40 protein-coding genes and 2 tRNA genes are annotated in these 53,404 nt (G+C 60.2%); 26 read left to right on the top strand and 16 right to left on the bottom strand.

Annotated features, from left to right (window positions below; genetic code table 11):
* Positions 1-228: 228 nt before the first annotated feature.
* The 5 genes from B5D32_RS11065 to B5D32_RS11085 all read right to left on the bottom strand — a co-directional run bounded on the left by B5D32_RS11065 (position 229) and on the right by B5D32_RS11085 (position 4,849).
* On the bottom strand, positions 229-1,125 hold the full coding sequence (locus B5D32_RS11065) for a GNAT family N-acetyltransferase (RefSeq protein WP_159447031.1): 897 nt from the start codon (positions 1,123-1,125) through the stop codon (positions 229-231).
* Complete coding sequence (locus B5D32_RS11070; RefSeq protein ID WP_078785089.1) at positions 1,122-1,958, bottom strand: MYG1 family protein; 837 nt, start codon at positions 1,956-1,958, stop codon at positions 1,122-1,124. Before B5D32_RS11070 ends, B5D32_RS11065 begins: the two co-directional genes overlap by 4 nt.
* A gap of 212 nt (positions 1,959-2,170) precedes the next feature.
* Complete coding sequence (gene yfcE / locus B5D32_RS11075; protein ID WP_078785090.1) at positions 2,171-2,716, bottom strand: phosphodiesterase; 546 nt, start codon at positions 2,714-2,716, stop codon at positions 2,171-2,173.
* Between the two features lie 12 nt (positions 2,717-2,728).
* Positions 2,729-4,045 carry a ubiquitin family protein gene (locus B5D32_RS11080; RefSeq protein WP_078785091.1) on the bottom strand — a complete coding sequence of 439 codons (1,317 nt, stop codon included), beginning with the start codon at positions 4,043-4,045 and terminating at the stop codon, positions 2,729-2,731.
* Positions 4,046-4,057: 12 nt separating this feature from the next.
* A complete protein-coding gene (locus B5D32_RS11085; RefSeq protein WP_078785092.1) occupies positions 4,058-4,849 on the bottom strand; it encodes a DUF624 domain-containing protein in 792 nt (263 codons plus the stop codon).
* A gap of 535 nt (positions 4,850-5,384) precedes the next feature.
* Here B5D32_RS11085 and B5D32_RS11090 point away from each other — a divergent pair.
* Both B5D32_RS11090 and B5D32_RS11095 read left to right on the top strand, forming a co-directional pair.
* Positions 5,385-6,143: a hypothetical protein gene (locus tag B5D32_RS11090; protein WP_078785093.1), complete on the top strand. Its 759-nt coding sequence runs from the start codon at positions 5,385-5,387 to the stop codon at positions 6,141-6,143.
* Positions 6,144-6,595: 452 nt separating this feature from the next.
* Positions 6,596-7,243, top strand: a complete 648-nt coding sequence (locus B5D32_RS11095) for a hypothetical protein (protein ID WP_078785094.1) — start codon at positions 6,596-6,598, stop codon at positions 7,241-7,243.
* A gap of 364 nt (positions 7,244-7,607) precedes the next feature.
* On the opposite strand, the gene nifJ is transcribed toward B5D32_RS11095, so the two are convergent.
* Positions 7,608-11,147: a pyruvate:ferredoxin (flavodoxin) oxidoreductase gene (gene nifJ / locus B5D32_RS11100; RefSeq protein ID WP_078785095.1), complete on the bottom strand. Its 3,540-nt coding sequence runs from the start codon at positions 11,145-11,147 to the stop codon at positions 7,608-7,610.
* Positions 11,148-11,881: 734 nt separating this feature from the next.
* Entirely contained in the window at positions 11,882-12,559 is a 678-nt protein-coding gene (tsaA, locus tag B5D32_RS11105) for a tRNA (N6-threonylcarbamoyladenosine(37)-N6)-methyltransferase TrmO (protein ID WP_078785096.1), read from the bottom strand.
* A 122-nt stretch (positions 12,560-12,681) separates the two neighbouring features.
* Between tsaA and B5D32_RS11110 the strand changes: the two genes are divergently transcribed.
* The 3 genes from B5D32_RS11110 to B5D32_RS11120 all read left to right on the top strand — a co-directional run bounded on the left by B5D32_RS11110 (position 12,682) and on the right by B5D32_RS11120 (position 16,526).
* Positions 12,682-13,470: an ABC transporter ATP-binding protein gene (locus tag B5D32_RS11110; RefSeq protein ID WP_333520006.1), complete on the top strand. Its 789-nt coding sequence runs from the start codon at positions 12,682-12,684 to the stop codon at positions 13,468-13,470.
* A gap of 184 nt (positions 13,471-13,654) precedes the next feature.
* Positions 13,655-15,115, top strand: coding sequence for a COG1361 S-layer family protein (locus B5D32_RS11115; protein WP_078785098.1), 1,461 nt, complete (start codon positions 13,655-13,657; stop codon positions 15,113-15,115).
* On the top strand, positions 15,102-16,526 hold the full coding sequence (locus B5D32_RS11120) for an ABC transporter permease (RefSeq protein ID WP_078785099.1): 1,425 nt from the start codon (positions 15,102-15,104) through the stop codon (positions 16,524-16,526). Before B5D32_RS11115 ends, B5D32_RS11120 begins: the two co-directional genes overlap by 14 nt.
* Before the next feature lie 1,731 nt (positions 16,527-18,257).
* On the opposite strand, the gene jag is transcribed toward B5D32_RS11120, so the two are convergent.
* From jag to rpmH, 5 genes are all read right to left on the bottom strand, one after another.
* On the bottom strand, positions 18,258-19,373 hold the full coding sequence (jag, locus tag B5D32_RS11125) for an RNA-binding cell elongation regulator Jag/EloR (RefSeq protein ID WP_078785100.1): 1,116 nt from the start codon (positions 19,371-19,373) through the stop codon (positions 18,258-18,260).
* Between the two features lie 183 nt (positions 19,374-19,556).
* A complete protein-coding gene (locus B5D32_RS11130; protein WP_159447032.1) occupies positions 19,557-20,579 on the bottom strand; it encodes a YidC/Oxa1 family membrane protein insertase in 1,023 nt (340 codons plus the stop codon).
* A 249-nt stretch (positions 20,580-20,828) separates the two neighbouring features.
* A complete protein-coding gene (gene yidD, locus B5D32_RS11135) occupies positions 20,829-21,092 on the bottom strand; it encodes a membrane protein insertion efficiency factor YidD (protein WP_078785102.1) in 264 nt (87 codons plus the stop codon).
* Positions 21,089-21,460 carry a ribonuclease P protein component gene (gene rnpA / locus B5D32_RS11140; protein WP_078785103.1) on the bottom strand — a complete coding sequence of 124 codons (372 nt, stop codon included), beginning with the start codon at positions 21,458-21,460 and terminating at the stop codon, positions 21,089-21,091. Before rnpA ends, yidD begins: the two co-directional genes overlap by 4 nt.
* Before the next feature lie 274 nt (positions 21,461-21,734).
* The gene (gene rpmH, locus B5D32_RS11145) at positions 21,735-21,869 is read right to left on the bottom strand and encodes a 50S ribosomal protein L34 (RefSeq protein WP_078785104.1); all 135 of its coding nucleotides are present in this window, start codon (positions 21,867-21,869) and stop codon (positions 21,735-21,737) included.
* Positions 21,870-22,276: 407 nt separating this feature from the next.
* Between rpmH and dnaA the strand changes: the two genes are divergently transcribed.
* From dnaA to B5D32_RS11235, 18 genes are all read left to right on the top strand, one after another.
* The gene (gene dnaA, locus B5D32_RS11150) at positions 22,277-23,599 is read left to right on the top strand and encodes a chromosomal replication initiator protein DnaA (protein ID WP_078785105.1); all 1,323 of its coding nucleotides are present in this window, start codon (positions 22,277-22,279) and stop codon (positions 23,597-23,599) included.
* Positions 23,600-24,114: 515 nt separating this feature from the next.
* Positions 24,115-25,224, top strand: a complete 1,110-nt coding sequence (gene dnaN, locus B5D32_RS11155) for a DNA polymerase III subunit beta (protein ID WP_078785106.1) — start codon at positions 24,115-24,117, stop codon at positions 25,222-25,224.
* Between the two features lie 132 nt (positions 25,225-25,356).
* The gene (locus B5D32_RS11160) at positions 25,357-25,572 is read left to right on the top strand and encodes an RNA-binding S4 domain-containing protein (protein ID WP_078785107.1); all 216 of its coding nucleotides are present in this window, start codon (positions 25,357-25,359) and stop codon (positions 25,570-25,572) included.
* Positions 25,572-26,666 (top strand): DNA replication/repair protein RecF, encoded by a 1,095-nt coding sequence (gene recF / locus B5D32_RS11165; protein WP_078785108.1) that lies wholly within the window; start codon positions 25,572-25,574, stop codon positions 26,664-26,666. Before B5D32_RS11160 ends, recF begins: the two co-directional genes overlap by 1 nt.
* A gap of 30 nt (positions 26,667-26,696) precedes the next feature.
* Complete coding sequence (remB, locus tag B5D32_RS11170) at positions 26,697-26,966, top strand: extracellular matrix regulator RemB (RefSeq protein ID WP_242943449.1); 270 nt, start codon at positions 26,697-26,699, stop codon at positions 26,964-26,966.
* Between the two features lie 159 nt (positions 26,967-27,125).
* Positions 27,126-29,108: a DNA topoisomerase (ATP-hydrolyzing) subunit B gene (gene gyrB / locus B5D32_RS11175; protein WP_078785109.1), complete on the top strand. Its 1,983-nt coding sequence runs from the start codon at positions 27,126-27,128 to the stop codon at positions 29,106-29,108.
* A 26-nt stretch (positions 29,109-29,134) separates the two neighbouring features.
* Positions 29,135-29,632: a transposase gene (locus tag B5D32_RS11180; RefSeq protein ID WP_078785110.1), complete on the top strand. Its 498-nt coding sequence runs from the start codon at positions 29,135-29,137 to the stop codon at positions 29,630-29,632.
* Positions 29,633-29,668: 36 nt separating this feature from the next.
* A complete protein-coding gene (gene gyrA, locus B5D32_RS11185) occupies positions 29,669-32,248 on the top strand; it encodes a DNA gyrase subunit A (RefSeq protein WP_078785111.1) in 2,580 nt (859 codons plus the stop codon).
* A gap of 381 nt (positions 32,249-32,629) precedes the next feature.
* Positions 32,630-34,021, top strand: coding sequence for a tRNA uridine-5-carboxymethylaminomethyl(34) synthesis GTPase MnmE (gene mnmE, locus B5D32_RS11190; protein ID WP_078785112.1), 1,392 nt, complete (start codon positions 32,630-32,632; stop codon positions 34,019-34,021).
* 104 nt (positions 34,022-34,125) lie between these two features.
* Positions 34,126-34,485, top strand: a complete 360-nt coding sequence (locus tag B5D32_RS11195; protein WP_338108543.1) for a four helix bundle protein — start codon at positions 34,126-34,128, stop codon at positions 34,483-34,485.
* A 133-nt stretch (positions 34,486-34,618) separates the two neighbouring features.
* Entirely contained in the window at positions 34,619-36,484 is a 1,866-nt protein-coding gene (mnmG, locus tag B5D32_RS11200) for a tRNA uridine-5-carboxymethylaminomethyl(34) synthesis enzyme MnmG (protein ID WP_078785113.1), read from the top strand.
* A gap of 167 nt (positions 36,485-36,651) precedes the next feature.
* Entirely contained in the window at positions 36,652-37,356 is a 705-nt protein-coding gene (gene rsmG, locus B5D32_RS11205; protein WP_078785114.1) for a 16S rRNA (guanine(527)-N(7))-methyltransferase RsmG, read from the top strand.
* Between the two features lie 175 nt (positions 37,357-37,531).
* Positions 37,532-38,398: a ParB/RepB/Spo0J family partition protein gene (locus B5D32_RS11210; protein WP_227594663.1), complete on the top strand. Its 867-nt coding sequence runs from the start codon at positions 37,532-37,534 to the stop codon at positions 38,396-38,398.
* 578 nt (positions 38,399-38,976) lie between these two features.
* On the top strand, positions 38,977-39,741 hold the full coding sequence (locus B5D32_RS11215; RefSeq protein ID WP_078785116.1) for a ParA family protein: 765 nt from the start codon (positions 38,977-38,979) through the stop codon (positions 39,739-39,741).
* Between the two features lie 12 nt (positions 39,742-39,753).
* Positions 39,754-40,638 carry a ParB/RepB/Spo0J family partition protein gene (locus B5D32_RS11220; RefSeq protein ID WP_078785117.1) on the top strand — a complete coding sequence of 295 codons (885 nt, stop codon included), beginning with the start codon at positions 39,754-39,756 and terminating at the stop codon, positions 40,636-40,638.
* 133 nt (positions 40,639-40,771) lie between these two features.
* Entirely contained in the window at positions 40,772-42,079 is a 1,308-nt protein-coding gene (gene serS, locus B5D32_RS11225) for a serine--tRNA ligase (protein WP_078785118.1), read from the top strand.
* 531 nt (positions 42,080-42,610) lie between these two features.
* Positions 42,611-42,687 (top strand) — tRNA-Met (locus B5D32_RS11230).
* Positions 42,688-42,778: 91 nt separating this feature from the next.
* Positions 42,779-42,853, top strand: a tRNA-Glu gene (locus tag B5D32_RS11235).
* Positions 42,854-43,056: 203 nt separating this feature from the next.
* On the opposite strand, the gene B5D32_RS11240 is transcribed toward B5D32_RS11235, so the two are convergent.
* Entirely contained in the window at positions 43,057-43,695 is a 639-nt protein-coding gene (locus B5D32_RS11240; protein WP_078785119.1) for an Ig-like domain-containing protein, read from the bottom strand.
* A gap of 116 nt (positions 43,696-43,811) precedes the next feature.
* On the opposite strand from B5D32_RS11240, the gene B5D32_RS11245 reads away from it, so the two are divergent.
* From B5D32_RS11245 to B5D32_RS11255, 3 genes are all read left to right on the top strand, one after another.
* The gene (locus B5D32_RS11245) at positions 43,812-44,360 is read left to right on the top strand and encodes a M48 family metallopeptidase (protein WP_078785120.1); all 549 of its coding nucleotides are present in this window, start codon (positions 43,812-43,814) and stop codon (positions 44,358-44,360) included.
* 136 nt (positions 44,361-44,496) lie between these two features.
* Complete coding sequence (locus tag B5D32_RS11250; RefSeq protein ID WP_078785121.1) at positions 44,497-45,930, top strand: lipopolysaccharide biosynthesis protein; 1,434 nt, start codon at positions 44,497-44,499, stop codon at positions 45,928-45,930.
* 46 nt (positions 45,931-45,976) lie between these two features.
* The gene (locus B5D32_RS11255) at positions 45,977-46,726 is read left to right on the top strand and encodes a nitroreductase family protein (protein ID WP_078785122.1); all 750 of its coding nucleotides are present in this window, start codon (positions 45,977-45,979) and stop codon (positions 46,724-46,726) included.
* A 131-nt stretch (positions 46,727-46,857) separates the two neighbouring features.
* On the opposite strand, the gene B5D32_RS11260 is transcribed toward B5D32_RS11255, so the two are convergent.
* From B5D32_RS11260 to B5D32_RS11270, 3 genes are all read right to left on the bottom strand, one after another.
* Positions 46,858-49,503: a prepilin-type N-terminal cleavage/methylation domain-containing protein gene (locus tag B5D32_RS11260; protein ID WP_078785123.1), complete on the bottom strand. Its 2,646-nt coding sequence runs from the start codon at positions 49,501-49,503 to the stop codon at positions 46,858-46,860.
* Positions 49,504-49,518: 15 nt separating this feature from the next.
* Positions 49,519-51,405, bottom strand: coding sequence for an LTA synthase family protein (locus tag B5D32_RS11265; protein WP_078785124.1), 1,887 nt, complete (start codon positions 51,403-51,405; stop codon positions 49,519-49,521).
* 622 nt (positions 51,406-52,027) lie between these two features.
* The gene (locus B5D32_RS11270) at positions 52,028-52,807 is read right to left on the bottom strand and encodes a type III pantothenate kinase (protein ID WP_078785125.1); all 780 of its coding nucleotides are present in this window, start codon (positions 52,805-52,807) and stop codon (positions 52,028-52,030) included.
* Positions 52,808-53,404 lie beyond the last annotated feature (597 nt).

The following is a 53,404-nucleotide window of genomic DNA, read 5'->3' on the forward strand; positions in this document are numbered from 1 at the left end:
GCGGCTTTGGGGCAGATGTTACCTGTATTACAGCCGTAGGGCGGCATGCCCCCATGCCGCCGAAGGTCCGCGTGGCCGCCCGTTTAACGGGTTGCTGCGCAAGGTCGCAGCGGAGGGGTCAAGACCCCTCCCTACGGACTAACGTTCACGGGTGCTTTGTAGGGAGCGGTCTTGACCGCTCCGTGCCCGTGTGCGGCAGCGGAAGTGTCCACGGGAAAGACACCGTCCTTACCCCATCGCCTCCGCAATTTCCGCGTCCGTCAGGGTCTTGCGGACCGGCTGCGGCTCCCCGTCACCTTCGTGCAGAACCATCACCCAGTAATCCAGGTCCAGCCATTGGCCGAACTTGTACCCGGTGCGCTTCTCCGTCGCCATCTTTTTGAAGCCCATCGCGCGGTGGAAATCGTTGCTCTGGCGGTTATTCCCGGCCACAAGGGCAAAGGCGTTGTAATAGCCCTGCGCCTTCAAAAGCGCCAGCAGTGCGCGGTACAGCCGCCCGCCGACGCCCTGACCGACGCAGTCGGGCGCACAGTAGACCGTCGTCTCGACATCCCACGAGTACGCCTCGCGCTCATGCCACAGGTGCGCACAGGCAAAGCCCTGCAGCCGCCCGTCGGCGCTCTCGGCCAGGATAAACGGCGCGTTCTCCCGCACATGGGCAATGTTCGCGCGGTATTCCTCCACGGTGGACGGCGCGTACTGGAAGGTCTGCGTGCCGTGGCGCACGTACCAGTTGTACAGCGCACAGACCGCGGCGGCATCGTCCGGCGTGGCCATCCGCAGGGTAATTTTGTTGTCGGCGGCCCACCGGGCGGCCAGGGCCTCTTTGTCGGCCTTCAGCAGCTTTTTCAGCGCTGCTTCGCGTTTTAATGCCGCACTTTTATCGGCGCATTTCTCTGCGTAGGCCAGGCGCACGGCATCCCTGCCATGGCTTTTTGTGTACCTGGCCCCGCCCTTGCCGCTGCGGTGGGCTTTTAAGCGGCGGGCCAGATCTTTCGTCCAGCCGCCGTACAGGCTGCCGTCCGGGCAGCGCAGCAGGTAGGCCCAGGCGGGCGCGGGGGTCGGCTCCTGCGCCTCGGCGGGGCTGGGGGACGGGCCAAAGCGAATCGGTTCGGCTTCGCTCATTCCTCGCTGACCTTCTTCCCCGCGGCGCGCAGCGTGCGGCGGCATGCCTCGATGGCCGTCGCCTTGTCATCGGCGGTGATCAGGAACCGGCTGGGGTGGCAGAACCGCAGGCCCAGGCCGCTGACCTCGCGCAGCTTGTCCTCGGGCTTGCCGGCCCAGGCCACCGGGAACGGCTGCTTGCTGCGCTTGGTGCGGTGGTCGTTGACACACTGCGCACTGTAGCCGCCGCGCTGGCTGGGGTAGACGACAAAGATTGCGTCGGTCTTGTACAGGCCGTTTTTCCACGGCATGTAGGCGGGCAGCACGACGATGCCGTCCTTCATGCTGGCGTAAGCGCGGCGGACCGTATCGTCGGCGCGGTTCACGGCGTTGGCGGCGGCGATCTCGTTCTCAAGGATCTGCTTTGCCACGGGCACGGCGCGCCAGAAGCACACGTCGGGGTCATCCTTCGAGTCCCACAGCGGGTTGAAACTGCCGATGGCGTCGGCCAGCGAGTTCTGCTCGCCGGTGTTGTCGTTCAGATCCAACGGCTGGATGAAGTTCTCGTCCAGCAGGCGGGCCTGATGCTCACCCACGAGCTGTGCGCCGAGCAGCCGCCACAGCAGACCGAACGCGGCGTAGGGCACGCCGTTGGGGCGGCACTCCCGCGGCTCGGAGTGGTGGTCGAACATGCCGCCGCCGACGTCGTAGACGATGCCGTCGAAGTCATCCGGCACAACGAAGCCCCGCGTCACCTGAATGTCAGGGCGCAGGATTTGTAAAAGGGCGGTGGAAAAAACATCGTCCGCATGGAATTTTCCGCCGTGGGTAAAGCCTTTTGCAGGGATTTTCATAGTATACTCCTCGCGTAAATCTATGGTGTGCCGCGGTGGCCGGGGACCGGCCGCCCTACGGGGTGTCGTGTTATGCTTGCATCGGGGGCATGCCCGGCCCCTACCGCGCTATCATGTTTGCATCGTAGGGAGGGGTCTTGACCCCTCCGTGCGCCTTGCGGCAGCCGCACGGTTCCGCGGAGCGGTCAAGACCGCTCCCTACAAGCTATGTTTTAAAGGGATTCCGTGTGGTACGCCTCCCCGCCCAGCTCCTTCCAGGTAAACACGCCGTTTTCCAGCGTCATATAGCTGTGGGGGGTGCCTGCCTTGGGGATGGAGACCGAGCCGGGGTTGAGATACAGATTATCCGTCCCGAACACCTCCCAGGCGGGGATGTGCGTGTGGCCGTGCAGCAGGATGTCCCCGGGCTGCAGCGGCGGCAGGTGGGCCGTGTTGTACACATGGCCGTGGGTCGCGTAGAGCAGGCGGCTGCCCGCCGTGAGGACCGCGTAGTCGGCCAGCACCGGAAATTCCAGCACCATCTGGTCCACCTCGGTGTCGCAGTTGCCGCGCACGCAGAAAATCTGATTTTTCCGCGCGTTCAGCAGGGCGATGACCTCCTTGGGCGCATAGTCGGGCGGCAGGTCGTTGCGCGGCCCGTGGTAGAGCAGGTCGCCCAACAGCAGCAGGCGGTCTGCGCCCTCACGGTCCCAGGCGGCCAGCAGGTCCCGGCAATAGCCCGCCGCGCCGTGAATATCCGATGCGATCAGCAGCTTCATAGCGTTCTCCTTTTATACCGTCACATCGCCGACGATCATCCGTCCGTCGGTGCCGATGGCGTAGACTGTGTACTTGCGCGGGGTGTCGCCGTGCTCAAGCAGGATACCGCCCTGCGTCGGCTCCACATAGCTGAACTGCCGGTGGGCCGTGGTGGCGTGGGGGTGCTCATCGGGCAGGCTGTAGGCCAGAACGCCGCCCTGCGCACAGAAGTCGTCGGGCAGGGGGTGCTCCTCGCCGTTCAGGTAGAGGCGGTAGATGCCGGGCGCGTCGGTGCCCACGGGGCGTATCCACGCGCTGCACCGGGTACGGCCCTGCGGCGGCGTGCTGGACTTGCGCTGGCGCATCAGCAGGGCCACATTGTCCCACGCGACCATAAAGTCGTCCAGCGGTATCTCGATCTCGCAGCCGAAATCCTCTGCCGCGGCATACGGGTCACAGAGCAGCACCTTGGGTTCGCCGTCCAGCGACGAGGCAAACCCGCGCAGCGCTGCGCAGTGCCGCTCCGGCGCACCGGCGGCGATCTGTGCCGGGGTCGATTGCAATGTAACGACAGCGCCGCACCCGGCGCGGGCCTCGGCGCGCAGCAGCGCCAGGTCCGCGTAGGCCACCCACGCGGGGAAGCCCCACTGCGCCGCCGCGGCGGCGGCAAAGCTCAGGTTTCGGGGGCCGCAGTCATCGGGTGCGCGCCAGTCGCGCAGCACCTGGGCGAACTCCTCAGGCAGCAGATCGGCGCCCCAGCGGTTCGTCAGGCTGGCCAGCGAGATCGCCGCGTCCATCCAGGGCTGCAGCGCCGGGGCGCGGCGGGCCGCCGTGTAGGGCATCAGGTGCAGCCGTGCGTTGACGAGCCGCCCGCGCGCGGGGATGACGTCCACCATCCGCACGCTGGCCCCCAGCAGCATAACAGCAGGGCTCACCTTCTCATTTTTGGAGTAAAGGTAGATGCGCAGCTGCACCGCCGTAGCGTATTTGCTGTCAAGCTGCAAACGGTCAGGCCAGCGCTGCACGGGGCCGCGCGCCTGGTAGGGCGGGCCTTCCCGGTGCAGACTGGGGCTCCACTTGCCAAAGCTGTTCCACGTCGTCCAGTTGCCGTCCACCATGACGCGGACCTGGGCCTCCACCGCCGTGTCCTCGGGCGAGGCCGCGTTCCAGCTGACCCGCAGCGCATCAAACAGCGGCATCGGGATCGGTGCGCTGGTGTAGCAGCCGTAGGGCACATAGCCGCCCTGCACCAGATCCAGCACGATGCAGTTCTGCTGGACGGTCACGTTGTCCAGCTCACCGTGCATGAAGGCTTCGGTGTCCTGCAAAAGGACGGTATTTTTTTCCATACCGGGTCCCCCTTACTGGTCGAATTTGGGCTGGTTCTGCGCCATGCGCTCCTCGATCTCGGCGGCGCGGCGGGCGTTGATCGTTTCCTCGAGCTTAAAGACCTTTTCGAGACCCGGGTAGACGATCATCAGGGCAATCGTGACGGGCAGCCAGAAGCCGAACGCCAAAATCGTCAGGATCGTGGCTGGCAGGTAGAGCAGCGTTGCGCCCCAGTACAGGGCCAGCACCAGCGCCGCCGCCGCGGTGCGCGGGAAGAAGCCGAAGAACATCAGCCCGGCGTTTTTGGCGATTTGGGCAAGCGGCAGATCCACGAGCGGCACCTGCGCCAGCAGCCAGGTGAAGAAGCCCGTGCAGACGAAAATGCCCGCGAAGGAGGCGACCCACAGGGCGGTGCTGGTGTTGCCGCTCTCGGCCTGGGCGCGGAGCATCCAGGCCCAGCTGCCCACAAACAGGCCCAGCAGTGCGCCGGGCACAAGGCTCTGCCGCCAGTTCTGCTTCCAGGCGCGTTTATAGGTGTTCCACCAGTAGCCGGGCTCATCGCGCAGGGCGCGCAGCACGGTATCGATCATACCGGACAGGAACGGCCCGCCGACCAGGCCGCCGACCACACCGCCGACGACAGTCAGCAGCGCGGACCCGGCCATCATGCCAAAGACGGCCAGCGCCGTGCCGGGCAGAAAGCCCAGCACGCAGAGGATGCCGGATTTATACAGCGGCCACAGGTCGCGGCCCAGCAGTTCAAAAAAGCGCGCAATGCCGACCTTACGGCCCTGGACGGGAGTTTCGTTTGTTTCGTTTGACATGACGAGGTTTCCTTTCTCGGCTAAAGTTTTAACGGCAGTCTCCCGGGAGGTTGTTCTTTCTTTTGGCAGCAAAAGAAAGAACCAAAGAAAACTGCCGCTGTTTCGACGCAGCGGACCCGCGACTTGGGGGCTGCACGCCCCCAAGACCCCCAAAGAGGAAGTCGGAAGTCTCGGCGGCTAAACGGACGCAGTATTACTGTCCGTTCTTAACGCCGCCGAGCCTTCCTCCACTTTTGAGTCGGGAGTTCCCCCGAACCCCCGCTGCCGGAAACAGCAGTCCGTAGGGAGGGGTCTTGACCCCTCCGCTGCTTTCCGACCAACTACCGTGACCGGGTCATCCGTAGGGGAGGGATTCATCCCTCCCGGGGCGTTTGCGTTTCCACTCGCTTCCGGCCCGCCCCCGCCTACACTATCACAACTATATCATACCCTCTTTCCCCCGCCGTTGCAAGGCGTGGTCAAAATAAGTTTACAAATTTTCCTGTCGATTTGTGTTATAATAGAAAAAGTATGATAAAAGGAGCGTACCCGCACTATGGCTTGGGTCACAAAGGACAGTACCGAAACTTACAATCAGACGCCGGAACCCCCGCGCGAATATACAAAAAAAGAAAAAGCCGCCAACTGGTGGCACTATCACTGGATGGCCGTGGTCGTGGCCGTGCTGGTCGTCGTGTTCGGCGTGTGGATCATCAAGGACACCGTTTTTCAGACGCGCCCCGACGTGCAGGTCGCTTATGTCGGCACCAGCGACCTGCCCACCGACACCGTCACCGCGCTGCAGGACGCGCTGACGCCGTTCTGCTCCGACCTGAACGGCGACGGCAAGGTCGTTGTGCAGGTGGACAGCTACACCGTTGACTTTGACGCCGCGAATGAGAGCACCGACGCCTACTACCAGATGGCCGGCGTCACCCGGCTGAGCGCCGAGCTGTCGTCCGGCGGCAAGACCTACATTTTCCTGCTGGAGGACCCCGAAGGCTTTGAGGCCCAGACCGGCGCATTGCAATATCTGGACGGCACGGTCCCCGACGACCCCGAGACCACCGACGCCGACTGGCGCGAGATGGTCTACCGCTGGACCGACTGCCCCGTGCTGACCGGGCTGGATCTGGGCGGCTATGAGGGTCTCACCCTGATGGACGACGTCACCGGCACGAACCAGAGCGTGCTGGCGCACCTCTACGTGGGACGCCGCGGCGTCTGGGACGAACAGCAGGTCCCGACTTACGAGGGCTGCGCCGAGCTGTGGGACACCCTGACCGCAGGGGCTGTCTCCACCGCCGCCGAATGAGCCGGGCGCTGCCGCCCCTGAAGGGGCATCTGCGCAAAAAGATGCAGCCCCGGCCCAAAACGCCGCCCCTGCCGGACAACCCCTACAAGCGCTTTTTCACGGAAAATCGCAGTTTTGAGGAGCTGGCGAGGAAGCGAAAGCTGTAACTTCCAAGCCTTCCCCCAAGGGACTGCGCCCGCAGGCGCGTGTCGGAGCGCAACCGCCGTAGGCGGCTCTTAGCGCGGAGACTGAAGGTGGCGCCGCAGCGCCGGATGAGGGGGAAGTTTGCCTTATTGCCCGTTTTTATAGCAGCCACGTAAGCTTTGCCCTCATCAGTCCGCTTCGCGGACAGCTTCCCCCAGATGGGGAAGCCTTTTTTCTGTCGCATCCCACCCGGGATGCGACATTTTTTATATTTCCCATTCGCTACAATAAACTATGCAACAATTTTTGTAACGGAGGGATTCCCAACTATGCTGCAAACTCTCGAACGTACCAACATCTTTGACGCCCGTGTACTTACCGCCGCCCATGCCGATGCCCTGCGCGCGTTGGCCGGGCCGGGCGGGCTGCCGCTGCTGCCCTGCCTGCACCCGGCCTTGGAGGAAGGCCAGATCGTCGGCGACTACGCCGGGCAGGACGAATTGCAGGCCGCCGCCGCGCTGCTGCCGCTCTACGCCGAGGACCCGCTGCCCACAAGTCTGCGTGCCGCAGGCTACGGGGCCGACGGACAGGGTGCGGTGCTGACGCCGCCCATACTGCGCGAGGATTACACGCAGCTGCGGCATTTTCTGCGGTTGGCGCTGCGCTGGGCCACCGAGCGGTACGCCAGCTACCATGTCTGGGCCGTGCTGCCGCTGGACTTGGAACACCCAGAGGCGTGTGATGATCTGTGTGCGCAGTATCTCTCGGCAGGGCTGACGCTGCGCGGGATGCGGCCCATGGTCGGGGCCGACCAGATGCTGATTTTTTCAGCGCACGGTCTTGTGCAATGGCGCGACCCGCTGCGCCGGTGCCATCTGGCTGACCCGGCCCTGCCGCGGGTGCTCGAGCGCGGGTACGCCGCCGCGGATTTCGGCTGGGGGAAGAACGGGCTGGAGCTGGTGTTGAGGCCGGTGTGAAAAAGGAAAACGAACGGCCACATGAACCTGCGGCGGGGTGAGGGCACCCCGCCCTACGCACAACCGGGAAAGGGGATTGTAGGGCGGCCTGCCCACAGGCCGCCGCGGAGGTTTTCGTCGGCGGAAAGCTGCCGGGTCGTCGAGGACGCCGACCCCTACAGAATAAACCATGTAAGAGGCTGCACCAGCAGGTGCACGGGAGGGGTGAATTCCTCCCCTACAAATTGAAGATTAAAGCGATACAGCGGCGAAGTTGCGGGCCGGGCATGCCCGGCCCCTACAGCTCTACAAAAAAAGTGCCCCACGCATTTCTGCGTGGGGCACTTTTTATGTAGCTTTAGCCGTTAAGCAGCCCTTGCACAAATTACTTGTACAGGTCGACCAGCTTGGTCAGGTGCTCGTAACGGGCATCGGCGGCAGCCTGGTTCTTCTCGAACAGAGCCTTGGCGCGATCCGGGAAGGCGCGAGCCAGACGGCTGTAACGAGTCTCGTTGGCCAGGAAGTCCTGATACTTGCTCATGTCGCCGGCCTTGGAGGTCAGGGTGAACGGGTTCTTGCCCTCGGCCTTGGCAGCGGGGTTGAAGCTGAACAGGTTCCAGTAACCGGCAGCAACAGCCTTCTTCATCTCGTTCTGGCAGTTGGTCATGCCGCCCTTGACACCGTGCAGCTCGCAGGGAGCGTAGCCGATGATCAGAGACGGGCCGGGATAAGCCTCAGCCTCGGCGATGACCTTGACAGCCTGAGCCATGTTGGCGCCCAGAGCGATCTGAGCAACATAGATGTAGCCGTAGGTCATGCAGATCTCAGCCAGAGACTTCTTGCTGATCTCCTTACCGGCAGCAGCGAACTGGCAGACCTCACCGATGTTGGAGGCCTTGGAAGCCTGTCCGCCGGTGTTGGAGTACATCTCGGTGTCGAAGACCATAACATTGACGTCGTGGCCGGAAGCCAGGACGTGATCCAGGCCGCCGTAACCGATGTCATAAGCCCAGCCGTCGCCGCCGAAGATCCAGAAGCTCTTCTTGGCCAGGTACTGCTTGTCCTTCAGGATCTCCTTGGACTCGTCGCAGCCACAGGCCTCCAGGGCAGCGATCAGGGCCTTTGCGGGCTCGTCGTTAGCCTTGGTGTTGTTCTTGGTCTCCAGGAACTTGTCGATGACAGCATCCAGCTCAGCATTCTTGCCCTTCAGGGCCTCAACCTTGGTGATCAGGTTCGCGCGGACGGTCTCATAACCGATCTGCATGCCCAGGCCGTGCTCAGCGTTGTCCTCGAACAGGGAGTTGATCCAGGCGGGGCCGTGACCGGACTCTTTGTTGGTGGTGTACGGGCTGATAGAAGCGGTACCACCCCAGATAGAGGAGCAGCCGGTGGCGTTGGAGATGAACATCTTCTCGCCGAACAGCTGGGTGATCAGGCGGGCGTAAGAGGTCTCGGCGCAGCCAGCGCAGGAGCCGGAGAACTCAAGCAGCGGCTGGTTGAACTGGGAACCCTTGACGGAAACCTCGGAAACAACACCGGGGACGTTGTCCTTCTTGCGGATGTTCTCGACGCAGTAGTCGAAAGCAGCCTGCTGCTCGGACTGGCTCTCCTGCGGCTTCATCTCGATAGCGGCAGTCGGGCAGACGGTGACGCACTCGCCGCAGCCCATGCAGTCCAGAGGAGACACGGCCATGGTGAACTTGTACTCGCTTGCCTTGGGCTTGGTGTCGGCCAGCTTGGTGGAAGCGGGCGCAGCCTCAGCCTCGGCAGCAGTCAGGCAGAACGGACGGATGGTGGCGTGAGAGCAGACGAAGGCACACTGGTTGCACTGGATGCACTTCTCGGCGTTCCACTCGGGAACCATAACAGCCGTGCCGCGCTTCTCGTAAGCGGAAGCACCCTGCTCCCACTCGCCGTTGACGTTGCCCTCGAAGGCGGAGACAGGCAGGCTGTCGCCGTCCATACGGGAGATGGGCTCCATAACGTCGCGGATCTGCTTGACCAGAGCCTCGGGTCCCTTCAGGGCCTTCGGAGCCGGATCAGCAGCGGGGTTGGACCAGGAGGCGGGGACCTCGACCTTATGGACAGCGTCCAGGCCGGCGTCGATAGCCTTCCAGTTCATCTGGACAACAGCGTCGCCCTTCTTGCCGTAGCTCTTCTTGGCAGCGGCCTTCATGTACTCGACGGCATCGTCGATGGGCATGACGTCGGCCAGCTTGAAGAAGGCAGACTGCAGGATGGTGTTGGTGCGCTTGCCCATGCCGATCTCGATAGCCTTGTCGATAGCGTTGATGGTGTACAGCTGAATGTTGTTGTCGGCAATGTACTTCTTGTCGGCAGCATTCAGGTGCTCATCCAGCTCGGCATCGGTCCACTGGCAGTTGATCATAAAGACGCCGCCCGGCTTGACATCCTGGACCATCTTCATGCCCATGTGGATGTAAGCGGGGTTGTGGCAGGCCACGAAGTCAGCCTGGTTGATGTAGTAGGGGCTGCGGATGGGCTTGTCGCCGAAACGCAGGTGGCTGATGGTGACACCGCCGGTCTTCTTGGAGTCATACTGGAAGTAAGCCTGAATGTACTTGTCAGTATGGTCGCCGATGATCTTGGTGGAGTTCTTGTTGGCACCGACAGTACCGTCGCCGCCGAGACCCCAGAACTTGCACTCCTTGGTGCCGGGGGCGGAGGTGATGGGAGCGGGCTTGACCTCAGGCAGGCTGAGGTTGGTCACGTCGTCGGTGATGCCGATGGTGAAGCGGGACTTCGGAGCGTCCTTCTCCAGCTCGGTGTAGATAGCAAAGACGCTGGACGGCGGGGTGTCCTTGGAGCCCAGGCCGTAGCGGCCGCCGGTCAGGACGACGTCGTTCATGCCGGCCTCACGCAGGGTGGTGGCGACATCCAGGTACAGGGGCTCGCCCAGGGAGCCGGGCTCCTTGGTGCGGTCCAGAACGGCGATCTTCTTGACGGTCTTGGGCAGGACCTTCAGCAGGGCGCTGGAGACCCAGGGACGGTACAGGCGGACCAGAACCAGGCCGACCTTCTCGCCCTTGGCGGTCAGGTAGTCAACGACCTCCTCTGCGACGTCGCAGATGGAGCCCATGGCGATGATGACGCGGTCAGCATCCTCGGCGCCGTAGTAGTTGAACAGGTCGTAGTTGGTGCCCAGCTTCTCGTTGATCTTGGCCATGTACTTCTCAACAACGGCAGGCAGAGCCTCGTAAGCGGGGTTGCAGGCCTCACGATGCTGGAAGAAGACGTCGCCGTTCTCGTGGGAACCGCGCATCTTGGGGTGCTCGGGGTTCAGGGCCTTGGCACGGAACTCCTCGACAGCCTCCATGTTGCACATTTCCTTCAGATCCTCGTAGTCCCACTTCTCGATCTTCTGGATCTCGTGGGAGGTACGGAAGCCGTCGAAGAAGTTCACGAACGGAACGTGGCCCTCGATAGCGGACAGGTGGGCAACGGGAGACAGGTCCATGACCTCCTGCGGGTTGCTCTCGGCCAGCATGGCAAAGCCGGTCTGACGAACGGCCATAACGTCGCTGTGGTCACCGAAGATGTTCAGGGACTGGGTAGCAACGGTACGGGCAGAAACGTCAAAGACGCAGGGCAGCTGCTCAGCGGCGATCTTGTACATGTTGGGGATCATCAGCAGAAGACCCTGGGAAGCGGTAAAGGTGGTGGTGATGGCACCGGTACCGAGAGAACCGTGGACAGCGCCTGCGGCGCCGGCCTCGGACTCCATCTCAACAACCTTGACCTGGTTGCCGAAGATGTTCTTCAGGCCTGCAGCGCTCCACTGGTCAACGGTGTCGGCCATGGGGCTGGAGGGGGTGATGGGGTAGATGGCAGCCACATCGGTGAATGCATAAGCTACATGCGCCGCAGCGGTATTGCCGTCCATAGACTGTTTAGCTCTGGGCATTTTCTTTCCTCCGTTTTTATTAGAGTTTTGCATTATAGAGCTGTGCGGTTGTCAGGGCCGCACAAATCCTGCGTCATTTGGCACATGCCCCATTCTTGCTCCGGGCATAGTTCCAGACAAACGCTTTTGCATAGCTTTATTGTACCAAAAAACCCCCCTTTTCGTAAAGGGGTTTTGTTCAGAAAGTTGCACATATTTTTAGAGTTGTTGTGTGCATTTTGACCACAATGACGAATAAGGCGGTTTTTAGGGCGTTTTGGGGTACGGTTTATGGGACAGTGTTCCGGATGGTGGAATCTTTGCCCGGGAACGGCAGCCTCCCGGGAACCCGCTTTCTTTTGACAGCAAAAGAAAGCTCGCAAAGAAAACTGCCGCTGTTTCGACGCAGCGGACCCGCGACCAAGGGGCTGCACGCCCCTTGGATTCCCAAAGAGGAGGTCGCAGAGGGCGCGGGCTAAACGAAAGCAGTATTACTTTTCGTTCTTAACGCCCGCGCCCCCTGCTCCGTTTTAAAACTCGGGTGTTCCCCCGAACCCCCGCAGGGGAAAAGGCCCCCTTGTCAAAGGGGGCTGTCACCGTTAGGTGACTGGGGGATTCCGACGGGCCTTGTGTCGCCGCTCGTCAACGGTCACCTGCCGTCAACCCCCTGAACCCCCCCGGCCTGCTTCGCGGCCACCTCCCCTGTGAGGGGAGGCTTTTCTCGCGTCCTTCGCCCACGCAAAAAACATCCTTTTTTACAAAATCTCCCGCACCGTCAGCACATCCCCGTCCACGCTGAACTTTACCTTATTCTCCCCGAAATCCAGCGTGTACACCCGCTCCGGGTCGTGCTGGTAAGCGGGGCGGGGGTCGTTTTTCAGCACACCGGACAAAGCGGCGCGCTTGTTTTCCGGCACTTTGCACAAAAGCGCGTCGGGACAAACCACCTGCAAAGCGTATTCCTTTGTCGTATCAGTGAACCCGCCCCGGGCGTCGGGGTAGGCGTCCACATAGGGCAGATACGGCTTGATGTCGAAGATCGGCGTGCCGTCCAAAAGGTCCGCGCCGCGGACGATCAGCTCGCCGTTTTCGACGCCCGCCAGCTCCACGCAGGAAAGCCCCAGCGCGTTCGGGCGGTAGGGGCTGCGGGTTGCAAAGACGCCGCGGCGCTCGTTGCCGCCCAGGCGCGGCGGGCGCACGGTGGGCCTCCAGCTTTTGCCCGCGGCATACTCCGCCGCCACGGTGGAAAACTGCCAGATCAGCCACAGCCGGTCATACCCCTCGATGCCGACCAGCGCGTTCGGGTCGCGGTATTCCGGCTCAAACACGATGCGCGCCGTCAGCTCCGGCACCAGCCCGCTCTGCCGCGGGATGCCGAATTTATCCGTAAAATCCGTGCGGATATGCGCAATCGGATGAATTGTGTACTCCATGGTAACGTCTGCCCCCTTTTTGTCGTCTATTATATAGGAAAGGAACAGATTTTACAACTTCCCCATCTTCCCACCATCGTCGAAATATGGTACAATATGTGGTATATTGCACGTAAGGAGGTGTGCGTTTGGCACCAATCATCCGTACAGAGAAGCTGCGCAAGGTCTATGCCGTCGGCAAGGAGCGCGTCGTTGCGCTGAATAATGTCGATCTGTCGATAGAAAAGGGCGAGTTCTGCTGTATCGTCGGCCAGTCGGGCAGCGGCAAGTCCACGCTGCTGAACCAGCTGGCCGGGCTGGAAAAGCCGACGTCCGGCAAGGTATACATAGGAAAGCACGAGATCAGCAAAATGACCGAGAACGAGTTGGCCGAGTTCCGCCAGCAGCACCTGGGGTTCATTTTTCAGAGCTACAACCTGCTGCCCACCATGACGGCGGCGGAGAATGTCGCCCTGCCGCTGATGTTCAAGGGTGTGGACAAAAAGACCCGTCTGGCCCGCGCCCGCAAAGAGCTGAAATCCATGGGTCTGCTGGGCCGCGCCAACCACCTGCCCACCGAGATGAGCGGCGGCCAGCAGCAGCGCGTCGGCATTGCCCGCGCGTTCGTCAGCAGTCCCAAGGTCATTTTTGCCGATGAGCCGACAGGAAACCTCGACTCCCGCACAAGCAAGCAGGTACTGTACCGTATGCTGGAAATGTCCAAAAACAGCGGTGTCACGTTCGTTATGGTCACTCACGAGCCGGAGCTGGCCGAGTGCGCGGACCGCATTGTGACGATCCTGGACGGCAAGGTCTGCTCCAACGTCGTGCAGGACGAGGAGACGAAGAAGAAAAACCGCGACGCCCTTTTTGCCGATCTGGAAGGGAATCTGGATATTGGCGGGGAGGCAGCGAAGGAACAGAAAAAGTAATAAGCCTTCCCCCTTGGGGGAAGGTGCCCGAGGCCCCGACCGAGGGCGGTTGAGGGGCGTGTTTCCGCCGCGGCCCGCTCACGGAGCCGCCACACAAGCTCTCCCCTCATCAGCCGCCTGCGGGCGGCAGCTTCCCCCCAGGGGGAAGCCTTGGGGTTATAAAATTTGGAGGTACAAACCAACCATGAAACGCCTATTTTCCCTGCTGACCGCCTTTGCTCTGGCGGCGGCGCTGTGTGCGCCGGTTATGGCAGACGACGTCATCACACCGGATGTCACCGACCCCACCCCCACGCCGACGGCGGCCATTGACACGACCAGCTCCGACGGCGTCTACGTCTCCGCCTACTCCGTCACCGACACTGCGGGCGGCGAGGTCACCACCGTGCAGGTCGGTGACAAGATCAACATCGTGCTCAAGGTCGTGGACCACGCCTCGGCGCGGTACTGCGTCAAGCCGGAGGAGATCTCCGCGCGCATCAACTCCGCCGTGTTCACCTACACCGGCACCGGCGAGATCGGTCAGCTGTTCGACAGCAACGACGACCCCAACGCCACCCGCCTGCAGAACGTCCGCAACGGCTCGGCCTCGCCGGAGGAGGTTGCGGCGAACGCGCAGTACAATTATTACAGCTACGTCATTTTGTTCCGCGACGTCATCTACAACGGCGGCGGCAACACGCTGCCCATCAACCTGTCCTATCTGGACACCGCCAAGCCGCTGCAGCAGTTCAGCGTCACGCTGGGCCAGTGCGTGGACAAGGACCAGACGACCTCGCCCAACCTGCTCGTGCGCACCTCCAGCTACGGCGACAGCGTCACCGCAGGGCAGGCGTTCGACCTCTCCCTCGGCCTCTACGCCACCGACGGCAATGAGAACCTCGACGACGTCATCGTCTCGCTGACGCTGCCCGAGAACATCTCCCTGAACGGCGGCAGCCTGTCCAGCTACCTCGGCACCATCTGCCCCAAGCAGACCCGGGACGTCACGTTCCAGGTCATGCCCGCCTCCGGCTTTACCGGCACGGTGGCCAGCATCACCGTCAACATGACCGGCACCGGCTCTGTCACCGGCAAGGAGGTCAGCGGCACCACGACGATTTCCGTGCCCGTCAGCCAGCCCGACCGCTTTGAGGTCGGCCAGCTTGAGCTGTCCGGCGACACGATCTATGTCGGCGACACCGGCAGCGTCTCCCTCTCCTACGTCAACAAGGGCAAGAACCCCGTCAGCAATCTGGAAGCCCGTCTGACCGGCACGAATCTAGGTGCGGGCGGCTACCAGTACCTCGGCAACCTGGCCGCCGGCACCGAGGGCAGCGTGGACTTCGACATCGTCCCCGATGCCGCGGGCACGGTCAGCGGCATCATCACGCTGAACTACGAGGATGCCTCCGGCAACCCGCAGACCATCTCGAAGGACTTCTCTGTCAGTGCCGAGGAGATGAACATGGACGACTTCAACTATGACCCGTCGATGGACGACGTCGAGCCCGAGCAGACCGGTATGCCGGTCTGGGCGTGGGTGCTCATCGGTGTCTGCGGCGCAGTGGTCGTGATCGTGGTCATCGTGGTCGTGGTACGCAAGCGCAAAAAGGCCAAGGCACTGGCCGCGCTGGAAGCAGAGGACAGCGATGAAGATCTCTGATGAAATCAGCCTGTCGGCGCGCAACCTGCTGCGCCGCAAGGGCCGCACGGCGCTGACGCTCGTCGGCGTCGTCATCGGCACCTGCATGGTCGTGCTGATGATCTCGCTGGGCATTGCCCAGACCAAAACCAACGAGGAGATGCTGCAAAGCTGGGGCGACCTGACCCAGGTGCAGATCTACGGCTACGGCACGATGGTCGGCAGCGACGGCAAGCCGCTGTATCTGGACGACGCGGCCATCGCCAACATCAAGCAGATCCCCCACGTGGCGGCGGCCACGCCCTACGCGCAGGCGTATAATCTGGAGGGCACCATCACGGCGGGCCGCAATGACCGCTACACGATGGAAATTTACAATTTGATCGGCATCGACCCCACCGCACTGGAGCCGATGGGCTTCGCCCTGCAGAGCGGCAGCTGGCTCACGAACACCCCCGCCAGCGAGAAGGCGGCGAAATTGCAGATTTTGGTCGGCGGGTCCACCGGGTATGAGTTTCAGGACTCGCGCAAGAGCCCCAACAGCCCCAAGCGCTACCGCTGGCAGGGCCAGACCGATGCCAACGGCAAGGAGCTGCCGCCCTTTGTGGACATCGACAAGGATAAGATGACCCTGACCATCCGGACCGGCGAGGGCTCCACCGAAAAGACCCGCAGCTGGGAGCTGGAGGTCGTGGGCGTGCTGGAGCCGGACGGTGCCAAGGGCTACTGGACTCAGAGCGGCATTGTGCTGCGCATTCAGGACATGAAGATGCTGCAAAAGGTCTACAACGACATGACCAAAACCAAGACCGAGGAAAAGAGCTACGAGCAGGTCTACGTCAAGGTCGATGACCTGAAGAACGTCACCGACGTTGAGACGGCCATCCACGAGCTGGGCTTCACCAACACCTACTCGATGAACCAGCAGCGCGAGGAGATGCAGCAGCAGGTCATAAAAAGCCAGATGATCTTCGGCGGCATCGCGGCGGTCTCACTGTTTGTGGCGGCCATCAACATCATCAACACCATGACGATGGCCATCTATGAGCGCACCCGGGAGATTGGCGTCATGAAGGTGCTGGGCTGTGAGCTGGGCAGCATCCGCACGATGTTCCTGCTGGAAAGCTCGACCATCGGGTTTATCGGCGGGCTGATCGGCGTAGCGTTCAGCCTGCTGGCCAGCTTTGTGCTGAACAACCTTTCCACAATTTTAGCGGCGTTCGGTCAGGGCGGCGGGTTGGACCTGTCCGGCATGATGGGCGGCGGGTACTACTACATGGACGGGGGCGGCAGCGCAGCCATTTCGATCATCCCGCCCTGGCTCATGCTGGCGGCGCTGGTATTCGCCACGCTGGTGGGGCTGGTAGCCGGTATCCTGCCCGCAAACAAGGCGGTCAGGATCAGTGCACTGGAAGCCATCCGGCACGATTAAGCGCTTATATGCTTATATAAAGAACCGAGGCAGTCCCGGGAAAAGGGATCGCCTCGGTTTTTTTGTCGCCGTTCCCGCACCGCCGCGCGGCGGGGGCGGGCACTCGTTGATGGGTCGGTTCGTAGGGAGGGGTCTTGACCCCTCCGTGGGCGTTTATGGACGGCATGGGGCTTGCCCACCGCCGCGCGGTAGGGGCCGGGCATGCCCGGCCCGGGGGGTGTCCCGGGGATGGGCGGCGGCAGAAGGTTTCCGGGGCGTCGAGGACGCCGCCCCCTACGTGGGTGGCTGCCCGTTGACGGGCGGCTGCGCAAACTTGCGGCGGGGTGCGGGCACCCCGCCCTACGGATGTAATTCACGTAATCGCTGATGGGTCAGTCCGTAGGGAGGGGTCTTGACCCCTCCGCGGGCGTTTATGGACGGCATGGGGCTTGCCCACCGCCGCGCGGTAGGGGCCGGGCATGCCCGGCCCGGAGGTTTTCCCGGGGATGGGCGGTGACGGGAGGTTTCCGGGGCGTCGGGGACGCCGCCCCCTACGTGGGTGGCTGCCCGTTGACGTGTGGCCGCGCGAACTTGCGGCGGGGTGTGGGCACCCCGCCCTACGGATGTAATTCACGTAAGCGCTGATGGGTCGGTCCGTAGGGAGGGGTCTTGACCCCTCCGTGGGCGTTTATGGACGGCATGGGGTTTGCCCGCCGCCGCGCGGTAGGGGCCGGGCATGCCCGGCCCGGGGGTTTTCCCGGGGATGGGCGGCGGCAGAAGGTTTCCGGGCGTCGGGGACGCCGCCCCCTACGTGGGTGGCTGCCCGTTGACGTGTGGCCGCGCGAACTTGCGGCGGGGTGCGGGCACTCGTTGATGGGGCGGTCCGTAGGGAGGGGTCTTGACCCCTCCGTGGGCGTTTACGGACGGCATGGGGCTTGCCCACCGCCGCGCGGTAGGGGCCGGGCATGCCCGGCCCGGGGGTTTTCCCGGGGATGGGCGGCGATAGGAGGTTTCCGGGGCGTCGGGGACGCCGCCCCCTACGTGGGTGGCTGCCCGTTGACGGGTACCCGCGCGAACTTGCGGCGGGGTGTGGGCACCCCGCCCTACTGATGTAATTCACGTAAGCGCTGTAGGGGCGGCATATATGCCGCCCGCGAGTTTATGCGGGATGCCGTTCTCCGGTTGTTGTTTTTCTTTCAACATTGGGCTGGCCATACGGTTGAAAATGTATCCTCGTTGCCGGGCATGGACGTTTGATAACCGACTGCATCCCACTTTGTTTTCGGTACGGCTACATCTGTGTTTTTAACAACATTTCGGACTTTTCCACCGCGGGGTTCTACAACTATAGGCAGTTTTCAACATTTTCAACAGGAAAATAAGGTCTGCAGAGAGCCTTTCGCAAAAAGTTCCGCTCGTTTTCTGCGAAACACCGTTATTTTATAGTTTTCCACAGTTTTCACGAGTTTTCCACAGGGAAAACCCCGGGAAACGGTGGAAAACCGGTTTTCCTGTGGAAAAGGGGTACCTGTAGGGGTGCCGGGCCGTGGTTACGCCTATATCTTGTTTACAAACGGTTCATTTTTGCCCCATGTATAGCCGGTTGTGAACGGTGGAAAAATAAGAGTTTTCAACATCACTGTGGAAAACGATGTGGAAAGAGTTTAGCGGGGGAACAAGAGACTGCTCGCTCGCATAAAAACCAAAAAGCAGCTGCCCGCACAGGAGCAGCTGCTTTTTCAACACTGTTGTTTAAAACTCGATCTTACCGAAGGCGAAATCGTCACCGTCGTGGATGCGCTCGGTGGTCTTGGGTGCCATCGGCTTGGCTGCGGGGTCGCGCGGGGCATCCGCAAACTCGCGGGCGGGCACGCTGGAGCGCGGGCCGCCGTAGCGGGGGCCACCACGGTTGTCGCGGCGGGGACCACCACCGTAGCGGGGGCCTCTGCCGCCCTCACGCGGGCCGCGGGGGCCGCGTCCGCCGCGGTTGTCACGGCGGGGACCGCGGCCACCGTCACGGCGTCCGCCGCGCTGGTTGCGGGCGTTGTCGCGGTCAGGCAGGTTGCAGGCATCGGGGTCGGTGGAGTACAGCACCACATGGCGGGCCGGGCCGTCGCCCTTGCTCTCGCTGCGCACACCGTCGATCTCGGCGATGGCCGTGTGGATGATGTGGCGCTCGTAGGGGTTCATCGGCTCCATCTCATAGTAGCAGCCCGTGCGGATGACGCGGTCTGCAATGCGCCTGGCAAGGGCAGAGAGGTCGTCCTCGCGCTTGTTGCGGTAGCCGCCGACATCCAGGCCCAGCTTGACGTAAGGGCCCTCCATGCGGTTCACAACGAGGCTGGCGAGGTAGGACAGGGACTCCATCGTCTCGCCGCGGCGTCCGATCAGCGCGCCCATGTGCTCGCCGGAGACCTTCAGGACCGTGGCAGCGCCCTTCTTGACAGCGGTGAAGGTGAAGTTTTCCACACCCATCAGGTTGAAGATCGGGGTCAGGTAGTCAACGGCGGCCTGCAGGCGCGGGTCGGCGTCGATGTCAAGGGGAACCTCGACTTCCTCACCGGGGACGGGGGCCAACTCGGCCTCCTCGACCATATCCTCGACGACCTCCTTCTGGATTTCAGGGGCGGTCTCGTCAGAGATTTCAACAACCTCGGCGGGCTTTGTGGAAACTTCAGCCGGCTTTTCCGCCTCGGGCTCCTCGACCTTCACGAGGACCTTGGCGGGGATGGTCTTAAACAGCTTGCGGGTGGGGAATTCGAGGACTTCGTAGCTTACGTTGATGTCATCACGGTCAACGCCGAGAGCCTCGCAGGCGGCCTGTACGGCGGCCTCAACGGTCTTGGCGCTCATTTCCATACTGCGCATAGGGGGAACCTCCTTCTTATTTCTTATCGTTACGTTCATCACAACGGGGAGCGGGGCGGGCGCATATAGAATGCGCCCCTACGGCGGCAGGGGATACACTCCCTCACAGCCGCCAACGGCGCGGGCGAGCAATGCTCGCCCCTACAGTCTCTGCAACGGGAGCGCACCTCTTTTGCCGTGTAATCAATCCTTATTCAGTGGGGTGGTGCGCTCGTCCTTGTAGAGTTCGGCCTCGCGCTGGCGGGCCATCTCCAGGCGCAGCTTGTTGGCCTCGCCCAGGGTGACCTCTTTTTCGACCTGCTTACCGTTCTGCTCGACGGTGACGGTGCGCTTTTTCTTCTTCTCGGCGCGCTTGGCGGCAAGCTCGGCCTCATACTGGGCCTTGAACTTCTCGGGGCTGTAGATCTTGTAGGTCACGTAGGACTGGAAGATCTGGACCACGTTGGACACGCCGTAGTACAGGGAGAAGCCGACGGGGGCATTGAAGCAGAACGTGACGAACATCAGGTTCATGACGAGCATCATGACCTTCATGCTGCCCTGCATCTGGGCATCCATGCCGGAGAGCTTCTGGGTGATGAAGTAGCTGACGAACATCGTGACCGTGGCGATGGCCGGGAAGATGGCGATGGGGGTCAGGTGGAAGCCGGGCACATCGCACATATCCATGCCGAAGAAGGAGGTGTTGAAGTTCTGGATCTCGGCCACAACGCTGGCGGAGATGATGGACGGGTCGATGGACGCGCCGTTGTGGATGGCCTGGATCAGCGCGGTCTGCATCGTGGAGGTGTTGGTCGTGGCCAGGCCGATGGCCTCGCACGCGGCCTTGACGGCGGCGTTATCAACGCCGAAGATGTAGTGTACGGGGTAGTACACAACGCCCAGGAAGCCGAACAGGACCAGCATCGTCAGCAGCATGGGCATGCAGCCGCCCATGGGGTTGTAGCCGTGCTCCTGCTGGAGCTTCATCAGCTCCTCCTGCTGCTTCTGGGGGTCGTTCTTGTACTTCTGCTGGATCTCGGTGATCAGCGGCTGGAACACGGACATCTTGGCCGTGGACTTCTGCTGATGGATGCTCAGGGGGAACAGCAGCAGCTTGAGGATGAGGGTGGCAACGATCATGGTTGCCGCGTAGTTGCCGATGAAGCTGTACAGGATCTTCACCAGCGGGCCGATCAATACGGCCAGGAAATACATAAAAGACATAGCCTTTCCTTCTGCCCCGTCTGCGCCCGGGACCTTTATTTTTATGTAGGTCTCTGCTGCGCAGTGCAAAGACATGAGAGGCGATGTTGTGGAGATAATAGATAATAAAATTGGTGGGTCGCGGTGCCGGCGCACCGCTCAAAAATCTCTGCCGCCGTAGGGGCGCATTCTATATGCGCCCGTGCAGCTTCCGGCAGGTGCCGCGGGCGGATATGGAATCCGCCCCTACGGTATGTTTTTTGTTATCTTTTATCTATTATCTTTCGTCAGCCTTCGCTCCGGGTTGACCCACTTACCCTTTTCGGGTACCGGGTCATAGCCGAATTTTGCAAAGGGCTGGCATCTTAAAAGACGCCACACCGTTAAAATTAGACCCTTTACAAGGCCGTGTACGGCGAGCGCCTGCATGGCGTATTCACTGCAGGTTGGTATGAACCGGCAGTGATGCCCGAGGTGCGGACTGATATATTTTTTGTAGCCGCGCAAAAGCGCGATGAGAAGGCGTGCGATCATTGCGGGGCCGTCTCGGGCCCGGGGGCCGGGGCGGCCATGTCGGGCAGACCGGCCTTTGCAAACAGCTTGCCCAGCGTTTTGCTCAGCTGGGTGCTTTTCAGGCGGGGGGTCTGGCCGCGGGCGACCAGGATGATGTCATACCCGCCGATGTTCTGGGCCAGGTGCTCCGACAAAGCGGCGCGCATGACGCGGCGGGCGCGGTTGCGCTGCACGGCATGGCCGACCTTTTTGGTGGCCGTCAGCCCGATGCGGGTATAGCCCAGCCGGTTTTTGGCCACATACAAAACGCAGTGCGGATGCACATAGCTTTTGCCCCGGCCATACACCCGGTTGAACTGCCAGTTTTTATCTAAAGTGCGGTAACGCATAGTAGTATCCTCCCAAGGCTTCTCCCTCGGGAGAAGCTGCCGCCCGCAGGCGGCTGATGAGGGCAAACCTTTCGGTCAAAACCCATTTGCGGGAAATATCCGGAAGGTTTTCCCTCATCCGTCCGTGGTCGGGGCCACGGACACCTTCCCCAAGGGGAAGGCATTCCTACACATATATTATAATGAATCCCGGCTTCTGTAAAGCCATATTTGAAAAAAGGGCTGCCGATTTTACAATCAGCAACCCTTTTGTTCACTTAATTCTCTGAAGTTATCAGACAGTCAGGCTCTTACGGCCCTTCGCACGGCGGCGGGCGATGACCTTGCGGCCATTCTTGGTAGCCATGCGGTTCAGGAAACCGTGGACGCGGCTGCGCTGACGCTTCTTGGGCTGGAAAGTACGCTTCATTTTTCATTCCTCCTGTTGAAATCCCGGTATGGGCTGTTTGCTCAGGGCTTCGCCCATACACTGGGGCAGCCTTGCAGAGTTAGATTATACGCGATTTACCCCCACTTTGTCAAGGGGGTTTGGGCAGAATTTTTCGCTCCCGCGTCAAAGAATTGGAGCTACAGAGAGTTATCCACTACATTTTGTACTATTTACTGTTGAAAATTGCATCTGTTGTGGAAAACTTTTATTTTTCTTTGCTCCGCGGAAAAATTTTCAACAATTCCGGCGTATAAAAAAATTCCTACTTTATTATATATAGGTGTTGTTTAAAACCCGGTTTTGTGGTATACTGTATTTAGTATTTTTGCGCCCTGTTTGGATATGGGGCGTTTACTTATAACAGGAAGTGGGGAGTATCGAGAATCATGGATTCCTTCAATGATGTAATGGACGCCGTCAAGGCGTACTGCAAAGGACGAGTATCCGATGCATCATACAGAGTTTTCATCCAGGACCTCAATCTGCTGAATTTTGAGGGCACGAACATCATCATCCTGGAGGTTCCCAACGACGTCGTCATGCGGTTTGCGGCGGCGCGCTATGCCGATCTGCTCAAGGAGGCGTTTGCCTCGATCCTCGGCTTTGAGGTGGAGCTGAAGTTTGTGCTGGCCGCGCCCGCACCGGACGGCGGCAAGGCTGCCGAGAAGCCGAAGCTGGACGAGAACGACCTGCCCAGCGGGCGGTACGAGTTCACGTTCGAGAACTTCATCAAGGGGCCGTCGAACCAGTTTGCGTTTGCCGCCGCGCAGGCCGTGGCCGCGAACCCCTCCGGCGCGTACAACCCGCTGTTCATTTACGGGCCGTCGGGTCTGGGCAAGACGCACCTGCTGAACGCCATCAAAATTGAGATCCAGAAGAATCACCCGGATTTCAACATTGTCTACGTGGATTGTGAAAAATTCACGAACGAGACGATCACCGCCATCAAGACGGCAACGATGGAGCAGTTCCGCCAGCGCTACCGCAAGGCGGACGTGCTTTTGATCGACGACATCCAGTTCCTGGCCGGCAAGGAGAGCACGCAGGAGGAGTTTTTCCACACCTTCAACACGCTGCACAACGATGGCCGCCAGATCGTCATCGCGTCGGACCGCCCCGCGAAGGAGATCAAATCCCTGGAGGAGCGTCTGCGCACCCGGTTTGAGTGGGGCCTGACCGCCGACATCCAGCCGCCGGATTTTGAAACGCGCGTTGCCATCGTCAAGCGCAAGGCCGAGCTGTTGAATCTGGACCTGCCGAACGACGTGGCCGAGTACATTGCGAACCACTTAAAGCAGAACATCCGCCAGCTGGAGGGCGCGGTCAAAAAGCTGAACGCCTACTATCTGCTGGAGGGCATCGAGCCGTGCATCGGCGTAACGACGACGGCGATCAAGGACACGCTGAACGACAGCCAGCCGATCCCGGTCACGATCGAGAAGATCCTGAACGAGGTCGCGCGCACCTACAATGTGATGCCGTCGGACATCCGCGGCAAGAAGCGCAATGCGAATGTGAGCGCGGCGCGGCAGATGACGATGTACATTATCCGCGAGGTGACCGGCATGAGCATGGAGGCCATCGGGCAGGAGTTCCAGCGCGATCATTCCACGGTGGTGTATTCCATCAAAACGATGGAGGAAAACATCAAGCGCGACCAGCACCTGAAAGAGATGTGCAGCGACATCATGAAAAACGTCCGCACCTGAGTTACTTTCTTGAAAGACCTACTTTCTTGAAAGAAAGTAGGCAAAGAACTTTCAATATTTTATCCCGGGGACGGGATTTGGGATGGACTTTACGCAGCATCGCACATTTTCACCCGAGCATCTGGAATTTCTTTGGTTCTTTCTTTGCAAAGAAAGAACACCCCGTTTTTCAACAAAGTTTTCAGTTATCAACAGCGCGTATTCCACGGCGCTTGTTGAAAAAAGGCGTTTTCCGGGTTTTCCACAGAAAAGTCCACAGACTGTTCAAAACAATACACCCGCGATTTTCCGCGGCGCAATCGGGTCCCGCGGAGTTTTCCACCAAACTAACACCCCCTACTACGACTACTACCATAGTTTAATAGTTTCTGCGAACGGAACCGCAAAATACACTTCCTCACACCTACAAAACACCGCTCCAGCTGTGGAAAACAGAAGGAGCACCCTTTATAGAGACCGCTGAACGTTTTTTGCCGAGGCTTTTTTCCAAAAAAGCCGGAGAAAGAGATAGAAACATGAAATTTGAATGCGAAAAAACACTGCTGGCCAGCGCCATCGACGGCGTTTCCCGCGCGATCACGAACCGCGCCGCCATCCCCGTGCTGGAAGGTATCTACATGAAGGCCGAGGGCTTTAACCTGACGCTGACCGGCTACGATATGGAAATGGGCATCACGACCACGATTGAATGCAACGTTCTTGTACCAGGTGAAACCGTACTTGACGCAAAACTGCTGAGCGCCATGGTCAACCGTATGCCTGCGGGCGATGTCTGCATTGAGCTGAACGACGAGGGCCAGGCAAAAATCAGCGGCGGTGTGGCAGAATTTGAGATCCCCGCGCTGAACGCCAGCGATTATCCGAGCCTGCCCGTGACCGGCGCCGACAATACGATGACCGTCAAGTGCGGCATGCTGCGCGAGATGATCGAGAAAACCATCTATGCTGTCAGCCAGGACGACAAAAAGCCCGCCCACACCGGCGAGCTGTTCGTCATTGAGCCGGGCAGCCTGACGATTGTGGCCCTGGACGGCTACCGGCTGGCCATTATCCAGCGCGAAGTCGAGTGTACCCGCGACATCCGCATCATCATCCCCGCCAAGACACTGCAGGAGCTGCTGAAAATTATGGGCGGCGCGGACGACGACGTGAAGATCGACGCGAACCGCCGCTATGTCGTGTTTACCTCCAACGGCTATACGATCATGAGCCGCCTGATCGAGGGCGACTTCCTCAACTATGAGAGCGTCATCCCGAAGGACAAAAAAACACGTGTTACCGTTGAATGCAAGAACTTCATCGACACGATCGAGCGTGCGTCGCTCATTATTACCGAGCGTTTGAAGAACCCGCTGCGCATCTCCTTTGCCGAGGATCGCGTGACGGTCCGCTGCCAGACGCCGCTGGGCAAGGTCGTGGACGAGTTCGCGCCGGTCTCGATGGAAGGCGACGCGGTAGAAATCGGCTTCAACAACCGGTATCTGCTGGATGCACTGCGCTTCTCGAAGTGTGAGAAGATGGTGCTGGAAATCAACGGCCCCTTAAGCCCCGTCAAGCTCCTGCCCGAGGACGGCAAGGACTTTATCTATCTGGTGCTGCCGGTACGGTTCAAGAACGAGGGCTAAAAACTACGCTGCTCCGTAGAGGCCGGGCATGCCCGGCCCGCAACATAAAAAGGCTTGCCCGTTGCCGGGCAGTTGCCGCAAGGCCGCGGGCCGGACATGTCCGGCCCCTGCCGCTGCAATAGAAGGAATTGTATGGAAAAGATTCGTATCACCACCGAGTTTATCAAGCTGGATGCGCTGCTCAAGTTCGCCGGTCTGTGCGAGACGGGCGGCGAGGCGAAGGAGCTGATCCAGGGCGGGGCCGTTAAGGTCAACGGCGAGGTCTGCACGATGCGCGGCAAAAAGTGCCGCGCAGGGGATACCGTGGAGCTGGACGGCCAGACCGTGCAGATCGCGGAGGGCGCGTAATGCGCTTAACGCACTTAGAAGTAACGGATCACCGCAATATTGCCCACGCAGAGCTGCACCCAGACCCGCACCTGACCGTGCTGTGCGGCCCGAACGGCCAGGGCAAGACGAACCTGCTGGAGGCTATTTGGCTGCTGACCGGCGGCAAGAGCTTCCGCGGGTCAAAGGACGCGGAGCTTATCAAGCGCGGCTGTGACTTTTCGGTCATCGAGGGCGCGTTTGAGACACAGGACGTGGAAAAATCCATCCGCCTGACCGTGGGCAGCAGGCAGAGCCAGCGCCCGGGCCGCACCGGCAAATTAAACGGCGCGGACGTTGGGCGCGCGGCGGCGCTGGCGGGGAACTTTCAGGCCGTCGTCTTTGAGCCGGACCTGCTGGGGCTGGTCAAGGGCGGCCCGGACGGGCGGCGGCGGTTTATGGATTCCGCACTGTGCCAGGTCTACCGGCCCTACCTTGTGGCGCTGCGGCGGTACATGCGGCTGACGGCCCAGAAGAACGCCCTGCTGAAAAGCTACGATATTACGCCAAACGGCAATATGCTGCTGGACACCTACGACGAGCAGCTGGCCGAGTACGGCGCGCTCATCATGGAGCACCGCTGCAAGTTTCTGGCGGCGGCGGCTCCCATCGCCGCGCAGAATTATAAGGACATCTCCCACGGTGCCGAGGTGCTGGCGCTGAACTACCAGATGTGCACCGCGGCCCCCACCGCCGCGGCGCTGACCGAAAAGATGCGGGCCATGCGCAGTGCCGAGCTGCGCGCCGGGTTCTGCCTGGCCGGGCCGCACCGCGAGGATCTGGAAATTTTGCTGGACGGCCAGCCCGCCCGGGTGTTTGGCAGTCAGGGCCAGCAGCGCAGCTGCGTGCTGGCAATGAAGCTGGCCGAGGCGACAGTGGTCGGTGATTTGTTCGGTGAGCACCCGGTTTTGCTGCTGGACGACGTTTTGAGCGAGCTGGACGATGAGCGCCAGACCTACCTTTTGACCCGCATGGGCGAGCACCAGACGATTGTGACCACCTGCGACACCGCCGCTTTTGCGCGTACCAATGGAAAAATTGTGATGGTGAAGGGCGGAGTGGTCGAAGAAGCGTAGGGGCCGGGCATGCCCGGCCCCTACAGGGAGGTGCAGGATTTGTACTTTCACGCAGGCCAGGACTTTGTCCTGAATACCCGGGATGTGATCGGGGTGTTTGATCTGGACACAGCCGGGGCGTCGCGGCGAACGGAGGAATACTTCCGCCACGTCGAGAGCGAGGGCGCCGTCGTGGACCTCTGCGCCCCGGGCACGCTGCCCAAGAGCTTTCTTGTCACCGATTTCCCCGACGAGACCATTTATATCAGTCAGTTATCGCCCGCCGCGCTGAAAAAAAGAGCGGAGAGGCTGGAATTTTAAGAGTTACAGCTGCTGTTTATCTTGCTTTGTAGGGAGGGGTCTTGACCCCTCCGCAGACAGGCAGCCGCGTAAACACGGAGGGGTCAAGACCCCTCCCTACAGAACATCCGAAAACGGGATGTATAGAGATACCCACCCACAACAGGAGGCTATCATTTCATGGCAGAAGAAATCATCACCGAAACCAACCGCGAGACGGCTACCGACCATGCCTACGGCGGTGCGCAGATCCAGGTCCTCGAGGGTCTGGAGGCTGTGCGCAAGCGCCCCGGCATGTATATCGGCTCCACCGGGCCTTCCGGCCTGCATCATCTGGTCTATGAGATCGTCGATAACGCCATCGACGAGGCACTGGCCGGATACTGCACCCATATTGAAGTGACCATCAAGCCCGGCAACATCATTGAGGTCTCGGACAACGGACGCGGCATCCCCGTGGACATCCAGCCCAAGCTGGGCATCCCGGCTGTGACCGTCGTCTACACCGTGCTGCACGCCGGCGGCAAGTTCGGCGGCGAGGACTCCGGCTATAAAGTGGCCGGCGGTCTGCACGGCGTCGGCGCATCCGTCGTAAACGCCCTGTCCGAGTGGCTGACCGTCCGCGTGCGCCGCGACGGGGCCGAGTATGAGCAGAGCTTCAAGCGCGGCAAGCCGGACGGCGACCTGAAAAAAATCGGCGCGGCGGCTTCTACCGGAACGACAGTCACCTTTAAGCCCGACCCGGAGATGTTCCAGGAAACGACGCTCTATCGCTATGAAACGCTGCTCAAGCGGCTGCGCGAGGAAGCGTTCCTGAACGCCGGTGTCAAGATCACCCTGACCGACGAGCGCCCCGACGCAGACCGCCCCCAGGACGAGCAGTCCGGCGAGATGCGCACCGAGACGATGTGCTATGAGGGCGGCATCCGCTCCTTCGTCAGCTACCTGTGCGAGCGCCGCGACTTGACGCCGCTGCACCCGCAGGTCATGTATATGAAGGGCGAGGGCCAGGGCGCTGTGGCCGAGGTCGCACTGCAATACTACGACAACAGCTACAACGAGCTGCTTTTGAGCTTTGCCAACAACGTCCACACCCCCGAAGGCGGCACCCACGAGGAGGGCTTTAAGCTGGCCCTGACCCGCGTGCTGAACGAATATGGACGTGCCAAGGGCATTTTGAAGGACAAGGACGAGAACCTGTCCGGCCCAGACGCCCGCGAGGGCATCATTGCCGTCGTCAGCGTGAAATTGCAGGAGGCGCAGTTTGAAGGCCAGACGAAGGCGAAGCTGGGCAACACCTTCATCAAGGGCCTGGTCAACAATGTGGTTTACAAGGCGCTGACCGAGTTCTTTGAGGAAAACCCCGCCGTCGCGAAGGCGATTCTGGAAAAAGCGACCCAGGCCGCCCGCGCCCGCGCCGCCGCCAAGAAGGCCCGCGAGCTGGTGCGCCGCAAGAGCGCGCTGGAATCCAACCGTATGCCCGGCAAGCTGGCCGACTGCCACGAAAAAGACCCCTCCAAGACCGAACTGTTCATCGTGGAGGGCGATTCTGCAGGCGGCTCGGCCAAGATGGGCCGTGACTCCAACATTCAGGCCATCCTGCCTCTGTGGGGCAAGATGCTGAACGTCGAAAAGGCCCGCGCAGACCGTATCTACGGCAACGACAAGCTGATGCCCGTCGTGACTGCGCTGGGCACCGGCATCGGCGACGAGTTTGATATCAGCAAAGTCCGCTACCATAAGATCTTCATCATGGCCGATGCCGATGTGGACGGCTCGCATATCTGCACGCTGATGCTGACCTTCTTCTTCCGCTATATGCGCCCGCTGATCGACCACGGCTATGTCTACGTCGCCCAGCCGCCGCTGTTCAAGCTGCAGAAGGGCCAGACCGTCAAGTACGCCTACAACGACGACGAAATGAAGCTGTTGAGCGCCGAAATGCCCGGCGCGAAGGTCAACCGCTACAAAGGTCTGGGCGAGATGAACCCCGACCAGCTGTGGGAGACCACGATGAACCCCGACAACCGCGTCATCGTGCAGATCAAAATCGAGGATGCCGAGCGTGCGGACGAGGCGTTCAGCATCCTGATGGGCGAGCAGGTCGAACCGAGACGGCAGTTTATTGAGAAGAACGCAAAGTACGCGAATTTGGATGTGTGATGTTCCATGTGGAACATTGGTAGTCTATGGACAATGTGTTTCCGAAACGAAAATGGATGCGGCTGCGCAACTATGATTATGCCTCTCAAAAGGTTTATTTCATAACGCTGTGTACGCAAAATCGTGAAAGAATCTTATCTGAGATTGTAGGGAGGGGTCTTGACCCCTCCGTGCGCGCGGAAGTTACGCTGATGCCGTATGGGTCAATTGCTGAACATGATTTGATGGAAATACCAAATCATTTTCCTAATGTGGAAATTTTGAATTATGCCATAATGCCGGATCATCTGCATATCTTATTGGCGCTGGGCTGCCGGGAGGTTGTAGCGGAGGGGTCAAGACCCCTCCCTACAGTGTCAACCATTATAGGGCAATATAAAGCTGGTGTGAGCCGCAAATGTAAGCGTGCAATATGGCAAAAATATTACCACGACCACATCATCCGCAACCAACTCGATTTTGAAGAAACATGGAAATATATCGACAACAACCCGTTGCAATGGGTGTTGGACGGAAAAGCGTAAAGTTTTTGAAACGTAATAAATAGTTAAGGTGATACAATGGAAGAAAACATCATCATGGTGCCGGGGTCCGGTACGAAGGTCATTGTGCGCGATGTGAAGCAGGAGATCGAGACGGCGTTCCTTGACTACTCGATGTCTGTTATCGTGGCGCGCGCTCTGCCCGATGTGCGCGACGGCCTGAAGCCCGTCCACCGCCGCATCCTGTACACGATGCACGAGCGCGGCAACGACCCGCAGCACCCCTACCGCAAATCTGCCGATACCGTCGGTGCGGTGCTGGGCTCGTACCACCCGCACGGCGACGCCTCGGTCTATGATGCCATGGTGCGTCTGGCGCAGGATTTCAGCCTGCGTTACCCGCTTGTGGACGGCCAGGGCAACTTCGGCTCCGTGGACGGCGACCCCCCGGCTGCTTACCGTTACACCGAGGCCCGCATGTCCAAGATGGCCTGCGAGATGCTGACCGACATTGAAAAAGACACCATCGACTGGGACCCCAACTTTGACGAGACCAAGAAGGAGCCCCACGTCCTGCCCAGCCGTTTCCCGAACCTGCTCGTCAACGGCAGCCAGGGTATTGCCGTCGGCATGGCGACGAACATCCCGCCCCACAACCTGCGCGAGATCGTCAACGGCATGGTCGCCCTGATGGACGACCCCGAAATCGACCTGGCCGGGCTGATGGAGTATGTCAAGGGCCCCGACTTCCCGACGGGCGGCATCATCATGGGCCGCAGCGGCATCCGCGCTGCTTACGCCACGGGCCGCGGCAAAATCACGCTGCGGGGCCGTGCCGAGATCATCGAGAAAAAGAACGGGCGCTATGAGATCCTGATTTCGGAAATCCCCTACATGGTCAACAAGACCCGCCTGATCGAGTCCATCGCTGACCTTGTCAAGGATAAGCGCATCGAGGGTATCAGCGACCTGAACGACGAGTCCTCGAGCCGCACCGGCATGAAAATCGTCATTGAGATCAAGAAGGACGCGAACCCCCAGGTCGTGCTGAACCAGCTCTACCGCTTCACCCAGCTGCAGGACACCGTCGGCGTCATCATGCTGGCGCTGGACGACGGCGTGCCCAAGATCATGAGCCTGAAAACCATGATGGAGCGCTATATTGAGTTCCAGATGCAGGTCATCCGCCGCCGCACCGCGTTTGAACTGAAGAAGGCAAAGGAGCGCGAGCACATCCTCGAGGGCCTGCACAAGGCCGTTGACATCGTCGATGAGATCATCGCGACGATCCGCGCCTGCAAGGGCGGCTTTGCCGAAGCGCGGCAGGCCGTCATGGACAACTTCGGCTTTGACGAGCTGCAGGCGGACGCCATTGTCAAGCTGCAATTGGGCCGTCTGGCCGGTCTGGAAATCCTCAAAATCGAGCAGGAGTTGGGAGAGCTGCGCGAGGCCATCGCCGATTACGAGGACATTCTGGCCAACGACGAGCACGTCAAGCGCATCGTCAAGACCGACCTGACCGCGCTGGCCGACAAGTACGGCGACGAGCGCCGCACCTCCATCGAGACCGTCTCCGGCGAGGTCGATATTGAGGACCTGATCCCCGAGGAGACCTGCGTCTTTACGCTGACCCACGAGGGTTACATCAAGCGCACGACGCTGGACACCTACCAGGCACAGAACCGCGGCGGACGCGGCGTGCAGGGCATGACCCAGAAGGACGACGACTTCACCGAGGAACTTTTTGTCGGTTCTACGCATGATTATATGCTGTTTATGACGAACCAGGGCCGCGTCTACCGCCTGAAGGGCTATCAGGTGCCCGAGGGCAGCCGCACGGCCAAGGGCAGCCATATTGTGAACCTGCTGCAACTGCAGGAGGGCGAGAAGGTCACGCTGATGCTGCAGCAGAAGGCCGGCGTGGACGAGGACAACACCTACGCCACGATGGTGACGAAGCAGGGCCTCATCAAGCGCACGCCGCTGTCCCAGTTCCGCAACATCCGCAAGATGGGCCTGATCGCCATCGCGCTGAACGAGGGCGACAGTCTGGTGTGGAGCCACCTGACCAAGGGTGACGACGAGATCATTGTTGCCACCCACGACGGCGCGGCCATCCGCTTTACCGAGGACGGTGCCCGCTCGATGGGGCGTACCGGCCACGGCGTCCGCGTCATCAAGCTGCGCGAGGGCGACTATGTCGTCGGTGCAGGCGTCTGCCGCCCGGGTGCAAACGTGCTGACCATCAGCGAGGAGGGCAAGGGCCGCCGCAGCCGCATTGACGACTACCGCATCACGAAGCGCGGCGGCTTGGGCATCCGCAACTACTCTAACGGCAACGTGGCGGGCATCAAAATCGTGGATGACACCGACGATCTGATACTCATCAGCCAGAACGGCATTCTGATCAGAATCCATGCGGCGGACATCAACGTCCAGAGCCGCTACGGCAGCGGTGTCCGCGTCATGCGCCTGGTCGAGGACGACAAGGTGGCCGTGGTCGCCCGCGTGGACCGCGACAACGACGCCGAGACCGCAAAAATCGAGGATACCGGCGAGACCGACCCGACCCCCGAGGAGCTGGCGGCCATCGAGGCCGAGGAGCTGGCGCAGGAGGCCGCGGAGGACGCAGCCCCCGAGAACGAGACCGAAGAATAAACCAATACAGGGGAGAGGCCGCGGGTCGGCCTCTCCTTTTTTAAAGGCTTCCCCTGAGGGGCTGCGCCCGCAGGCGCGTGTCGGAGCGCAACCGCCGAAGGCGGCTCTTAGCGCGTAGACTGAAGCTGCCGCCAGTTCTAAAGGCTTCCCCTTCGGGGGAAGCTGCCGCCCGCAGGCGGCTGATGAGGGCAAAGTTCGCGTAGCCTCCCTTTTAACGGGCAACCTCCGCAGGCTCTCCCCTCATCCGTCCGCGGGCGGGGCCGCGGACACCTTCCCCCGAGGGGGAAGGCATCACGCCCATGAATTTACTGCACCTACTGGAAAATATCCCTGTTTCATGGTATTCTAAAGTATTCCCATCACAAAAAAGGAGCGCTCCACATGGAACATCTGCACACAACGATCTGCGCACTGGCGACGCCACCGGGCGAGGGCGGCATTGCCACCGTCCGCGTGTCCGGGCCGGACGCCTACGGCATCGTCGGCAAAATCTTTGCGCCGGTGCGGCAGGGGAAAAGCGTGGCCGACGCGAAGGGCTACACCGCCATGCTGGGCCACTACCTGCTGCACGGGGCCGAGATGGACGAGTGCGTGGCGCTGTTTTTCCGCGCACCGCACTCCTACACCGGCGAGGACGTTATTGAGCTGTCCGTCCACGGCGGCACGGCCATGGCGGACGGTTTGTTAGAAGCGCTCATCACCGCGGGCTGCGCGCCTGCCGGACCGGGGGAGTTCACCCGCCGCGCACTGGAAAACGGGCGGATGTCGCTGACGCAGGCCGAGGCCGTGATGGAGGTCATTGCGGCGAACGGGCGGCAGGGGGCTGCGCTGGCAAAATCCGCGCTGGACGGGCGGCTGGCAAAGCGCATCGGTAAGATACAGACCGCGCTGCAAACGCTGAACGCCCACCTGACCGCCTGGGTCGATTACCCCGAGGAGGACGTGCCCGAGCTGTCCGACGCGGCGTTTGTCGGGACGCTGACCGAGCAAAAGGCCGCGCTGGACGCGCTGATCTCCGGCTACAGCGCGGGCGCGGTGCTGCGCCATGGCGTGGACTGTGTGCTGCTGGGGCGGCCCAACGTGGGCAAAAGCACGCTGCTGAACCTGCTGGCCGGGTTTGACCGTGCCATTGTCACGCCCGTGGCCGGTACGACCCGCGATATTGTGGAGCAGGCCGTGCAGCTGGGCAGCGTGCGGCTGAACCTGTTTGACACCGCCGGTGTGCGGGAGGTGGGCGCGGACGGCGACGCCATCGAGGCCGAGGGCATCCGCCGCAGCTGGCGCAAGCTCGACGAGGCCGGGCTGGTGCTGGCCGTGTTCGACGCCGCACAGCCGTTGTCTGATGATGATTTGGAGCTGGCCCGCAGATGTCAGGGCCGCCCGGCCATCGCGGTCTTGAATAAGCAGGACCTGGCGGGGGAGACGGATGTTCCACGTGGAACATTGGAGCCGTATTTTAAGAAGATCGTCCCGATGTGTGCGCGGGATGCCGTCGGCCTGCAGGCCCTGACGGATGCGGTTGCGGATTTGTTAGGCACAGCGCAGCTGGACCCGGAGGCTGCGCAGTTATGCAGTGCCCGCCAATTGGCCGCCGCGACCCGCGCGAGAGATGCGCTGGCGGAAGCGATTGCGGCGCGGCAGAACGGCTTTGGGCTGGACGCCGCCGCGGTGTGTTTGACGGACGCCTTGCAGGCGCTGTTTGATTTGACAGGAGAAAACGCCAGCGACGCAACGATAGAGGAAGTTTTTGAGACGTTCTGTGTGGGCAAGTAAGCCTTCTGTGTGGCAAATAATAAATAAAAAATAATAAATAATAAATATGGTGGAGTTTGCGCCCTTGGGCGCAAACAAAATCCTCTATAATTGGGAGGTTTGCGGTGATACAGAATAATGTACTGCTGGATAAAACGCTGGAATTTTCGGTACGGATCGTGCGAAGCTATCAATACCTTACCAGAGAAAAGCACGAGGAAATCATGGCAAAGCAGCTGCTGCGCAGCGGAACCTCCATTGGGGCAAATGCACACGAGGCTGTGTACGGAACCAGCAAGCAGGACTTTATTGCAAAGCTGCACATTGCTTTAAAAGAGGCATCCGAGACAGAATATTGGCTTATTCTGTTGACCCGAACGGAATACTTGACTACAATACAAAGTGAATCTTTAATGAGCGACTGCTTGGAAATCAAAAAGATACTAATTGCAACACTCAATAAGACAAAGAAGGCAGAAGCGTAAAAACAAAATGCCTTTAAAGAAAGTTGCAAACGCATTTTAAAATTGCGCGCGCGGCGCGCAAACCACATTTATTATTTATTATTTCTTATTTTTTATTTGCAAAACAACAAACTGGAAAAGGAAACCACAAACCATGGATAAACTATCTTCCTACGACGTCATCGTCATCGGTGCGGGGCATGCGGGGATCGAGGCGGCGCATGCGGCGGCACGGCTGGGGGCAAGGACCGCGGTGTTTACGCTGTCGCTGGATTTCATCGGCAATATGCCGTGCAACCCGTCCATCGGCGGCACGGCCAAGGGGCATCTTGTGCGGGAGGTCGATGCGCTCGGCGGGCTGATGGGTCTGGCCGCAGACGCCACCTACCTGCAAAGCCGGATGCTCAACCGCGGCAAAGGCCCCGCCGTACACAGTCTGCGCGTGCAGACAGACCGCAAGCGCTACCACATCTGGATGAAGCACGCGCTGGAGCAAACCGCCAACCTCGACATCCACCAGGGCGAGATCGTCGGCGTGGACGTGCAGGACGGCAAGGTCTGCGGCGTGTTCACGAACCTGCACGGCTACTACGCCTGCAAGGCCGTCGTCATTGCCACCGGCACCAACCTGGGCGGGCGCATCTTTGTGGGCGACGCCCACTATGACAGCGGCCCAGACGGCACCCACGCCGCCACCGCGCTGACCCGGTGCCTTGTGGAGAACGGCTTCACGCTGCGCCGCTTCAAGACCGGCACGCCCGCCCGCGTCCACCGCCGCAGCATCGACTTCTCGAAGCTCGAATGCCAGCCCGGCGACCCCGATGCCGAGCTGCAGCCGTTCAGCTTTATGACCCGCGTGCCGATGCACAACAAGGTCAACTGCTACATCGCCTACACGAACCCCGCGACCCATAAGGTCATTCTCGACAACCTGCACCGCTCGCCGCTCTACGGCGGCGACATTCAGGGCGTCGGCCCGCGGTACTGCCCGTCCATTGAGGATAAGGTTGTCCGCTTTAAAGAGAAGGAGCGCCACCCGGTCTTTGTGGAGCCCTGCGGCGAGGACACCGAGGAAATGTACCTGCAGGGTCTCTCGTCCAGCCTGCCCGAGGCCGTGCAGAACGAGATGTACCGCACGATTGCCGGGTTTGAGCATCTCGAAATCATGCGCCCGGCCTACGCCATCGAGTATGACTGCGTGGACCCCACGACGCTCAAGCCCACGCTGGAAAGCAAGGTCGTGGGCGGCATCTACGGCGCGGGGCAGTTCAACGGCACGTCCGGCTATGAGGAGGCCGCTGCGCAGGGCTTGCTGGCGGGTCTGAACGCCGCCCGCCACGCGCTGGGCAGGGAAGAACTTGTGCTGGCGCGGCACACAAGCTACCTCGGCACGCTGGTGGACGATCTTGTCACGAAGGGTGTCATGGACCCCTACCGCATGATGACGAGCCGCAGCGAGTACCGCCTGAGCCTGCGCCAGGACAACGCCGACGAGCGGCTGACCCCGATTGGCCGCGAGTACGGGCTGGTGGACGATGACCGCTGGGCACTGTTCTGCCGTGACCGTGAGGTCAAGCAGGCCGAGCTGCACCGACTGGAGACGACGAGCATCAGATTGGCCGACCTGCGCGCCGCCGCCCCTGAGGGCGCGGAGCTGGGCGAGATCGGCGGTTCGGCCATCGAGCTGATGCGGCGGCCCTACATCAGCTATGATCTGATCGCGAAGGTCATTGGCCGCGGCGAGGGCGTGACCCCCGCCATGGCGCAGCGCATCGAGACGGAGATCCGCTATGCCGGGTACATTGCGCGGGAGGAGCGGATCATACGGGATATTCAGCGGCACGAGAATGTGAAGATCCCCGACGACTTTGACTATGCGCCGATTGAAACGATGACGCTGGAATCCCGCGAGAAGCTGACGAAGATAAGGCCGCGCACGCTGGCGCAGGCCGGGCGGATACCGGGTGTATCGCCGAGCGACCTGGCGCAGCTGAGTATTGTGCTGCTGAAGCTGAAATAAACAGGATGCCTTCTCCCGCGAGGGAGAAGGTGCCCGAGGCCCCGCCCGAGGGCGGATGAGGGCCGAGTATATCGATTTCACCCGCAACCGGGCAGCCACATACAGTCTGCCCTCATCAGCCGCCTGCGGGCGGCAGCTTCCCCCGAGGGGGAAGCCAAGGAGACGCTATGATTGATAAAAACAGATTACAAGCCAAATGTTCCACGTGGAAAATCCCCTTGACCGGCGCACAGCTGGACCTGCTGGACAGGTACGCCGAGCTGCTGGTCAGCTATAACGAAAAGGTCAACCTGACCGCCATCACCAGCCCCGAGGGCATCGAGGACCGCCACTTTGCGGACAGCCTGCTGTTTGCGGCGCAGCCCGAGGTCAGCGGCAGGCTGGTGGACGTCGGCACCGGTGCGGGGTTCCCGGGCATTGTGGCAAAAATCTACAAGCCTGACCTGGAGCTGACGTTGATGGAGCCGACGGGCAAGCGCGTGGACTTTTTACGCTACGCCTGTGCCGAGCTGGGTCTGACCGGTGTCGAGTTTGCGAAGGAACGCGCCGAGGAGGCCGCCCGCAAGATCTGGCGCGAGCAGTTCGACGTGGCCAGCGCCCGCGCGGTGGCGGCACTGCCTGTGCTGTGCGAATACTGCCTGCCGCTGGTCAAAGTCGGCGGGCGGTTCATCGCGATGAAGGGCCCCGAGGCAGACGCAGAAGCAAAAGCCGCCGCCAACGCGCTGAAAAAGTTGGGCGGCCAATATGAGGAAACGCGCGCCTTCACGCTGCCGGACGGCAGTGCCCGCGGGCTGGTGTTCTGCAAAAAAATATCGCAGACTCCGACGGTTTACCCCCGAAACGGCGGAAAAATTGCAAAGAAGCCGTTGTAACAGCGCAAAAAATTGAACATAAGGGCGAACGATTTTTCTTCCCCGAAACTGCGGTTTATGCTATGCTTTTTGTAGAAAAGCATAGCATTTTTTGTAGGCCGCTTTAGTAGGGGCCGGGCATGCCCGGCCCTCAACTTTGCGGCAGGCACACTGAACCCAAGGGGAGGAACCGAAATTGCCTAGAAATGATATACAAAAGCAGGGGCGCATTCTGATGCTGCCTGTGGACTGCATCGAGCCGTCGCCCTACCAGGCGCGCACCGCCTTCGACGAGCCGGAGATCGCCGCGCTGGCCGTCAGCATTTTGCAGAACGGTCTTTTGCAGCCCATCAGCGTGCGGCGGGTCGGACTGCACAAATACCAGCTTGTGGCGGGGGAGCGCCGCCTGCGCGCCTGCCGTCTGGCCAAGCTGGACAAGGTGCCGGCGATACTGGCCGACTACGACGACAGCGAATCCGCCGCGCTGGGGCTTTTGGAAAATTTGCAGCGCAGCCAGCTGGACCCGTTCGACACGGCGCGGGGCATTAAAGAGGTCATCCGGCTGTGGGGCTGCACCCAGGCCGAGGCTGCGCGGCGGCTGGGGTTGAGCCAGCCGGCCCTTGCCAACAAGCTGCGCCTGCTGACCCTGACGCCGGAACAGCAGCAGCTTTGCACGGCCAGCCATCTGAGCGAGCGACACGCCCGCGCCGCCCTGCGCCTGCCCGAGGGACGCCGCACCGCCGCGCTGGAAAAGATGGCGCGGGACAAGATGAGCGTGCGCCAGGCGGACCGCCTTGTGGACCAGATGCTGGCCGCCCCCAACGGGCCCAGCCCCTGCCGCCGCACGATCCCCATGGTGCGGGATGTGCGGTTCTTTGTAAATACATTGCAGCACGCGGTGGATTTGATGACCCAGAAGGGGATCGCCGCCACGACCCGGTGCGATAAGCATGACGGGTGTCTGGAGTACATTGTGAGAATTCCGGTCAGCAGCGACGGTACGGCGGGAAAGGTGGAGAACGGCGCGAAGGAGGAAGAAGGGGAGTTTGAGGTGAAGGTGTGAGGGGGGAGGCTTTCTGCGGCGCTGCCGCGCCGGGATGGCTGCGTTGGTGTACGCTTTTTGGCTGCCGCGCGGTAGGGGCCGGTCATGCCCGGCCCGCGGGTTTCCCATAAGCGCCCGTTTGCCGTACACTGCCGGGCCGCATATATGCGGCCCCTACACCTCAGCAATATATTTTACCATGCAGCAACGGCACGCGTCCCCGGAACGGTCAAGACCGTTCCCTACAAAGCACCCGTGAACCACATCTGTAGGGAGGGGTCTTGACCCCTCCGCTGACGTTTGCCCGATACCGGGCGTTCACGGGCAGCCGCGGCGGCATTATCCCAAAAGGCAGCTGCCCGCGCACCCCCCGCGGGCCTTCGCTGACGCCGCCCCCTGCAACGGCCTGCGAGCTTTCCCACCATCGTTCACGCCCGCGCTGTTTGCGGCATGGCATACCCCCGGCAGATGTTCCACGTGGAACATCTGCCGGACTTTTTTGTTGGAAAAACCCCTTTTTTATCCCTTCCGTTTGTGCTATAATAGATACAAGCGGCTCCAAAGCCGCCAAAAAAACGCAAAAACAGGGGAGGTACGGCGTGGCAAAAGTCATCGCAATAGCAAACCAGAAGGGCGGCGTTGGCAAAACCACCACCGCCGTCAACCTGAGCGCCTGTGTGGCGGCACTCGGCAAAAAGGTCCTCATCGTCGATCTGGACCCGCAGGGCAACACCACATCGGCGTATGGCATCTCCAAAAACAAGGTGGAGGCCGACACCTACACCTGCCTGATCGACGATGATGACGTCCGCGAGGCCATCATCAAGAGCGAGTACAACGCCGATGTGCTGCCGTCCAACACCCAGCTGGCGGGCGCGCCCATCGAGCTTGTGTCGGTGCCGCGGCGGGAAATGCGCCTGCGCACCGTGCTGGCCCCCGTCGTGCCGCTGTACGACTACATCTTCATCGACTGTGCGCCGTCGCTCGACCTTTTGACCGTCAACGCGCTCTGCGCGGCGGACACCGTCATCATCCCGATGCAGTGCGAGTTCTTCGCGCTCGAGGGCCTGAGCGAGCTGATGGCGACCCTGAAAACCGTGCGCAAAAAGTACAACCGGTACTTAGACATCGAGGGCGTGCTGTTCACGATGTACTCCGGGCGGCTCAACCTGACGATGCAGGTCGTCGCGCAGGTCAAAAAGTACTTTGGCGACAAGGTCTACCGCGCCGTCATTCCGCGCACCGTGCGCCTGAGCGAGGCCCCGAGCTTCGGTATGCCGATCAACTTCTATGAGCCGAACGGCAAGGGCAGCGAGGCATACATGGAATTGGCGCGGGAATTTTTGGCAAACAACGAACGATAAGGAGGGACGCCGATGGCCAAAAAGAAGATGGGCGGGCTTGGCAAGGGGCTGGACAGCCTGTTTGCCGACCTGTCCGACGATACCGGCAGCGAAGCGTCCAACTCAACGCTGCCGCTGCGGGAAATCGAGCCTGACCCCGAGCAGCCCCGCAAGCGGTTTGACGACGACGCGCTGAACCAGCTGGCCGACAGCATCACCGAGAACGGGCTTTTGCAGCCCATTGCGGTGCGGCCCAAAAAGGTCGGCCCGGGGTACATCATCATTGCGGGCGAGCGCCGCTGGCGTGCCGCGCGCCTGGCCGGGCTGGACGAAGTGCCGGTCATCATCAAGGATGTGACCGACGAGCAGGCCGCCGCGCTGGCGCTGATTGAAAACCTGCAGCGCGAGGACCTCGACCCCATCGAGGTCGCTGAGGGCTGTCGGCAGCTGATCGACAAGTACGGCTTAACGCAGGAATCTGCCGCGAAAAAGCTGGGCAAGAGCCGCAGCGCCGTGACCAACAGCCTGCGCCTGCTGGCCCTGCCTGAGGATGTGCGCCGTATGGTCAGCGGGGGCAAGCTGAGCTTTGGCCACGCCAAGGTCCTGCTGGGGCTGCCCAATGAGGATCTGATGCGGCAGGCTGCGGCGGAGGTCACGGCGCAGAATCTGAACGTGCGCCAGACCGAGGCCCTGTGCAAAAAGCTGACGAAGCCCGTCAAACCGCCCAAGGCGAAGGACGATAACTTCACCCGCCCGAAGCGCGCCGTGGAGGTGGAGGCGGCCTTGAAAGAGGTCACCGGCAGCGAGGTCCATGTTGACTACAAGGACGGCAAGGGCTCGCTGAAAATCGACTTTTACAGCGATGATATGCTGCAAAAGTTCGTGAGCCTGCTGGGAATGTATGACCCGGAAGGGTGAGCAGCCCGGAAATCTGTAGGGGCGGGGCATGCCCCGCCCGCAGCCTACCCATAAAATGCTATTTATTTGTAAAGCCGCGGGCCGGACATGTCCGGCCCCTACAAAAGCAAATATTGAATAGAGGAGTACCACTATGTTAGACATTCGTTTTGTCCGTGAAAACCCGGACGCCGTCAAGGAAAACATCAGGAAAAAGTTCCAGGACGCCAAGCTGCCCCTCGTCGATGAGGTCATCGCGCTTGACGCCGAGTACCGCGCCGCCATCGGTGAGGCCAGCGACCTGCGCGCAAACCGCAACAAGCTGTCCAAGCAGATCGGCGCGCTGATGGGCCAGGCCAAGAAAGACCCCTCCAAGGCTGCCGAGGCCGAGGAAATCAAGAAGCAGGTCACGGCCCAGGCTGACCGCCTGAAGGAGCTGGAGGCCAAGGAGACCGAGCTGCAGGCCAAGATCCAGGAGATCATGTACACGATCCCCCAAATGATCGACCCCAGCGTGCCCATCGGCCCCGACGACAGCCATAACGTCGAGGTCCAGCGCTTCGGCGAGCCCGTTGTGCCCGACTATCCCATCCCGTACCACGTGGACATCATGGAGAGCTTCGACGGCATCGACCTTGACGCCGCAGGCCGCGTCTCCGGCAACGGCTTCTACTACCTGCTGGGCGACATTGCCCGCCTGCACGAGGCTGTGCTGGCCTACGCCCGCGATTTTATGATCGACAAGGGCTTTACCTACGTCATCCCCCCGTTCATGATGCACGGCGACGTGGTCAAGGGCGTTATGTCCTTCCCTGAAATGGACGCTATGATGTACAAAATCGAGGGCGAGGACCTGTACCTGATCGGCACGTCCGAGCACACGATGATTGGCCGCTTCATCGACCAGACGCTGGACGGTGCCAAGCTGCCCCTGACCCTGACCAGCTACAGCCCCTGCTTCCGCAAGGAGAAGGGCGCCCACGGCATCGAGGAGCGCGGCATCTACCGCATCCATCAGTTCGAGAAGCAGGAGATGATCGTCGTCTGCAAGCCCGAGGACAGCATGGACTGGTACGATAAGCTGTGGAAGAACTCCGTCGAGCTGTTCCGCTCCATGGAGATCCCCGTCCGCCAGCTGGAGTGCTGCTCCGGCGATCTGGCCGATCTGAAGGTCAAGAGCTGCGACATCGAGGCGTGGAGCCCGCGCCAGCAGAAGTACTTCGAGGTCTGCTCCTGCTCCAACCTGGGCGACGCCCAGGCCCGCCGCCTGCGCATCCGCTTTAAGGATGAGAACGGCAAGACCCAGCTGGCCCACACGCTGAACAACACCTGCGTGGCCCCGCCGCGTATGCTGATCGCCTTCCTGGAGAACCACCTGCAGGCCGACGGCACCGTGACCATCCCCGAGGTCCTGCGCCCCTACATGGGCGGCAAGGCCGTGCTGGTGCCCAACAAGAAGTAATTTTGAAAGAGCCTTCCCCCGAGGGGGAAGGTGGCCGAGGCCCCGCCCGAGGCCGGATGAGGGGAAAGCTGCCGTGGCCGCCCATAACCGGGTAACTGCCGTAAGTTCGCCCCTCATCAGTCCGCTTTGCGGACAGCTTCAGTCTCCGCGCTAAGAGCCGCCTTCGGCGGTTGCGCTCCGACACGCGCCTGCGGGCGCAGCCCCTCGTGGGAGGCCTTTAGGCAACACCTCATAATTCCCGCCTTACGGCTTAAGCACCGCTCCGGCGGCTGCGGCACGGCATCTGCGTTGCCAAAATGCTCGATAAGACATCCAGTATTATCTGCGCTTTTGGCTTAGCAGCTGCCGCACCGCGCTCGCCGTATCGGCACTTAGAATTATGCAGTGTTGCCTTTAGAGTTTTCCCCCGCATTGCACACGCAATGCGGGATTTTTTTTGCATTTTTGAAAAAAATCGGGAAAAACTACTTGACATAGGGGAGAATGTCGGCTATAATAATATAGCGTTCTCAAGAGCGCGACGACAAATGTGGCGGTATAGCTCAGTTGGCTAGAGCATTCGGTTCATACCCGAAGTGTCACCGGTTCAAATCCAGTTACCGCTACCACATGATACAGGATTTCGCTAAAATACTTGGGGGTCGGTTGCAATAGTAGCCGATAAGTTGCTTGCTGTTTTAGCGAAATCTTGTATTATATGGCCCGTTGGTCAAGCGGTTAAGACACGGCCCTTTCACGGCTGTAACATGGGTTCGATTCCCGTACGGGTCACCAAAAAGCTCAACTTCGCAAGAGGTTGAGCTTTTTTCTTTTTATTGTACATTGTAAGGAGTAGAGGAGTACGGGAATCGAACAGCCCGTGCCCCGCGTCCGCGTCCCGCGGGGCAAAAACAGCCCCGCGGGCTGTTTTTAGGGCGCGGGAGATGGACGGGAGGGTCACCAAAGGGGCTGTTGTACATCCCCTCGTTTTCTTTTGCCTATTCCTTCGGCCTGACCACCGTTACGGTACACTGCGCTGTAAAACCGCCGCAGTCGGCGGTCAGGGTCGTGGTGCCGTAATTCACGGGGACGAGCCAGGAGCCGTCGAAGCGGGCGATGCGCTCGTCGGCGATGTGATAGGTCACGGCGGGGTGGTCGGTGGTGTCCTCCGGCAGAAGATGGCAGACTGCGCCGACGCGGCTGGCGTAGGCGTAGTCGGACTCGCGCGTGCCGTCGGCGGTGATCCAGGTCACAAGCTCGTCGTCAAAATACAGCGTGTAGTCGTCCAAAGCGATGCCGCGCAGCGGGCTGGACACCTGCACCGGGCAGCTGGCGGAAATTTTCCCGTCGGCGCTTTGCAGCGTCAGGGTGGTCGAGCCGCCGCGCAGACCGGTCACAATGCCGCTGGGATCGACCTCGGCAATCGTGTCATCGGCCACAGACCAGCGCCACTCGGTCAGGGCGGCGCGGCGGGGGCTGACCTCACGCCCGTCGGCATCCTCGTAGAGGACGGCGGTCTCGGCGGTCTGGGTCTTTTCGACCTGCACGGCGTCGGGTAGGGTCACGGCGGCCACCGGCGCACCGCAGGCCGTCAGGCCCAGCAGCAGGGCGGGCAGAACAAAAAACAGCGATTTCATGCAAAAGCCCCCTTTTGGCAGTATCATACCACAATGCGCCGCCGCAGGCAACTGTTGCACTTTTGGGCAAATGCGTGTACAATAAACTATATACTTTTGCAAAAGGGGGGCCGGGCATGGAGCGGACGGCGGGCGGCATCACCTACACGCTGACGCGGCGGCGGGTGCGCAACATCAACCTGCGCGTGCGGGCCGACGGCAGTGTGGCGGCCAGTGCGTCGCCGCGGGTGCCTGCGGCTTATGTGGACGCCTTTGTCACGGCGCGGGCCGACTGGGTGCGCACCGCACAGGTGCGTGCCGCGGCCCGGCGCGAACGAGAGGCCGCCGAGGCCCCCGCGCTGCCGCCCAAGGCCGAGGCGCTGGCCTATATGCAGGCGCTGTGCCGGGCATACTATCCGCAATTCGCGGCGACCTGCCCGGGCGGCGCGATGCCCAAAATTGCGGTGCGTGACATGAACACCCGCTGGGGGTCGTGCAGTCTGCGCACCGGCACGCTGGCGTTTGCGCGGCGGCTCTGCACGATGCCGCTGCCCGCGCAGGAGTACGTTGTTGTGCACGAGTTCTGTCACTTTGCCCACCCCGACCACAGCCCGGCGTTCTGGGCCGCGGTGGCGGAGGTGCTGCCGGATTATAAGCAGCGGGAACGGATGCTGAAGCTGCGGTGAGAGCGGAAGTTTGCCGCGATTGCCCGTGAACGGGGTGCCGGCGGAAGGTTTGCCCTCATCCGACCTTCGCGTTCGCTCGGCCACCTTCCCCCGGAGGGGAAGGCTTCATACTCTACAAACAAGGGAGGTTCCCATCTTGCCGTCTCCACAGAAAAAATATACGACGCTGGTCAGCAATACGCTGCTGTTTGCCATCTCCAACTTCAGCTCCAAGCTGCTCAGCTTCTTCATCCGCCCGTATCTGAGCTACGCGCTCGACTCGCCGGACGTTATGGGCGTGTCCAGCCTTTTGCAGCAGGCCACAAACCTGCTGATCCCGGTGGTCAGCCTTGGCGTGGCCTATGCGGTCATCCGGTTCGGGCTGGACAAAGCGACCAACAAATCCAGCGTCTTTGTCAACGGCGCGGCGACTATCGGGCTGGGCTTTGTGGTGCTGCTGCTGGCCATGCCGCTGGTGCGGCTCATCCCCAACGCTGCGGAGTACCTGGGCTTTTTGTACCTCTGCGTGCTGGCCAGCTGTATGAGAACGCTGTGTACCCAGTTCATCCGCTCGCGGATGCTGAACCGGCTGGTCGCCATAGACGGTGTGCTGACAACGCTGAGCCTGCTGCTCTACTACCTGCTGTTCCTGAGCGTCTTAAAAATGGGCGCTGCAGGCTTTTTGCTGGCAAACGCGCTGGCAGATTTGACATCCATGGTGTTTGTGTTCATTGCGGGCGGGTGCTGGCGGTACTTCAAGCCCAAGGCGTTTGACAAGACGCTGTGGAAGGAGATGCTGCGCTACTGCCTGCCGATGATCCCGGCGTCCATCAGCTTTTGGATCATCAACGCCAGCGACATGTTCTTTGTGCAGGGCATGTGCGAGGGCTACGCGGGCCGCAGCGGCAACCACTGGGTCGGGCTGCTGTCGGCGGGGTACTTCCTGCCGCAGATCATCACGATTTTGGGCAGCATCTTCTACGAGGCGTGGCAGCTCTCCGCCGTGACCGAGGAGACGGACCGCGAGGCGTTCTTCTCCAAGATATTCCGCGTGTATGCCAGCGTGCTGTTCTGCTGCGTGGCGGGCATCATCATGCTGTGCCAGCTGCTCATGCGGGTGTTCAAGGCTGAATATTTTGACGCCTGGACGTTTGTTCCGTTCCTGACGCTCTGCTCGATGCTGACCTGCCTGAACCAGTTCCTGAACAGCGTCTACGTCGTGTATAAACGGTCTACCGGCTCGCTGTTCACAATGCTGGCCGGTGCGGTGCTGAACCTGATTCTGAACTACCTGTTCATTTTGCAGTGGGGCCCGTGGGGCGTAACCCCGGCCAGCTTCCTGAGCCTGATGCTGGTGTTTTTGCTGCGCGCCTACTCGACCCGCGGTCTGCTGGAGATCGACTTCCACCCGGCGTGGCTTGTGCTGAATCTGGCGCTGGTGCTGGCGGAAATCTGGTGCATGATGAACCTGACCCATTGGGCGCTGCCCGTCGTGGGCATCACCGCGGTGGTCTGCGTGCTGAACATCCGCGAGGTGCTGAGCATGCTGGATACGCTGATCGGGAAGTTTTTGAAGAAACGGAAAAATTGATTTTGATTTGCCTTCCCCCTCGGGGGAAGGCTTAAAGGAGCTTATTATGGAAAACAACGCTATCCTCTCCGCCCTCTCCGCCCGCAAAAGCGTGCGGGTATTCACCACTGACCCCGTCACGCCGGACGAGCGGGCAGCCATCCTGAACGCGGCGTTCCAGGCACCGACGGCGGGCAACCAGCAGCTGTACACGATCCTGGACATCACCGACCCGGCGCTGAAGGCCACGCTGGCCGACCTGTGCGACCACCAGCCGTTCATTGCCGGTGCGCCGCTGGTGCTGGTGTTCCTGGCCGACTGCCGCCGCTGGCTCAACGCCTACCACGCCGCGGGCATCACGGACGCCCGCAAGCCCGGGGCAGGGGACTTGATGCTGGCCGTGGCCGACACCTGCATTGCCGCCCAGAACGCCGTGGTCGCCGCCGAGTCTCTGGGCATCGGCAGCTGCTACATAGGCGACGTCCTCGAGAATGCTGAGGCCATGCGCGACGCCCTGCACCTGCCGCAGTACGTTGTGCCCGCCTGTATGCTGGTGTTTGGCCGCCCCACGGAGCAGCAGCAGCGCCGCCCCAAGCCCGCCCGCTTTGCCGAGCAGGCCGTCGTCTGTGAGAATGTGTACACGGACCGCACGCCCGACGAGCTGCGCGCCGACTTTGCGGCGAAAGCCGCCGCCAACGGCCAGCTCGACTACGACTTTGACAAAGCCGTGCAGGCATTTTGCAAGCGCAAGTACGCGAGCGACTTTTCCCGGGAGATGACGAGAAGCGCAGAGATTTACTGGAAAGAGTTTTTGTGATTGGCAGAGAACGCAGGGGCGAATCCCATATCCACCCGGGAGCGTTGCCGCTGCCGCCGCACCCCTGCAATCTCTACAAATAAACCACCCCCACCCAACCGTAGATGTTCTGCGGCTGGGTGGGGGCTTTCTTATTGATTGAGGGTGAAATTATATATATTTTGATTTTTATCCTGTAGTTTATGCTCTAGCGTAGTAAAGTTTTCATTGCTGAGAAAATCAGAGGTAAGAGGTAAATCCTTGTCACCGATATAGACATATACTTTTTTGTTCTTTTTATCGTCAGGAACTCCGTCCCCATAATTATCAGGAATAATAATGTCACCTTTTTTGAGTGTTACATTTTGCTCACTATAAAGATAAGCCTTGCCCGTAAGGGGAACAATATAGTCGGCTGCTTTTTTATCGGATTTTTTTTCATTGAGATAATTGCTTAAAAATGTCATGGGATCGGGAGCATTATTCAGTTCAGGAGAATCAACTTTTTTATAGTCATCACGCTTGTTATTCGAAATATTATAGGTATAGTCCGAATTCTTAGCATAATTGTAGTAAGCGATACCCTTCCAGCAAATAATTTCACCGCCACTAAAACTGATTTCATTATCCGTAGTGAGTTTGTGTGCCCAGTTATTTGCCTGATTAAAAGTGACCTTGTCGAACTTTATATCAGATTTATCCTCACTTGAGTTATGGTCAATCATAGAGACAGTAAAAGTATCCGCGTCTGACGGAACTGTGAAAGTAATCTTTTCAGCTTTTGTGTAATGCTGTGGTGGGGTTTGCTCCTCTAATACATAGGTCTTCCCACGGCGGAGTTGTACAACATAGTAAGGAGCGGAGGTAGTGGTAAAAGATTGATAACTAGACAATTGGGGAGTACCGCCGCCGCCACTGTCAAAGCCAAGAAGAATATGATTCCCATCTTTAGAGCTGAGAACAAGGGTTGCGTCGGATACGGCATTACCGGCGTCATCAATTTTGTACAGATAGGTGGTGCAGGTCAATTTCTTGCTGTTGACAACATGAATAATATCACCATTATCTCCATACTGCTCAACACGGCCCCATTCACCGTAATCATGGTTATAAATATTTAGCTTAAACCATGTATTATGGGCAGCGGTCTGTCGCCCGGGCGTTTTCATGTATGCATCCGGATACGGGCTGAAATTAAAAGCAAGAGAGCAGTTGACGCCACTCTGATATCCGGTAGGTGCAGTAACTTCGATGAGTTTATAAGTTTTTGCACTATCCAGATAAACAAGGTCAGTCATGCCATCTCCGGAATTAAGCTGCAGAGGAACAAAGCAATAACCCTGTGAATTACTTCTTAGATTCTTAAAAATGACGTTCCCTGATGTGTCTGTGATGTTAAAGAAAGCATCAGCAAGGGGATGATTTTCTGCATCGGTTGTTAGAATTTTTACAACGGCAGTGGGAAAGTACTGCAGGGTAATCACATTGCCTTCTGCAAAAGTACCGTTCGTATTGCCGCCGAAAACAAAGTTACTAAAGGTACAGCCGAGGTATTTGCCGCTATTATAAGATTTGTTGATTTCGATGGTGAAAGATTCCGTTTTTAGGGGCTGATATCCCGGTATAGGGTCTTTTTCTGTAATGGTAAAATTGTTTACCCATGTGGGTAACTGACCGGCAACAATGGGTTTGCCCGATGCTTTATCATAAATCTCAAAAGGAATATTGCCGTTAGCATCAGTAGTGACTTCGTAGGTAATCTTAGGGTCGGGAACCGTTACAGTGTATGTTTTATTGGCAAAATTACTGGAAGACCCTGTTACGACATCCTGTAAATGGATAAAGACTTTGTCATCCTTTGTAGGATCCAACTTTTCATCTTCCATGGTGATGCTGTTTCCGGTAGCAGATACTCCAGAATCGCCGCTCAAGGTCAATGTTTCACCGTTCTTTGTAATGAAAAACGAAATATCTTTTGCAAGAGCATAATTTCCGGGAGCTGAAGTTTCGCGCAGCACATAATTACCAACCGGCAAACTAACGGAATACCCTGAACTGCTGGTTGACGAAGTCCAAGAAGCAACCTCCGTACCATCTTTAAGAATCTGTAGCTTTGCATCGCCAAGTGGAATCTTGGTGGTGGCGTCTACTTTTAAAATCGTAACCCCTAAGAGAGTTGGTTCTGGGCCCGGTGCAGGCTCCGGGTTGGGGTTTGGTTCCGGTTTGGTATCATCAGGCTTTGGAACAACGATGCTGTCAATACTTCCGTCCACACGCGCATTCGTTCCGGTGGCCGTGTATACGACCTGTATCCCATCGGCGCTGGTATACACTAAGTATAAAACCTGCCCGCTGGCGTTGCAGGTCATCCCCTGCACGGTGCCCTTGACCCCGGCATCTGCCGCAATCGTGGTCGTGGCAATACTGCCCGCAGGCGGGCTTGCCACATCCAGCAGATACTGCCCGCTGCCCTCGGTCAAGGCGACCTTGCCGCCTGTGACCTCGGGTGCGTTTGCTTCTAATGGGCCTGCCCAGCTTGTCAGGGCATCTGCACCATCGCTTTTTCCCGTTATCGATGCGTTCTGCACCAGGGCGTAGTTCTGCGCACCCTGCCGGGTCGCCGTCATCACACACGCCTGCGTCTCGCTGACGGCCTGCTTTTCCTTGGCGCTGTCAATGTACCCGGTCAGCGCCGGGACGGCAAAGGCCGCCAGCACGCCCAGAATCACCAATACCACGATCAGCTCCACCAGCGTGAAGCCGCTGCGGCTGCGCGGGGTTTGTTTCAGACCTGTCATAGGGATGCCTCCTCTTTATTCGGCGGGGTCAAAAATGCTCTGGTCGCGCTTGGCGTGCGCGCCGATGTTGTTGTATTCCAGCATCAGATACCCCTTGGCCCACTCGTCCAGCGCGAGGTCTGCACCGTACTCGGCTGTGCTGCCGTCCACCTTCATGTAGTCGTTGGCGGCGGTCACAACGGGGGTGTTGTGCTTCATTTCCAGCAGGTACTCGTAGTAGTCGCTCAGGGGCAGACCCGCCTGCTGCAGCAGGGTGGGGGTCAGCATGACCATGTCCATGCGGTTCAGCGGGTCGGTGGTGCTGGTGGCGGCTGCTGTGTGCTCCAGCGGGTAGTTGGCCCAGATGAAAAACGGCGTGCTGCGCTCCAAAATCTGCAGCTCGTTGTCGGTTTCGGCAAAGCTGGGGTCGGCCACATGGCCCACAAAGCTGGGCGCGTGGTCACCGGCCATGGCCACAATGACCTTGCGGCCCGTCTTTTCGTACTGCGCGGTAAAGTAATCGCACAGCTCCTGCACGGCGGCGTCGGTCTTTTTGATGCAGCTCAGGTACTCGTCCATCAGCGCATCGTAGTCGCCGTAGTCGGTGGCGGCGTGGACAATATCCAGCGACGCATCGTTCATATCGTAGTCGCCGTGGCTCTGGATGGACACCAGGAAGCTGAACCGCGGCTTGTCCTCCGGCATGGCCTCGTACATCGTTTCCCAGTCGCGGTAGGTGGCCGAGTCGGTCTGGTACGGGCGGTCTCCGTAGGTCTCCTGCGTGGTAAAATCGCTCTGGAAATGGGTCTCGTCAAAGCCCAGCGCCAGCCAGGCGGAGTCGCGGCGGTAGTTGGAGTTCGTGTAGGGGTGGGCGGCCATCGTGGAGTAGCCCAGACCCTTGAGGTAGCTGACAACGCTGTTGGCGTTGTACAGGTTCAGCCAGTTGAACGGCGTGATGCTGGGCATCAGGATCAGCGAGTTGGAGGTCAGCATCTCGTACTCGGTGGAGTTTGTGCCGCCGCCCACATGGGGGCTGATCGTGTGGCCGTAGACCGAGTTGGGCAGGTTCTTGGTGACCGGCATGATGTCGGTGTCGGCCTGCAGGTCGGTGACAAGGTCAAAGTCGTAGAAGCTTTCGGACAGGATCAGCACAATGTCGGGGTAGTCCTCGGCGCTCTCGGGACTGGCAGGGGCGATGTAGTCGTCGGCCTTGCGGGCGGTGTTCACCGCCGCGGCGTCGTTGTAGTTCTCCGGCTCAATGACCGGGTCGGCCATCAGGCTGGTGGCCTCAATCGTCCCGGCCAGATAGCCGTAGGTGTAGTAGGTGTTCTGCCACGCCCAGCCGTAGGTCGTCTTGGGCTTGATGGTCACGGGGCCGAAGTAGCCGAAGAACATGACCAGAAACACGCCCAGTGCGCTGCCCGCCGCCCGCACGCCGCGGGCCTTCCAGCCGGCGCGCTTAGGCGCACCCTTGACCAGCTGCGCCTGCACGAACACAATCGCCAGAATCGGCAGGTAGAGCAGCACGATCTTCACAACGTCCTGCGTGATTTTCAGGGTGTAGCTGCCCATGACCTCAGCGGCGGTGCCGAGGTTCAAAATGTCCTGGGGCATCAGCGCCGAGCCGTGCAGGTCGCGGGTGTAGTAGTTGATGAGCGCAATGAGGGTGAACACCGCGCCCGAAATGCCCGTTGCGCGGCTCCATTTGCCGAGCAGCGCAAACAAAATCAGCGTCAGGCAAAAGGCGGTCAGCGCATTGAGCGGCGCGTAGAGCGGCCATTGAAGCTGCAAAAAGCTCTCGGTCACGCCGTCGGACAGCTCCAGCTGATAGCGGGAGATGAACCCCACCGCCACCGCCAGCAGGCAGGGGAGCACCCCCTGCAAGAGAAATTTCTTCCAGTTAAAGTTTTTCAAATGCTGCATAGGTGATGAATAAATACCTTTCTCTGTAAATTTTGTACATAACTATACATAATATATTATAACACGACACCACAAAAAAAGAAAGAGGTGCAAGCAGCACCTCTTTGGATATAGAATGATGTTTGTCCGGAATACGGATAGTACAATACGCCCTGCCCGTAGGGAGCGGCATATATGCCGCCCGCACCTCCCGGCCAGCACCCGCCAACCATCCACCACCCCGTAGGGGCCGGGCATGCCCGGCCCGCAACCCTGCGTCGCCGCCTGTTACTGGTTTGCATCGTAGGGAGGGGTCTTGACCCCTCCGCGGGGCGTCGAGGACGCCGCCCTCTACAGAGATGGCCCGAAAACATACCCACACCCATACACGCCCGCGGCGGCCTGAGGGCAGGCCGCCCTACAATCTCCCGTTCACATAACCCGTAGGGGGAGGGATTCATCCCTCACGCGCACCTCCCAGCCAGCACCCGCCAACCATCCACCACCCCGTAGGGGCCGGGCATGCCCGGCCTGCAACTTTACGTCGGCAGACGTTACAGCCCCGGCCCGTAGGGAGCGGTCTTGACCGCTCCGCGCCGCTTTGCCCACGACGCCTTCTTACCTTATATACCGGTAACCAACGTCACTTCCGCGTATTCTTCTTCCAGATCCAATACAGCCCTTCCAGCACCAGCGTCTCGCGGTACACAATATCCGTCGCACACGCCGTGCGCACACTGTCGGGCAGCGTGCCGGTTGCGACCACCGGCGCGTCGGGTGCGCCCAGCGCTGCGCGGATCTGCGCGACCATGCCGTCCAGCATGGCCGCCGTGCCGTACACAATGCCGCTGTGCAGACAGTCCGCCGTGTTGGCCCCCAGCAGACGCCGCGGGCGGGCCTCCAGTTCCACCTGGGGCAGCTGCGCCGTGTTGCGCACCAGCGCCGACAGCGAGCACTGCGGCCCCGGCAGGATGCTGCCGCCCACCAGTGCGCCGGTGCTGTCCACAGCCAGCAGGGTAGTGGCGGTATCAAAGTTCACCACCACGCAGGGCGGCGTGCACCGCTGCAGCGCGCCCACGATGGCACACAGCAGCTCGCCGCCCAGCTGGGCCGGGTTGTCCATGCGGATGCGCACCCCGCTTTTCAGCCCGGGGCCGACCTCCATGATCTGGCACTCGCACATTTTGCGCAGGGCCTCGCGCAGCCGCGGTGTCAGCGCCGGCACCACGCTGGAAAAGATGACCGCCGTGATTTGCTGCGGCTCCGCCCCGTACAGCGCCAGCATGTTTACGATTTTGTACAGGAGCTCATCACTGCTCAGCGCCGTGTCCGCAAACAGCCGCGACGAAAACACCAGCTTGCCGTCCGGCGTATACCCGCCAAACGTAATATTGGAGTTGCCGATATTCAATGCCAGGATCATGACAGGACCTCGTTTCAAGTATGTTGCCTCTATACTATTATAATAAGGTAGAAATTGCAAGTGTTTTCCACATTCATGTGCGCCGAATGTGGAAAACACACCGCTCCTTCCACCATCACCCCCGTAGGGGCCGGGCATGCCCGGCCCGCAACCTTCCCATCGCCTGCCGTTAATCTTCCACCACCCACCACCCCCATAATTTGTGCCCGCCAACCGCCGTCACCCCAATATACACCTTGCCCAAAGTTCTCCCTCAAACTTTGTCGAAAAAATCAAAAAAACTTGCAAAAACCTGTTGACAAAGGTCATACTACTTGCTATAATAATCAAGCTGTCTCGCGAGCCCAGCCCGCGGCGGCAGCCGCTGGAGCCTTTACCTACAGCTTGTACGCCGTTTTTTGAAGAAAACTTCTTCAAAAAACTTTCAGAAAACCTCTTGACAAACGAGAGAATCTGATATATAATATACAAGCTGTCACGGAGACGCGACAGCGCAGCAGGACCTTGAAAATTGAACAAAACTGAAACTTGTGGAACCTTGATCGTGGGTTTGGAAACCCACGTTAATCAATTCCAAATTTACAAGTAATTCATACA

This window comes from Gemmiger formicilis (genome assembly GCF_900167555.1).
Taxonomy (GTDB): Bacteria; Bacillota; Clostridia; order Oscillospirales; family Ruminococcaceae; genus Gemmiger; species Gemmiger formicilis.

What these genes read in the sequence shown, in the direction of transcription:
- B5D32_RS11160 (WP_078785107.1), top strand. Translation starts at nt 25,357, where the DNA reads ATGGAAAAGATTCGTATCACCACCGAGTTTATCAAGCTGGATGCGCTG.
- B5D32_RS11130 (WP_159447032.1), bottom strand. Translation starts at nt 20,579, where the DNA reads ATGTCTTTTATGTATTTCCTGGCCGTATTGATCGGCCCGCTGGTGAAG.
- B5D32_RS11180 (WP_078785110.1), top strand. Translation starts at nt 29,135, where the DNA reads ATGGACAATGTGTTTCCGAAACGAAAATGGATGCGGCTGCGCAACTAT.
- B5D32_RS11255 (WP_078785122.1), top strand. Translation starts at nt 45,977, where the DNA reads ATGGAAAACAACGCTATCCTCTCCGCCCTCTCCGCCCGCAAAAGCGTG.
- gyrB (WP_078785109.1), top strand. Translation starts at nt 27,126, where the DNA reads ATGGCAGAAGAAATCATCACCGAAACCAACCGCGAGACGGCTACCGAC.
- B5D32_RS11090 (WP_078785093.1), top strand. Translation starts at nt 5,385, where the DNA reads ATGGCTTGGGTCACAAAGGACAGTACCGAAACTTACAATCAGACGCCG.
- B5D32_RS11080 (WP_078785091.1), bottom strand. Translation starts at nt 4,045, where the DNA reads ATGGAAAAAAATACCGTCCTTTTGCAGGACACCGAAGCCTTCATGCAC.
- rpmH (WP_078785104.1), bottom strand. Translation starts at nt 21,869, where the DNA reads ATGAAGCGTACTTTCCAGCCCAAGAAGCGTCAGCGCAGCCGCGTCCAC.
- dnaN (WP_078785106.1), top strand. Translation starts at nt 24,115, where the DNA reads ATGAAATTTGAATGCGAAAAAACACTGCTGGCCAGCGCCATCGACGGC.
- B5D32_RS11065 (WP_159447031.1), bottom strand. Translation starts at nt 1,125, where the DNA reads ATGAGCGAAGCCGAACCGATTCGCTTTGGCCCGTCCCCCAGCCCCGCC.
- yfcE (WP_078785090.1), bottom strand. Translation starts at nt 2,716, where the DNA reads ATGAAGCTGCTGATCGCATCGGATATTCACGGCGCGGCGGGCTATTGC.
- B5D32_RS11085 (WP_078785092.1), bottom strand. Translation starts at nt 4,849, where the DNA reads ATGTCAAACGAAACAAACGAAACTCCCGTCCAGGGCCGTAAGGTCGGC.
- B5D32_RS11265 (WP_078785124.1), bottom strand. Translation starts at nt 51,405, where the DNA reads ATGCAGCATTTGAAAAACTTTAACTGGAAGAAATTTCTCTTGCAGGGG.
- rnpA (WP_078785103.1), bottom strand. Translation starts at nt 21,460, where the DNA reads ATGCGTTACCGCACTTTAGATAAAAACTGGCAGTTCAACCGGGTGTAT.
- B5D32_RS11240 (WP_078785119.1), bottom strand. Translation starts at nt 43,695, where the DNA reads ATGAAATCGCTGTTTTTTGTTCTGCCCGCCCTGCTGCTGGGCCTGACG.
- rsmG (WP_078785114.1), top strand. Translation starts at nt 36,652, where the DNA reads ATGATTGATAAAAACAGATTACAAGCCAAATGTTCCACGTGGAAAATC.
- recF (WP_078785108.1), top strand. Translation starts at nt 25,572, where the DNA reads ATGCGCTTAACGCACTTAGAAGTAACGGATCACCGCAATATTGCCCAC.
- serS (WP_078785118.1), top strand. Translation starts at nt 40,772, where the DNA reads ATGTTAGACATTCGTTTTGTCCGTGAAAACCCGGACGCCGTCAAGGAA.
- B5D32_RS11120 (WP_078785099.1), top strand. Translation starts at nt 15,102, where the DNA reads ATGAAGATCTCTGATGAAATCAGCCTGTCGGCGCGCAACCTGCTGCGC.
- mnmE (WP_078785112.1), top strand. Translation starts at nt 32,630, where the DNA reads ATGGAACATCTGCACACAACGATCTGCGCACTGGCGACGCCACCGGGC.
- tsaA (WP_078785096.1), bottom strand. Translation starts at nt 12,559, where the DNA reads ATGGAGTACACAATTCATCCGATTGCGCATATCCGCACGGATTTTACG.
- jag (WP_078785100.1), bottom strand. Translation starts at nt 19,373, where the DNA reads ATGCGCAGTATGGAAATGAGCGCCAAGACCGTTGAGGCCGCCGTACAG.
- gyrA (WP_078785111.1), top strand. Translation starts at nt 29,669, where the DNA reads ATGGAAGAAAACATCATCATGGTGCCGGGGTCCGGTACGAAGGTCATT.
- mnmG (WP_078785113.1), top strand. Translation starts at nt 34,619, where the DNA reads ATGGATAAACTATCTTCCTACGACGTCATCGTCATCGGTGCGGGGCAT.
- B5D32_RS11220 (WP_078785117.1), top strand. Translation starts at nt 39,754, where the DNA reads ATGGCCAAAAAGAAGATGGGCGGGCTTGGCAAGGGGCTGGACAGCCTG.
- B5D32_RS11260 (WP_078785123.1), bottom strand. Translation starts at nt 49,503, where the DNA reads ATGACAGGTCTGAAACAAACCCCGCGCAGCCGCAGCGGCTTCACGCTG.
- B5D32_RS11115 (WP_078785098.1), top strand. Translation starts at nt 13,655, where the DNA reads ATGAAACGCCTATTTTCCCTGCTGACCGCCTTTGCTCTGGCGGCGGCG.
- nifJ (WP_078785095.1), bottom strand. Translation starts at nt 11,147, where the DNA reads ATGCCCAGAGCTAAACAGTCTATGGACGGCAATACCGCTGCGGCGCAT.
- yidD (WP_078785102.1), bottom strand. Translation starts at nt 21,092, where the DNA reads ATGATCGCACGCCTTCTCATCGCGCTTTTGCGCGGCTACAAAAAATAT.
- B5D32_RS11095 (WP_078785094.1), top strand. Translation starts at nt 6,596, where the DNA reads ATGCTGCAAACTCTCGAACGTACCAACATCTTTGACGCCCGTGTACTT.
- B5D32_RS11070 (WP_078785089.1), bottom strand. Translation starts at nt 1,958, where the DNA reads ATGAAAATCCCTGCAAAAGGCTTTACCCACGGCGGAAAATTCCATGCG.
- B5D32_RS11270 (WP_078785125.1), bottom strand. Translation starts at nt 52,807, where the DNA reads ATGATCCTGGCATTGAATATCGGCAACTCCAATATTACGTTTGGCGGG.
- dnaA (WP_078785105.1), top strand. Translation starts at nt 22,277, where the DNA reads ATGGATTCCTTCAATGATGTAATGGACGCCGTCAAGGCGTACTGCAAA.
- B5D32_RS11245 (WP_078785120.1), top strand. Translation starts at nt 43,812, where the DNA reads ATGGAGCGGACGGCGGGCGGCATCACCTACACGCTGACGCGGCGGCGG.